Below are 57,671 nucleotides of genomic sequence, written 5' to 3' on the forward strand. Positions count from 1 at the left end.
TCGGTCCCCTCACACGCTGGACAACGCATCCTCGGTCCCCTCACACGCTGGACAACGCATCCTATCCTCCCCGTCCCAAATCAAAGGAACACAGAAGAATCCAAAACGCGCCTCGTGTAAACAGTCCCCCTGAAAGGGAGGGGTCGGGGGTGGGTTGGTCCGTTGGGGAGCGTTACCGCCGCTCGCCGACCGCCCCCCCCCCAACCCCTCCCTTGTCAGGGAGGGGAGCAATACCGCGATCCGTTCGGTCTGCAAGCAATCCACCCTACCCCTTACGCAACGTCGCCGGATCGCCCGACAGCGTCGCGGACCATCCGTCCGCACCGGTAGCGAATAGCACGACCGTGCGCCGGTCGGCCGACGCCAGCGCAATGCCGTCGGGGGTCGGCCGCCATCCAACGACGCCCGGTGCCAGTGCGGTCAGGCATCCCGTCGCATCCTCGACCGCCCATGCATTGGCGGAATCGATCCGTCGGGCCGTGAAATCCACGGCACAATCGCCCCTTTGCGTCGCGACGATCCAGCGTCCGACCAGCGTCGCGGGCTCCTCCAGCCTCAAACTGCCGCTCGATTGTGCCGGTTCGCCGTGAAGTTGCGTCATCTCGATGTCCTTCTTCGTACCAAGCGTTGCGGATGCGGGCGTATTGATAAAGAATACTAATGGGGCGACACCAAACGTCATTCCCCGAACGTACCGAAATACGCGTCCGCTCCGTGCGATCGTGGCGCGTCTGTGTGGAGAATATCTGTGGCCGTAGCGCATTCCACAACTCCCGTTATCGGAAACATGTCCGAACAATATTTCGACGGACCGACCGGTCCCGATCCGACATCGTTATTGCACCGGCTGATGAACGATAGCAACGCCGTGATCGGCGGCTATGACTTGCCGGCGATTTCGACAGCACCAACCCCGTCCGCCGTCATGGCGATCGCCGCTCCCGGCGCATCGTTCGGCTTCGGGTGGGACGCGTGGCAGTCGCACCAGTCGTCGCAGACGGCGGCCGCCGCCGAGGGATGCCATTGCTGGGGCTGCATGAACGGCGGCACGCCCGATCAGGGAACCGGATCGGGTCCGCAGGCGGCGCTGAACGGCGAGCAGCGCGGCGATGCCGGCCCGAACGGCAAGCAGTCGCTGACGATCGGCGAGGCCGCCGCACAGATCGGCCGCGCGAACCAGACGTGGAACGGCTCGACGCTGGGACAGGCGGCCGAGGTCACCTATGCCTTCCGCGCCACCGCGCCCACGTCGATGCCCAACGGCACCGCCGGGTTCTCGCGCTTCAACGATGCGCAGATCGAACAGACCACGATCGCATTGCAGGCATGGGCCGATGTCGCGCGCGTCACCTTTCGCCGGGTCGACAGCGGCAACGGGTATAGCAACAATGCGCAGATGCTGCTGGGCAATTATTCCAGCGGCGCGTCGGGGGCGGCGGCCTTCGCCTATTATCCCGGCAGCGGCGTCGGCGGCGACAGCTGGTACAACAGTTCGCTCAGCTACAACCGCGCGCCCGACAATCTGAATTACGGCGGGCAGGTACTGATCCACGAAATCGGCCACGCGCTCGGCCTCGGCCATCCGGGCGACTATAATGCCGGCAACGGATCGCCGACCTATGCCAACAGCGCATCCTATTACGAGGATACGCGGCAATATTCGGTGATGAGCTATTGGTCCGAAACCAACACCGGCGGCGACAATGGCGGCTATTATGCGGCGGCACCGTTGCTCGACGATATCGCCGCGGCCCAGCGGCTCTATGGCGCGAACAACGCCACCCGCACCGGCGACACCGTCTATGGCTTCGGGTCGAACACCGGGCGCGACTATTATACCGCGACGTCGGGCAGCTCGGCGCTGATCTTCGCGGCATGGGACGCGGGCGGCAACGACACGTTCGACTTTTCGGGCTATGCCAGCGCGCAGCTGATCGACCTGAACGACGGCAATTTTTCGGACGTCGGCGGGCTGAAGGGTAATGTCGCCATCGCCCAGGGCGCGACGATCGAGAATGCGCGCGGCGGGTCGGGTGCCGACCGCATCCTCGGAAACGAAGTCGCCAACCAGCTGGTCGGCAATGCCGGCAACGATGTGCTGATCGGTGGCGGCGGGGCGGACGTGCTGACCGGCGGCAGCGGGTCGGACGTCTTCGTCTTCACCGCGATCAACGATTCGACGTCGAGCGTCCGCGACCGGATTACCGATTTCGCCACCGGCGTCGACAAGATCGACCTGTCGGCGATCGATGCCAACCCGTCGCTATCGGGCGATCAGGCATTCAGCCAGGTCGCACAGTTTAGCGGGCGCGCGGGACAGGCGGTGATCGCCAGCAGCAACGGCACGACGACGCTGTCCCTCGACCAGAATGGCGACGGCGTTGCCGACTTCATGCTGTCGGTCACGGGGACGCTGTCGGGTAGCGACCTCTATTGGTGAGCGACCACCGGGGCGGGCATCCTACCCGCCCTGGCCGGTTCACGCGAGCATGACGCTGTCGGCGTTGACCAGATCGGCACCGACCAACGTGCCGACCAGTCGGACCCGCTTTTCGACTTCATCCACCGGCGTACGGTGCAGTTCGAGCTGATACCGCCCGCCCAGATCGCGCCGCAGGTAAAAGGCACCACCTTCGCGGATCAGCGTTCCGCTTTCATCGATGCGGGTGCCGATGGTCGGCATCGCCGCCCGGCTCAGCGGTCGCGTTCGGCGCGCTTGCGGTCGGCCTTGCGGGCGCGGCTGATCGCGGCGGCGCGTTCACGGGCCCGCTTTTCCGACGGCTTTTCGTAATGCCGGCGCAGCTTCATTTCGCGATACACGCCTTCGCGCTGCAGCTTCTTCTTGAGCGCTCGCAGCGCCTGATCGACATTGTTATCGCGAACGATGATCTGCATGAGGTATAAGGTCCTAAGTTGATTCGAATCGGCAAGAGCCGGTTTTGCCGGGCTATCCGGCACCGCCTATTACGATTAGCTTACATTTGGCAATCCGCGATCTGTCCTGCGGCTCGCGCGGACCATCTCATCGATCCAGTGCAGAAGCAAGGTCGTGTATGTCCGCTGGTGCCGAGGATCGCGCATCGCATGGGTCGCGCCGTGCAGAATCCGGTGGCTGAGAGAGTTCGCGTTGCGAAACGCCGACTGATAGGACAGCATCGCTTCGCGCGGAATTTGCTCGTCCTTTTCGGACTCGACGATCAGCACGTCGCCACGAAAGGCCGCACAGGCGGCGAGCGCCCGGTCGCCCCGCTCGTCCTGCGGCTGCTGGCGATAGGCGCGCACGACCTCCTTGTCGAGCAGCGCCTTGGGCGTGTCCCAATGCGCGTCGGGGTACAGCGCCGGCACCCGCAACGCCATCCAGCGGATCGGACGCCGGGCACTCAACAATGCCGACAGATAGCCGCCATAGCTGGTGCCGATCACCCCGATCGCCCCACGATCGATCAACGGGTGGGATGCGAGATGGTCATAGGCGGCAATGACATCGTCGAGGCTGTTCTGCCGCGTGACCTCGTTGCGGTCGGCATCGCTGCCGGCATGGCCGCGCAGGTCGAAGGTGAAACAGACACATCCGAGCCGGGCCAGCTCCTCGGCCTGTCCGAAATCCTCCGCCTGATCGCCGCCCCAGCCATGGACGAACAGGAAACCGGGCACCGGTGCCTCGGGTTCGATCAGCGTACCGGTCAGCTTCTGTCCGTCGACGCGCAGCATGACGCGCCCTTCGTCCAACCGCTCGGGATCGCTCACGCCAGCCTCACCGCATATTTGGTCATCGGCCCGACCCGCGGATCGACGCCGCGAAAATAGACCGTTGCTCCGGTCGGCGGATCGATCTCGGCATAGATTTCGACCGTCGAGCAGCGCACGGCATGGGCGTCGGGTTCGTCGCGCAACGCCTCGAACGCAGCGATCTCGGCACCGCTGGCCCCGCCGACGCGCCACGATTGCTCCAGCACGCCGATCCGCCGGGCACCAGCCGCATCGGTACCCTCGATCACGTCATAGTTGCGGCGCGTCAGCAGCAGGTCGGGATAGGCAAGCTGCGCCGCCCGGTCGAACGCCCCGGCACAGGCCACCGCCCGCGCGATCGCCGGCGACAACGGTTCGGCGGCGAGCGTGTCGAGCCCGCCGCGCACGACATACAGGTCCGACCCGCCATATACCTCGCGACCCTGATGGTCGGTCGCCAGATTCTGGCTACCCCAATAGCTGATCGTGCGGTGGCCGAGTTCGATGACGCCGACGCTGTAGGTTACGACTTCGGTAAGATTTTCCTCCAGCACGATACCGCAATCGGCGAGGTCGGCGTCGTCCTCGCGCGACAGGGCGTCGGCGAGCGCGGCTTCGTGATGGACCACGATCTGCCCCAGCCCGGCCTTGGCACACACGTCCTTGATGCGGACCGGGCCGGTGGCCAGCAGGCGCTGCCCGGCGGCGAACGCATCCTCGCGGTTGAACGCGGTATAGCCGGTCAGCGCGGCATCGCCCATCAGTTCGGCCATCGCCGGCGACCAGAGCGGCGGGCATCGGGCGTCGGGGTGCAACAGGCCGTGGGTGATCGCCTTGGTCGCCACGAAGGCGGCGGGAACGACGCCGCCCAGTATCTGGTCGCGCCGGCGGATGCCCAGATCCTTCGCCACCGCCGCTTCGATCGCGTCGCCCGGCACATGCAGCGTCGCATCCTCGACCGGTTCACCGATGCCGATGTCGAGCAGTGCCGCGATCCGGGTCAGCAGCATTTCGCGCGAGCGGTGGTCGTGAACGTTGCCGGTGCGGCGATCGACATCGCCCGGCGCGGCGACGACGCGGATCGGGGGGAGCGGAAGCACCGCCGGGGTCGGGTCGATCGCGGAAGCGTGGAGCATGCCGTTTCGCCTGCATCAGAGGAACGTCGCGCCAACGCACCGTGCCGCGAACCGGTTCAGCGAAGCCGACAACTTCCCCGTCCGTAACGATCCCGCCCGACCAGCCCTCGGCGATGCTACCGCAGCGACGGGCGGGCCGGGGCGGACGCCGCATCGTCCTCCTCGTGCAATTGCCCCAGCGCGCCTGCCGCGCGCGCCTTGCGGCCATAGACGATCTCGAACAGCGGCGACGCCATCAGCGTCGTCACGATCGCCATGATGACCAGCATCGAAAACAGCGCCGGGCCGATAATCCCCTTTTGCAGACCGATATTGATGATGATGAGTTCCATCAGCCCGCGCGCGTTCATCAACGTGCCGACCGCCATCGCCGTCGCATTGTCCTGCCCGGTCGCCCGCGCCGCCGCCCAGCACGCCACGCCCTTCGCCCCGACCGATCCGATCAGGATGACGGTCGCGACCAGTATCAGGTCGACGCTGTTGACCATCGTCAACTGCGTGTTCAGCCCCGAAAACGCGAAGAACATCGGCACCAGCAGCGCGGTGGTGAAGGGTTCGACCTGCTTGCGCACCTCGCGCGTCAGCACCCCGCGCGGCATGACCACGCCCAGCAGGAAGCCGCCGAACACCGAATGCATCCCCGCCGCATCCATCGCCCACGCGCTGAGACCGAACAGCATGACGACGACCGCCAGCATCGGCTGCGTCACCCGCCCCTCGCGTTCGGCCCAGCGCGTCAGCGGGGCCAGCACCTTCGGCCCCAGCACGATCATGAACGCCGCGAACGCGCCGCCGCCGACGATCGCCCTGACCGCCACCTCGCTGCCGCCGCCGAAGCTGGCCAGCACGATCGCCAGCACCACCCACGCCCCGGCATCGTCGATCGCCCCCGCCGACAGCGACAGCGACCCCAGCGGCGTACCGGTCAGCCCGCGCTCATGAATGATCCGCGCCAGCATCGGAAATGCGGTGATCGAGATGCACGCCCCCATGAACAGCGTGACCTGCAGGCTGGTAATCCCCTTCCCGAACAGGTCGAGGCCGAGCAGCCACGGCGTCAGCGCGAGCGCGACGAGAAACGGTGCCGCCATCCCCGACAGCGATACGGCGATCGCGCTGCGCGCGTTCAGCCGGAAATGATCGGTGCGGAACCCCAGCCCGACGAGGAACATGTACAGCCCGACGCCCAGCTGCGCGCAGACGTACAAGATCGGCTTGGCATCCTTGGGAAAGATCGCCGCTTGCAGATCGGGCGCGACCAGTCCCAGCAGCGATGGGCCGAGCACGACCCCCGCGATCATTTCCCCCACCACCTGCGGTTGGTCGAGAAAGCGTTTCCCGAACCAGCCCATCGCCCGGCACGCGCCGACGATGACGAAGATTTGCAGGAAAAATGCTACGCTCAGTTCCGGTAACGCCATCCGCCCCTCCCCCGGGTCGTTTCGTCCGACCGCTTCGGGCGGCTCGGTAATTGCCAACGAATTGTCGCAGCGACGGGCAAGGGCAAGCGGCATTCGCAGCGACCGCACGGATGCGGCTTCGTTTTTCCCTCGCCACGCCGCCGAATGTTGCCGCGACGCTACACCGCAGCGACGCGGATGCGGCCCGTGCCGCCACCGTCCCTACAACAGCTTGTCCAGCGTGATCGGCAGGTCGCGGATGCGGCGACCGGTCGCGTTATGGACCGCGTTCGCCACCGCCGCCGCGACGCCGGTGATGCCGATCTCACCGATGCCGTGCGCGCCCATCGGCGTGTGCGGATCGGGAATGTCGGTCCAGATCACGTCGATCTCCGGCACGTCGAGATGCACCGGCACATGATATTCGGCGAGGCTGGGGTTCATGATCCGGCCGTTGCGTTCGTCGAACTGCGTCTCCTCCATCAACGCCATGCCCAGCCCCATGACGATGCCGCCGCGAAACTGGCTGGCGGCGGTGCGCGGGTTCAGGATGCGACCGCAGTCGAACGCGCCGAGGAAACGGCGCACCCGCACCTCGCCCGTCACGTCGTCGACCCCGACTTCGCAGAACAGCGCGCTGTGCGAATGCATCGACCAGTGCATGAATTCGAGCGGGGGTGAACCGGCCTCGGTCACGCTGATGCTGTCGCGCCCGGCGCGGCGCAGGATCGACGCATAACTTTCGCGTCGGGTGGGATCGTCCAGCTTCGCCAGCCCCCCGCCCTCGCTGCCGATCTCCTTCGCCGACAGGCCGGCCAGCGGCGAATCGTTGCCGGCCAGTTTCAGCAGTTCGGCGGACAGCGCATTGTGCGCGGCGATGACCGCCGCACCGATCGCCGCGGTCTGTTGCGATCCGCCGGCCATGATCGCGCCGGGAATGGCGCTGTCGCCATAGCCGACCTCGACCCGGTCGAGCGGCAGACCGAGCCGTTCGGCGGCGACGATTGCGGTGGTCGTGCCGGTGCCCATGCCCATTTCCGCCGCCGCGACCTCGACAAACGCGCGCACGTCGTCGCCGTCGCGGGTCAGGGTCAGCCGGGCCTTGGCTCCGGGCATCCGGTAATAGGGATAGGTACCGGTCGCGCAGCCCATGCCGATCCGCCACGCGCCATCGCGCCGCGTCGCCGTCTGCGGCCGGTCGCTCCATCCGAATCGTTCCGCCCCCTGTCGCCATGCGGTGACGATATGCCGCGACGAAAAGGGCAGTCCCGAGGTCGGGTCGCGGTCGGGTTCGTTGCGGATGCGCAGTTCGACCGGATCGATGCCCAGATCGTCGGCCAGTTCGTCGATCGCCGATTCCAGCGCGAACGTACCGACCGCCTCGCCCGGTGCGCGCATGAACGTATTGGCCAGCATCTGCATCCGCGCCACCTCGACCTTCAGCGCGATGTTCGGCACCGCATAGGCCGACCGCGTGCCGAGGATGAAGGGTTCGGGCATCGCATTGTGCGGCGTCATCACCGACAGCCCGCTGTGGACCAGCGCGGTGAAACGGCCATCGGCCTGCGCACCGATCGCCACGCGCTGTTCGGTCAGCGTCCGCCCGCCGACGACGCGATAGACGCCCTCGCGCGACAGGGCGATGCGGACCGGGCGCCCGGCGAGCTTCGCGGCGGCGGCGGCGATTACCTGATGCTCCCACAGCCCCTTCGACCCGAACCCGCCCCCGACATAGGGCGATGTCAGCCGGACCTTGTCGGGCTTCATCCCGAACACCTCGGCCATGGTCTGCGCCTGTTGCGCGACCATCTGGCTGGCGTCGTGGATCACCAGTTCGCCGTCGATCCATGCCAGCGTCGCGGCATGCGGTTCGATCGGGTTATGGTTGTGGCGCGGCGTCGTATAACGCCGGTCGACGCGGTGCGGTGCCGCCGCCAGCGCCGCCTCGGCATCGCCGATGTCGTTGCGCAGTGGCTGTCCCATGAACAGCCCCTGTTCGATGCCCCTGGCCTTTGCCGCCGCCAGCGTCGTCACCGCCGGCACTTCAGCATAGGTGAAGCGCAGCAGCGAGGCGGCATGGTCGGCCTGTTCCTGCGTTTCGGCGAGGACGCAGGCGATCGGCTGTCCGTTCCAGTGTACCTGATCGTCCTGCAGGATCGGGATCGTGTCCGGCCCGACCGCACTCATCGACGTGCCGAACATCGCCGGGGTCTTCATCCGCGGTGCATTGCGGTGGGTCATCACCAGCACCACGCCCGGCGCGCCCTCCGCCGCCGCGCCGTCGATCGCGGTGATCCGCCCGCGCGCGATCGTCGCATAGGCGAGCGCGGCATAGGTCATGCCGTCGAACCGGAATTCGGCGGCGAACGGCGCGCCGCCGCCGACCTTCAACGGCCCGTCGAGCCGCGACACCGGCGTCCCGATCAGCCCGTGCTTGCGTGCGATCAGCGGGTCGGGAACCCCGCCGGGAATCCAGCTGTCGGGGGCCAGCGGCACCAGCTTTTGCAGCGCGCCCATCACCAGCCCCTGTGCGGTCTGCTTGGCGCTGTCGATGATGCTCATGCCCTTGCCCCCGTCGCCAGTTCGCCCAGCACCGCCGCCAGCGTCCGTTCCGCCAGCACCGGTTTGAATCCATTGTCGCGCAGCACCTGCGCATCGGCAAACTCGGCCGCCGCCGCCGCGCGGAACGCCACTTCGCCCGGCACCTGCCCTATCAGCGTCGCTTCCGCCGTTCGCGCGCGCCACGGCTTGTGCGCGACCCCGCCGAACGCGATGCGCAGTTCGGCGATCCGGTCGTCCTCGATCGTCAGCGCCGCCGCGACCGAGATCAGGGCAAAGGCATAGCTCGCCCGGTCGCGGACCTTGCGATAGGTCGAATTCGCCGCGACCCGGGCGGGCGGGACCTCGACCGCGACGATCAGCTCGCCGGGTGCCAGCACCGTGTCCAGATCGGGCCGGTCGCCGGGCAGCCGGTGGAACCGGTCGAACGCGATCGCGCGCATGCCATCGGGGCCGGCGACCTGCACCATCGCGTCGAGCGCGGCGAATGCCACGCACAGGTCGGACGGATGCGTCGCCACGCACGCCTCCGACGCGCCGAGCACCGCATGGATGCGATTGAACCCGCCCAGCGCATCGCACCCCGATCCGACCACCCGCTTGTTACAGCGCGACCCGTCGGTGTCGTAGAAATAGGTGCAGCGCGTCCGTTGCAGCAGGTTGCCGCCGACCGTCGCCATGTTGCGGATCTGTGCCGATGCCCCCGCGAGGATCGCGCGGGACAGCACCGGATAGCGGCTGCGGACGGCGGGATGTTCGGCCAATGCAGTGTTGCGCACCGCCGCGCCGATGCGCAGCCCGCCGCCATCGGTCTCCTCGATTGTGTCCGACAGGCCGGTGACGTCGATCAGCCGGGTCGGCCGCGCCACCGTTTCGCGCATCAGGTCGACCAGATTGGTGCCGCCGCCCAGAAACGCGGTGCCCTCCCCCGCGGCCATCCGCAACGCCGTCGCCACATCGTCCGCGCGCGCATAGTCGAACGGGGTCATGCCGCCGCCCCCATGCTGTGCCGGATCGCATCTATGATGCCGTTATGCGCGCCGCACCGGCACAGATTGCCGCTCATCCGTTCCTGCACCTCTTCGCGGTTCAGCGTGACGGCGACGGTCAGGTCGACGGAGACGTTGCTCGGCACGCCGCGCTTCGCCTCGGCAATCATGCCCAGCGCCGAACAGATCTGGCCGGGCGTGCAATACCCGCACTGGAACCCGTCATGCTCGATGAACGCCTGTTGCAGCGGGTGCAGCACATCGCCCTGCCCCACCCCCTCGATCGTCGTGATCGACCGGCCGTCATATTGCACCGCCAGCGCGAGGCACGACAGAATGCGCTCGCCATCGGCCAGCACGGTACACGCCCCGCACGCCCCCTGGTTGCAGCCCTTCTTGGTGCCGGTCAGGTGCAACGTCTCGCGCAGATGGTCGAGCAGCGAGGTGCGGGGATCGGCCGGCGGCGCGACCGCCACCCCGTTGATGATGAGCGACACGCCTGTCTCCGTCGGAATGGCTGGATCGCGACAGGCTATCACAGTGCGAAACTTTGAAAAGCTGCCATTTTCGGTCGGCCCGGCACCGACGCGCTACCCGATATGGCGTATTTCCGGTCTGCCGCTCTCCCGTCATCATCACGTCGGGCCGCCGCCCCCATGCCGGCGACCAGGGGAAAGCCACCATGCCGGATGCCAGGCTGTTGCGTACCTTCACCCGCAAGCGGTTCGATCCCGCGCGGATGCGGATCGATCCCGCCCGCCTCGCGCAACTGCGCGACACGCGCGCGGCGCGGATCGCCGCGCTGCTCGGCACGCGGAAACTCTATAAACTCGACACGCCGTGGCTGACGCTGCGTCCCGATCAGCCGATCGTGCCGGGCAAGGGCTGGGTCGAATATGTCAGCCCCAGTTCGGTCGGCATGGGGCAGTTCGCCGATGGCAGCTATATGTATGCCGCCTTCGACCTGATCTTTCAGAAGGACATGCCCTCGTCCTATTCGGTCGAACGGCCGCAGGTGCTGATCCGGCTGGTCGACCCGCCAGCGGCGACGATGCTGATCGAGGTCGATCTCCACTGCTATGATTTTCCGCCGGGCGATCCCGAGTTCGAGGTGCAGGCGGCGAACAAGCAGGTGATGACGATTTCGGAGGGGCATCGCGAAACCATCCTGTTTGTGATGCGCGACTTCGCCTCGATCCAGTCGGCATGGGCCACCGGCGAGAAATTCTGGGACCGCGACGGCAACTGGGCCTTTTTCGAGGCGCGGATCACGCCGGTCGACTGATCGCGCGTCACAGCGGCGTGCCGGTCACCCCGCTGACGAAACCCGGCCCCCAGAAGCGGGTGACGAACACCCAGGTCGCCAGCACGATGAACAGGCTGGCCGCAATGAGCGCCACGACCGCGCCGATCGCCAGCGCCGCGTGCGCCGGGCGACGTCGCGCACGGATGAACAGTTCGGCGACCAGCAGATTGGGCAGGTAGAAGGCGAACGCCATCACCGCGTCGAAAGGGCCGTGGAAATCGCTGACATGGCCCGCCTTGCCCATGGTCAGGAACCACAGGCCATATTCCATCCGGTACAGCCAGGATCCGATCACCAGCGCGAACAGGCGGATCGCCCATGCCCGGTGCGCCGCGATCCGTCCGCTCCACGCCCGCTGCCACGCCAGCACCGCCGCGCCGACGACCAGCAGCCCGTACAGGCCGAAGCCGACATCCATCACGATCCCGCCGATCGTGCCGCGCGTGGCGATGAAGCCCAGCCCCCCTGCCCCGGTCACCGCCGCCGCGACGACATAGACGCGGCCCAGCCACCGATGCAGCGCCGGCCACGCCGCCCGCAGGCGTCCGATCAGCTGGATCGGGCCGAGCAGCAACAACACGCCGCCCGCGACGAAATGCGCGCCGATCGCCACCGTCCCGACCGGTCCCGCACGGTCGAAGAGCGCGGGCAGCGACGCGTTCCATTGTTCGGGATCGCCGCGCAGCGCCGCCCCGCCGAAGAACGCGACGATATACGCGCCGAACAGTGCCGCGCTGATCCATGTCACCACGACCAGCAGCGTCGCCGCCCATCGTACCGCGTATTGCCCCGTCGTCCCCATCGCCGCACCCTTACGCTGGCCCGGATGGTCATGCTATGGCGACGCGGTGTTCGTACCTTCCGTTCCGCCCGTCGATTTCGTCGTCATCGATGTCGAAACCGCCTGTTCGCGCGTCAGCAGCATCTGCCAGATCGGCATCGTCGGCTTTCGGGACGGCATCGAGGTATTCGCCTATGAAACGCTGCTCGATCCCTGCGACGAATTTTTCCCGTCGAACGTCCGCATCCACGGCATCACCAGCGACCATGTGTTCGGCAAGCCCAATTTCGCCGACATCCATGCGACGGTCGGCACCTATCTGACCGGGCGGGTGACGGTCGCCCATTCGTCGTTCGACAAGAGCGCGCTGGCCGCCGCCTGTGCGCAGCACGGCCTGCCCCCGATCGAGACGCGCTGGCTCGACAGCGTCGGCGTCGCCCGCCGCGCATGGCCCGAATTGCCCAGCCACCGGCTGAACATCCTGACCAAATTCCTGAAACTGCGCCACAAGCACCACGATGCGCTGAGCGACGCGCGGGCGGCGGGCATGGTCGTGGTGCGGGCCATGGCACATACCGGCCACGACCTCGCCTCCCTGTTCGCGCCCGCGCCCAAACGGGGTTCCGCGCCCAAGGCGGCCGGTGACGGCCCGTTGAAGGGGCAGCGTGTCGCCCTGATCGGAGCGACCCGCGACGGTCCGCTCGCCCATCGGCTCGCGGCCCTCGGCGCGCGGATCGCCGCCGGGGTCGGTACGACCACGACGCTGTTGGTGATCGGCAATGCCCAGACCTTTGGCCGGTTCGTCCACGCCCATGCCGATTATCGCCGCGCCGAGGAATTGAACCGGGCGGGGGCTGCGATCGAGATCGTCGAGGAGGATGTGCTGCTGGCGCGGTTGGCGGTCGTGGATTGAGCCTCTCCCCTCCCTGAAAGGGAGGGATCGGGGGTGGGTCGGCCCGTTGGCGGACGTGACCGTCCCTCGCAACCCGACCCACCCCCAGCCCCTCCCTTGTCAGGGAGGGGAGTCATCTTGCCGACATTCTAACGGTGCCGATACCTCCGCCTAACCCCTTGTCCCCCATCCCCCCACCGGCAATGATGCAGCGATGATCGCCCGCCTTCCGCTCGCATTGCTCGGCGCGTTCGCGCTCCTGCTTCCCGCCCGTCCGGCGCTTGCCCAGACACCGCCGGTGCCGGTCGCGATGGTCGCGGGCGACCTGCGTCCGGCCACCGACCTGACCGGACAATGGCATTATTCGATCGATCCGTACCGCGCGGGCATGCGCGGTTTCCATGGCGAGGATGCGAACGTCACCGAACGCCGTTGGGCCGAAACCGACGTGCCCGCCGAACTGCGCCGCAACCAGCAGGCGCTGTTCGAATATGACATGGCCGCCGCGCCGATCGCGACGCTGCCCGGCGGATGGATGACCCATGCAGCGGAGATGCGCCATTATCAGGGGCTGTTATGGTACCAACGCCATTTCAGCGCACAGCCGACTGCCGGCAAGCGCCGCTTCCTGCGGTTCGGTGCGGTCAATTACCGCGCGCGCGTATTCCTGAACGGCCAGTTCGTCGGCGAACATGAGGGCGGCTTCACCCCCTTCGCGATCGAGGTCACCGACCGCGTCCGTAGCGGCGACAACCAGATCACCGTCGCGGTCGATTCGGCAGTCGATGCCAGCAGCGTGCCGCCGCCGGTCACCGATTGGGAGAATTATGGCGGCATCACCCGCGACATCCGCCTGATCGAAACGCCCGCGACCTTCGTCGACGATGCCTGGGTCCGGCTGACCCGCACTGGCCGACTCGCGATCGACGTGAAGCTGAACGGCACCACCGCCGCCAACGCCCTGCTACGCCTGACCATTCCCGCGCTCGGGGTCACGCTGTCGAGCCGCACCGATGGCGAAGGTCGCTGGCATGGCGAGACCGCCGCGCCCAAGGCCCTGCGCCGCTGGTCGCCCGAGACGCCGCAACTCTATGACGTGAGCGTCGAGGCGGGCGAGGATCGCTGGCGCGACCGGATCGGTTTCCGCACCATCGAGCGGCGCGGGGCGCAGATTTTGCTCAACGGCCGTCCGGTTTTCCTGCGCGGGATCAGCGTGCATGAGGAAGAGTTCGGCAACAATCCGGCACGGGCTATCACGCCGGCGGCGGCGCGCGCCTTGCTGGCCGAAGCCAAGGACGGGCTGCACGCCAATTTCGTCCGCCTCGCCCATTATCCGCATGGCGAGGTGACGACGCGCCTTGCCGACGAACTGGGGCTGCTCGTGTGGAGCGAGGTGCCGGTCTATTGGCTGATCGCGTGGGACGATCCGGCGACGCTCAAAACGGCCCGCGCGATGCTGGCCGACAATATCGTGCGCGACCGCAACCGCGCGTCGATCGCGATCTGGAGCATCGCCAACGAAACGCCCAACTCGCCCGCGCGCAACGCGTTTCTGGGCGCTTTAGCCGACGATGTCCGGCGGCTCGACGATACGCGGTTGCTGGGGGCGGCGTTGCTGACCGACCGGTCGACCAGCGACGGCCATCCGCTGATGACGATCAACGATCCGTTGGCGCAGCGGCTCGATGTGATGGGGGTCAACACCTATAATGGCTGGTATTCGCCCGACCGTCTGGCCGATCTGCCCGCGATCGCGTGGCAGGTGCCGACCGACAAGCCGCTGATCCTGTCGGAGTTCGGCGCGGGGGCCAAGGCCGGTTTCCACGACGACCGCCCGGCCCCGCAGAAGTTCTCGGAAGAATATCAGCGCGACTATTACCGCGCGACGCTGGCGATGGCGGCACGGATCCCGACGCTCACCGGCCTGTCGCCGTGGCTGCTCAAGGATTTCCGCTCGCCGCGCCGCCAGAACGGTTGGCAGCAGGGCTATAACCGCAAGGGGCTGGTGTCGGAAACCGGACAGCGCAAGCTGGCGTTCGACGTGCTGGCGGGATTTTATACGGAGCGGGCGGAGCAGGACGCGAAATAGGCGCGATCGATCGGTAAAATCGATCAATGGCAGTGGTTCAAGTCGTTAGCCTTACCCGATCCGCTGGTTCATCCTGCCGCCATATACAGTCGAGAGGAATGTACCGATGGACGCCATACCCGAAGGCAGCCCGATCAACGATCCCAAGAAGCAGCCCGCGGCGATGCGCCGCCTGCTGGGACATACCGCCCGCGACTGGTGGCCCGAAGCACTGTCGATCGACATCCTGCATCAAAAGGGTGTCAGCGGGAACCCGATGGGCAACGACTTCGACTACCGCAAGGAATTCGAGGCCATCGACTATGCTGCGTTGAAGGCCGACCTGACCGCGCTGATGACCGACAGCCAGCCATGGTGGCCGGCCGATTACGGCCATTACGGCCCTTTCTTCATCCGCATGGCGTGGCATTCGGCCGGCACCTATCGCACCGGCGACGGGCGCGGCGGGTCGTCGGCGGGGCAGCAGCGGTTCGCCCCGCTCAATTCATGGCCGGACAACGGCAATCTCGACAAGGCGCGCCGCCTGTTGTGGCCGATCAAGCAGAAATACGGTCGCCAGCTGAGCTGGGCGGACCTGTTCATTCTGGCGGGTAACGTCGCGATCGAATCGATGGGCGGCCCGACCTTCGGCTTCGGCGGCGGACGCGAGGATGTGTTCGAGCCGGAAAAGGACGTGTATTGGGGCACCGAGGAGGAATGGCTCGGCCAGACCCGCATCGATGAGGAAGCCGGCCTCGCGCTCGAAAGCCCGCTGGCCGCGATCCAGCACGGCCTGATCTATGTCAATCCGGAGGGTCCGGGCGGCTGCCCGATGCCCAAGGGATCGGCACGCGACATGCGCGAGACCTTCGCCCGCATGGGCATGAACGACGAGGAAACCGTCGCGCTGACCGCCGGCGGCCATACCTTCGGCAAGGCGCATGGCGCGGGCGATCCCAAGCATGTCGGCAAGGAGCCGGAGGGTGCCGATATCGCCGCACAGGGTCTGGGCTGGGCATCGACGCATGAGACCGGTCTGGGCGATCACACGATCACCTCGGGCTTAGAAGGGGCATGGACGCCGACGCCGACGAAATGGGACATGACCTATTTCGACATGCTGTTCGATCACGAGTACGAACTGACCAAGAGCCCGGCGGGCGCGCACCAGTGGCAGCCGGTCGGCAATCCCGAGGATACGCTGGCCCCGGCTGCGCATACCCCGGACAAGAAGGTGCCGACGATGATGTCGACCGCCGATATGGCGTTGAAGGTCGACCCGGCATATAACGCGATCTGTCAGAAATTCCGTGCCAATCCTGATTATTTCGCCGATGTCTGGGCGCGGGCATGGTTCAAGCTGACCCACCGCGACATGGGTCCGAACGTCCGCCTGATCGGGCCGGAAGTACCCACGGAAGACCTGATCTGGCAGGACCCGGTCCCGAAGCTGACCGGCGAGCCGCTGAACGAAGGCGACGTTGCGACGCTGAAGCAGGCCATCGCCGGATCGGGCCTGTCGATCGCCGAACTGGTGACGACGGCCTGGGCATCGGCCTCGACGTATCGCGGGTCGGACAAGCGCGGCGGGGCCAATGGTGCGCGCATCCGCCTCGCCCCGCAAAAGGACTGGGAGGTCAACGAGCCGGAACAGCTGGCCAAGGTGCTGGGTGTCTATGACGGCATCAAGGGCGATTTCGACGGCAAGGGCGGCACGACCGTGTCGATCGCCGACCTGATCGTGCTGGGCGGTGTCGTCGGTGTCGAACAGGCGATCGCGCCGACCGGGCACCATGTCGCCGTTCCCTTCACGCCGGGCCGGACCGACGCGACGCAGGACTGGACCGACGTCGAGAGCTTCGACGTGCTCGAACCGAAGGCCGATGCGTTCCGCAACTATCTGCAGGTGCAGTTCAACGTTCCGACCGAGGAACTGATGGTCGATCGGGCGCAGCTGCTGGGGCTGTCGGCACCCGAAATGGCGGTGCTGGTCGGCGGGCTGCGCGTACTGGGGGCGAACCACGGCAAGGCTAAGGAGCACGGCGTGTTCACCACGCGTCCGGGCCAGCTGACCAACGACTTCTTCGTCAACCTGCTCGACATGGGCACGGCGTGGAAGCAGGTCAGCGACGACAGCGATCAGGAGTTTGTCGGCACCGATCGCCACACCAAGGAGCAGAAGTGGACCGCGTCGCGCACCGATCTGGTCTATGGTTCGAACTCGCAGTTGCGGGCGATCGCCGAAGTCTATGCGTGCGACGATGCCGGCGAGAAGTTCGTGCAGGACTTCGTGGCGGCATGGACCAAGGTGATGATGGCCGACCGTTTCGACCTCGGTCGCGCATAGGCCTTGGGATCGGCGGGGAGCAGGCAACTGCTCCCCGCCTTTTTTTGGCCGGTTACGACGGAACCGCTATGCGCCGCCCACGCTTGATCTGCCGCACCGCGGCCAGTTGCCCGGTCAGGATCGCAATCGCATCCGCCTCCGGCACGCTCAACTTCTCCATCGGCACATGCTTAAGCAGAGCTTCCAGCACGTCGCCGATCCGGCCGATCTGTCGGCCATAGCTTCCGACCTCGTCCAATATCTGCTGTTCGACTTCGGGCGCGGGCGTGCTGCCCAGCTGAATGTTGACGAACCCGATCTGGGCACCCTGCTGATAGAAGCGCCACGGGTTGATCGCCTGGATCAACTGCTCCGGTGCTATCGCATAGGTCATCGTTTTCATCGTGTATCTCCGCTTCCGGGGGGTCGGTACAGATACGCGTGCCCGGTTGTTCATCGCCGGCCTTGCCCGGTCAAGATCGATCGGCGCGAAAACGACCACTGAACTTTCCACTGATTACGCTTGCCGGATTGAAGCATGCGATGGCATATAGCTGCCGACAAGCTTCAAACTGCGGATCGGACCCAAACATGAATGCAATCGTCGCCCAGATCGGCGATCTTGCCGATGCCGGCGAGCGGATGATCGAACGGTTGCGGCGCAAGGCGTTCCTGCCCGAGAGCCGCAAGGCGCTCACCGTCCGCTTCGGCATTGCCGAAGCCGCGCAACTGCTCGGCTGTTCGACCAACCGGATCCGCATGGCCGAAGACGATGGCCGCCTGCCCCCCGCCCCTGCCGCCGAAAACGGCCGCCGCCTCGGCTATAATGTCGAGGAATTGCTGCACATGCGGCAGGTGCTTGGGGCCTCCCCCGCGCGCGCACCGCTCGACGTGCCGGCGATCATCGCGGTGCAGAACTTCAAGGGCGGTGTCGGGAAATCGACGGTAACCACGCATCTTGCACATTATTTTGCGGTGCAGGGGTATCGCGTGCTGGTCGTCGATTGCGACAGTCAGGCGACGACCACGACACTGTTCGGCTTCAATCCGCATTTCAACATCACGCGTGAAGAGACGCTCTACCCCTATCTCTCGATCGATCCGACGCAGAACGACCTGTCCTATGCGGTCAAATCGACGTCGTGGCCGAATGTCGACCTGATCCCGTCGAACCTCGAACTGTTCGACGTCGAATATGAACTGGCGGCGTCGGGATCGGACGGGCAGTCGGTGCTTGCCGCGCGTTTTCGGAAGCTAAAACAAGGGCTTATCGATCTTTCCCGACACTATGACATCGTCCTGCTCGATCCGCCGCCCGCGCTCGGCACGATCAGTCTGGCGGTGATGCAGGCCGCGAACGCGCTGCTGGTGCCGCTCGCGGCGACCACGCCCGATTTCTGTTCGACGGTTCAATTTCTGTCGATGATGGATCAGGTGTTGCAGCAACTGGGCAGCGCCGGGATCGAGGTCGATTACAGCTTCGTCCGGCTGATCTGTTCGAAGTTCGACGGCAACGATCCGAGCCATGCGATGGTCCGCGCGATCATGGAGCAGAGCTTCGGCCCGGCGCTCCTGCCCGTTCCGATCCTCGAATCGGCGGAGATCAGCCACGCGGCGATGCGGATGATGACCGTCTACGAACTTGAAAAGCCGATCGGCACGCCCAAGACGCACAAACGCTGTCGTGCCAATCTGGACGAGGCATTGGGGCAGATCGAGCAATTGGTGCGGCAGGGTTGGGGCAGGATCGCGCCGGCGGGGGAAGAGGTGCTGTATGCGGCGGTTTGACAGCGCACAGCGCGCGGGCAAGGTGCCAAACGTACCAAGCCGGCTCAAACCGCCCGGCCGGCGGGCGTCGCGCCCGACCGACGCGTTGGCGAAGGCCAATGCGTCGCGCGTAACAAATAACCCGACCCACAAGGCCCATGCCCATGGCGCGTAAGCAATCCGATTACCTCGCCGCGTTGCTCTCCGACGAAGCGCCGCAGCCTGCCGACGCCCCCCCTGCCCCGGCGGAACGCGGCTCCGATCGCCTGCGCGGCACGACGCTGCTCGGCCGAGAGTCCGCGCTTGCTCGCGTCGCATCGGGCGAGGTTCGTCAGGTCACGCAGTTGCTGCTCGACCCGGCCCGCGTCCGCATCTGGCCGGGTAACGCCCGCTCCTACGCGCATCTGACCGAGGCGAGCTGCCGCGAACTGATCGATTCGATCATCGCCGAGGGTGGGCAGAAGGTCCCCGCGGTCGTGCGCCGGGTCGAGGGCGACGCCGCGCACGACTATGAGGTCATCGCCGGCACCCGCCGTCACTGGTCGATCTCTTGGCTGCGCGCGCACAGCTATCCCGACATGATGTTCGTGGCGCAGGTTGCGACGCTCGACGACGAAGCCGCCTTCCGTCTCGCCGATCTTGAAAACCGGGCGCGGGCCGATGTTTCGGACCTCGAACGGGCGCGCAACTATGCCGCCGCGCTCAAGACCCATTATGGCAACCACGCCTCGCGCATGGCCGACCGGTTGAAATTGTCGAAAGGCTGGCTGTCGAAGATGCTGCGGGTCGCGGCGCTGCCCGACCCGATCGTCGCCGCCTTCGCTTCGCCCGGCGATGTGCAGTTGAAGGGCGGCTATGCGCTGGCGCAGGCGCTCGACGATCGCGCCGATGCGGCGGTCATCGGCGGCGAGGCAAAGGTCCTTGCGCGCGAGCAGCAGCACCGCAGGGAGAAGGGGCTGCCCCCCATCCCCGCCGCCGACGTGCTGCGCCGGCTGATCGACGCGCCGAAACGCGGACAGGAAGCGAAGGACCGGTTCGTATGGACCACGCCGCACGGCCGCGTCGCGGTGACGGCGCAGACGATCAACCGGCAGGGGGTGACGCTGCGGCTGCATGCCGGATCGGGCCTCGGCCATGACGACATGGTCGAAATGGTCCGTCGCGCGCTGATCGAGCTCGACGCCGACGGACGCGGACTGCAACGGTGACCGGGCGGGGGCCCCAAGTTTCCCCGGGGAAACATCGCCCGCCCCCTGCCCCTTCTCCCCCGAAGTTTCCCCGGGGAAACCCGCCTGCGGACCTGAAGCCATGACCCGCCCGAATCCGGAAAAGATCCCCGAGCAGTTCGACCTGTTCCTCCCTTATCTCGCCGACATGCCGCTGCGCGATCAGCGCGAGATGATGGAGCGGCCGTTCTTCAGCCTTGCGAAGACCAAGCGGCTCAAGCCGATCGACTATCGCAGTCCCGACGGGGAGCTGTGGGTCCATGTCTCCGCCAATGCCGATTACGGTATGGCGACGATCTGGGACGCCGACATCCTGATCTACTGCGCCAGCGTGCTGGCCGATATGGCACGGCGCGGGGTCAACGACGTACCGCGCAAGCTCCATTTGATGCCCTATGACCTGTTGCGCGCGATCGGACGGCCGACGACCGGGCGTGCCTATGAGCTGCTCGGGCAGGCGCTCGACCGATTGGTGGCGACGACGATCAAGACCAATATCCGTGCCGAGAACCGGCGCGAGGCGACGTTCAGCTGGCTCGATGGCTGGACCCAGCTGGTCGATGAAAAGACCGAACGATCGCGCGGCATGACGATCGAACTGTCGAACTGGTTCTGGGAAGGCGTGATGATGACCGGCGGCGTGCTGTCGATCGACCGCGCTTATTTCGATCTGACCGGCGGACGCGAACGCTGGCTGTACCGCGTCGCGCGCAAACATGCCGGCGGGGCCGGCGAAGCCGGTTTCGCGATCTCGATGCCCACCCTGTTCGAAAAATCGGGTGCCGAGGGCCAGTATCGCCGCTTCAAATTCGAGATCGCGAAGATCGTCGAACGCAACGAGCTCCCCGGCTATTCGCTGGCGCTCGAACAACCCGCCGAAAAGCGCGAGCCGTTGCTGCGGATGCGCCGTCGCGCAGGTGGTGCCGCGCGAACCACCGTTGTCGGCGCGCCCCCCGCCCCTACACCGGTCGCCCCGCCGGCTCCCTCTCCCGAACGAACCGAGGAACTGGTCGATGCCGCCGCGCTGATCCGGGCGTCGATCAGGGGCCTCGCGAACCGGGCGACCGACGGCGAGATCACGTCGCAGACGCTGTCGCTGCTCCGCAATGAATGTCCGGGCTGGGATTACCAGACGCTGCACGCCGAATTCCGCACGTGGATCGAAGCCGACAGCACCCGGACCCCGGTCAGCTATCAGGCGGCGTTTATCGGCTATGTCCGGCGTTGGGATGCACAACATCGGCATGAACTCGGCCGGTAACGCCGCGGGGATGTGGCGGCGGGGCCCTGCCCCCGGTCTTTTTGCGGCCCTTTCAACGCATGCCGCCCTACGACCAAGCGCCATTCAGCGGTAGCTACGGAATTTCGTCATTCCCGCACAGGTGGGAGTCCATATACGCCAGCGTCCGGATCCAACCAAACCGTCAGCGTATATGGATTCCCACCTGCGCGGAAGTGACGAACGGGGATCGAACGCTATTCCTACGCCCAGCGAACTGAATGTCGATCCCGCCTAGCAATGCCGGCATCAGTCAGCCCGAAGAATCCATCAAACCGTCCCCGAACGATCGACCACCCCCGCACCCGCGTTCCCGAAGTGTCGTGCGGCACATGCCCCGGTCCGCCGATTGCGTATGAAATGGAATATCCCCACTCCAATTGAACGTCCCCCACCGCCACCATCGACGAATTGATTCAATCGGGGCGGTCGACCGGGCGGTATCGGGGAGCCGTCGACACTCCGGGAACGCGGTTCGACCCTTTGGGAACGATGGGCCGACACATCGGGAACGAGAGGGTCGATCTATCGGGAACGAAGCATCGAACTTTCAGGAACGCGGACACCCACGCGACTCGTGGTTGCGAGCCGATTCGGAAGCCGATTCCGCGCCCCTAACCTGCTAACCTTTCAATAAACCGTCTAACCATTCCGATGGTTTGATTTCAGCTTTTGAGTGTAGCAGATCGATCGGCGGCAAGTCGTTTGCGGGTAAGGGGAGGGTGCTCGTACAGATCGCGCAACGCCCTGTACCGGAAGCGATTCCACCACCGTTGCCAGCGATGTTCGGCCGCATCGTGCAGGATATGGCACCGCTGGCACAAGGCGGCGAGGTTGGCGGCGGTGTTGTTGCCGGGATCATGGTCGAGATGGGCACATGCCAGCACCACGCGGGTCATCCGCACGCGGGCGAGGGGCACCTGAACGGTTGCGATCCGCCGCCCACGTGGCGACCGCCAGCAACGGCCCTCCGCATCCCACCAGCGACCATCGCCCAGATGCAGCACCCGTGCCAGATGGGGCCGGCCGCATCGCTCGCAGCGGCCCCCGGCGCGGTCGAACCGGATCGTCGCGGACAATTGCGTCCAGTCGATCGGGTAGAGCCAGCGATTTTCGGCGCGGATCGGCATGTCGATTCTATGAGTCGGTCGCCCGCGAAAGGGAAGCGAAATGTTCCCGTCCTGTCCCACAGGTCCAAGCCTGCCAGACGATATCGACGGCCTCGACCGACTTTGGCCCCGGCGCGGGCAGAGCAGTGGAGCCTTCACCCGACGCATAGCGCCGGTCGTGCACCGGGAGGACGATCACCGGCGCATCGCCGAACTGGTCGGCGGTGATGTCGATGACGAAGCCACCTGCCTCGACCCAGGCATGGCTTTCCCATTCACCGGCTGCGCGAAATCCGAACGACGCGGACGCCGGTTCCCGTTCGTCGGCAAGCGGGACGCCCGACCGCAGGACGCCGACGATGCCCTGTTCGGCGAGCAGGCGAACGACGAACAGGCCGCTACGGACACAGGTATAGCGCGATGGCGGCGACGGCACGCCCCAGTCCGCATGCCATGCCGGCCAGACAGGCGCGACGAACCGTCGTGCGACGCTCGCCAGCCTGAACAGCCGGCGTCGCGGCAGCCTATAACCGATCGAAATCGATCGCCCCATGCCGGTCGAGCATCGCATCGGCGGAGGGCAGGGGGTATTTCAGCCCGGTCGCACAGTTGAACAGGACGACCTCCTCCTCGGCATCGACCTCGCCATCGCGCAGCGCTTGCCGGTACGCGGCCAGCGTCGCGCCGCCTTCGGGACACAGCAGCAGGCCGTCGTGGCGGGCACAATCGTCGACGGCCTTCAGGATCGGCGGATCCCCCACCGCCAGTGCCTTGCCACCCGACGCCCGCACCGCGCCCAGGATCAGGAAGTCGCCGACCGCGCGCGGGACGCGGATGCCGGCGGCGACGGTGTGGGCGTCTTCCCAGCGATCGGCATGGTCCTGTCCCGCTTCGAACGCTCGGACGATCGGTGCGCAGCCAGCAGCCTGCACCGCATACATGCGCGGCCGTTCCGACCCGATCCAGCCCAGCGCCTCCAACTCGTCAAAGGCTTTCCACATGCCGATCAGGCCGGTACCGCCGCCGGTCGGGTAGAAGATCGCGTCGGGCAGCCGCCAGCCAAGCTGTGCGGCCAGTTCGAGGCCCATCGTCTTCTTGCCCTCGATCCGGTACGGCTCCTTCAGTGTCGAGAAGTCGAACCAGCGTCCCTCGGCAGCGCCCTTCGCGACGATCGCGCCGCAATCGTCGATCAGGCCGTTGACCCGCCACACCCGGCTGCCCTGCGCCGCGATCTCGCGGACGTTCACCTCGGGCGTGTCTTCGGGGCAGAAGACGATCGTCTCGATCCCGCAGCGCGCGGCATAGGCGGCCAGCGCCGCGCCGGCATTGCCGTTGGTCGGCATGGCGATACGGCGCACGCCCAGCTCCCTGGCCATCGCCACCGCCATCACCAGCCCGCGCGCCTTGAAACTGCCGGTCGGCAGGCGGCCCTCGTCCTTGACCAGCACCCGCGCGCCGCCGGTGCGGGGGATGGGGATCAGCGGCGTCTCGATCTCGCCCAAGCTGACGATGTTCGCGGCATGGCGGACCGGCAGCAACTCGCGCCATCGCCACAAATCGGTATCGCGCGCCGCCAGCGTGTCACGCGACAGCGCCGCGCCGGCCGCCGCGAGATCGTAACGGACCAGTAACGGCTTTCCGGCCCGCGACAGATTGTGGAGCGTATCGGCGTCATACCGCTCCCCGGTCAGCGAACATTCGAGATGGGTGACGAAGGTCGGGCGATGTGCGGTGAGATTATCGTGCATGGTCAGCATAGTAGCGGCCGATCCGTCCGGGTCCATGCGTTCGGCCGTTAACCGGTTGCGGCAAGCATCTCTTTCACGCGAACCCCGCGACGCCGCCGATTCGCCATCCGATTCGAGTATCGGAAAGTATTTCTCCGCTTTTGTACGAAACCGAACGGAGTGATTGCGAAGGTCATTCCCTATAGCCGATAGTTAACGGCGCCGGAATATTGGTAAATTTCCGAACCTTGTCCCGGTTCCGGACGATCCGTGTCGCCCTGATACGAATGGTTGAGCGTTGAAGTGCGATCCCGCTGCGTGAGTGCTTGCGAATGTCGCGATCAGATGCCAATCGCGCTGCCACCGAGCCGCCGGGGATCATGGCGAGCGATCGGTGGCGATACAGGGATGGACAAGATGGCAAGCGCGACCCCGATCACGTTGGACGGCAATCTGGGCGATTGGACCGCACAGGACCGCATCGATCGCGGGCTGGAGGACGGCTATGCCATCTATGCCAAGAGCGACGGCGATGCCTTCGCCTTCGCGCTGAAGGTGCCGGGCACGGTCGGGATCAACACGACGGTCTGGCTGAATACCGATCGCAATGCGCAAACCGGCTATCAGGTGTTCGGCTTTGCCGGCGGGGCCGAATACAGCGTCAATTTCGACGCCGACGGCTCGGTCGCGCTGTACCGCGGCGCGCCGGGTGCCTCCGCCCCGGTCGCGACGCTGCAGGCGGTGTGGTCGGGCGATCGTTCGACCGTCGAGTTCCGCGTCGACAAGGCGGCGATCGGCAACCCGCAGGCGATCGACACGCTGTACGACGTCAACGACCAGACGTTCCTGCCCGGCAGCTATTCGGCACCGCCCTTCACGGTCTTCAACGATGCCGGCATCGTCGCCGACCCGGCGCAGCGCGTCGCGATCGTGTGGTCGGAAAGCACCGCCAACGCCTATTTCAGCAAGACCGCCTATTCGCAGCTGTTCATGTCGGTGCAGGCGCAGGCGATGCAGGCGGGCGTTCCGTTCGACATCCTGACCGAAGACGATCTGACCAGCCTCGCCACCGTTTCCAAATATGACTCGATCATCTTCCCGTCGTTCCGCAACGTCGATGCGACCAAGGTCGATGCCATCGCGCAGACGCTGGAACAGGCGACCAAGCAGTATGGCATCGGCCTGATCGCGGCGGGCGAGTTCATGACCAACGACGCGGCGGGCAATGCGCTGGCCGGCGACAGCTATGCACGCATGAAGCTGTTGTTCGATGCGACCCGCGTGACCGGCGGCTTCCCCGCCGACGTGACGATCAAGGCGACCGACGCGAGCGGCCTCGTCCTCGACGGCTATGCCGACGGACAGGTCGTCCATGATTACAAGCAGATTGGCTGGAACGCGTTCAAGAGCGAGAGCGGCACCGGGCAGACGATCGCGACCGCGACCGTGAACGGCGAGACCTATTCGGCGGCGATCGCGACCCAGACCGGCGGGCGCAACGTGATCTTTTCGTCCGAAGCGGTGATGGCCGACGACAACCTGCTGCAAAAGGCGATCGATTATTCGGTGCATGGCGGCGGGCTGTCGGTCGGGTTGCAGATGACCCGCAACGCCGGCCTGTTCGCGTCGCGCACCGACATGGACCAGAGCCAGGAACGCGACGAGGTGAACCCCGAAGGGACCGCGCCCGGCATCTACGACAAGATGATCCCGATCCTGGCCGAGTGGAAGGCGAAGTATAACTTCGTCGGCAGCTATTACGTCAATATCGGTAACGATCCGGCCAATGGCCAGGCGACCGACTGGGCGGTGTCGCTGCCCTATTACAAGCAGCTGATCGACATGGGCAACGAGATCGGCACCCACAGCTATACCCACCCGCACGACACCAACCTGCTGACCGACGAACAGATCAAGTTCGAATTCGGCCAGAGCCGCGCCGAGCTGGAAGCGAAGCTGAGCGACTATCTCGGCCGGACCGTGTCGGTCGGCGGCGCGGCGGTGCCGGGCGCGCCCGAACAGATCGCGACGTCGCAGGAAATCCTGAAGTACGTGCAATATCTGTCGGGCGGCTATTCGGGGGTCGGTGCCGGCTATCCCAACGCCATCGGCTATATGAACCCGGCCAACGCCGCGTCGAACCAGGTCTATATCGCGCCGAACACCTCGTTCGATTTCTCGCTGATGGAATTCCAGAAGAAGACCGTCGCCGAAGCCGAAGCGGTATGGGCCAAGGAACTGGCCACGCTGACCGGCAACGCCGATGCGCCGGTCATCGTCTGGCCGTGGCACGATTACGGCCCCACCGCATGGGCGCTGGACAATGACGGCAACCCCAGCACGACTGGCAGCCCCTATGTCCGGTCGATGTTCGACAATTTCATTGCGGCGGCAGCGGCCAAGGGCGTCGAGTTCGTGACGCTCGCCGACCTTGCCGCCCGCGTGAACGCGTTCGACAAGGCGCAGATCGTCAGCAGCGTCGTCGGCAACACCATCACCGCGTCGGTATCGTCGTCGATGGGCAGCGGCCTGTTCGCACTCGACGTCGACGGGCAGAAGGCCGGGCAGGTAATCCAGAGCGTCAAGGGCTGGTACGCCTATAACGACGACGAGGTATTCCTGCCGACCAAGGGCGGCAGCTTCGACATCACCATGGGCGCGAAGGCCGACGACGTCACCCACATCACCCAGCTGCCGATGCGCGCGTCGCTCGAAACGCTGTCGGGCGACGGCAGCGACCTGTCGTTCACCGTGGCGGGCGAGGGCAAGGTCGTGATCGACCTGAAGGCGCCGGGCACCAACTGGATCACCGTCGAGGGCGGCACGCTCGAATCGCTGGTCGGCGAGATCGCCACGATCGACATCGGTGCGATCGGCAGCCATGCGGTGAAGGTGACGCAGACGGTCAATGTCGGTCCGACGATCACGTCGTTCGGCGGCGGCGATGCGGCGTGGCTGCCGGCAATGGCCGAAAACGGCATGGCGGTCGCCACCATCACCGCCACCGACGCCAATGTCGCGCAGGGCGACCGGGTCCGCTATTCGATCGAAGCGGGTGGCGAAGGGGCGCTGTTCACGATCGACGCGACGACCGGCGCGCTCAGCTTCCTCAAGGCTCCCGATTTCGAAAACCCGCAGGATGCGGATCGCAACAACATCTATGACGTGAACGTCGTCGCCACCGACGCCCGCGGCATGGTCGACAAGCAGATGGTCTATGTCACGGTCAAGAACGTGACCGAACAGACCGGCGGTCCCACCATCACCTCGTCGGGCGGCGGCAGCTGGGGCAGCATGGCGCTGAACGAGAATACGACGCTGGTCGGCACGGTCACCGCAACCGATCCCGACCTGCGCGACGGCGATGTCATCCGCTATTCGATCGCGCCGGGCGGCGAGGGTTCGCTGTTCACGATCGACGCCAATACCGGTGTGCTGAAGTTCGTGGCCGCGCCCGATTTCGAAACCGCGCGCGATTCGAACCATGACAACATCTACGACGTGAACGTCGTTGCCACCGACTCGTTCGGCGCGACGTCGCGGCAGTTGCTGTGGGTCTATGTGAACAACGTGAAGGAGCAGACCGGCGGTCCGACGATCACGTCGGCGGGCGGCGGTGATCGCGGTTCGATCACGGTCCTCGAAAACGGCACGACCGTCGGCACGGTCACCGCGACCGATCCCGACGTCCGCGACGGCGATGTCGTCCGCTATTCGATCGCGCCGGGCGGCGAGGGGGCGTTGTTCAGCATCGATGCGACGACCGGTGTCCTGAAGTTCAACACCGCGCCCGATTATGAAAATGCGCAGGATGCGAACCGCGACAATATCTACGACGTCACCGTCGTCGCCACCGACGCCTATGGCGTGACCGACCGGCAGCTGCTGTCGGTGACGGTGAAGGACGTTGCCGGACTGAACCAGACCGGCACGCTGCGCGACGACGTGATGAACGGCACCGGCGAGGGTGACACGCTCGACGGCAGCTGGGGGCACGACGTGCTGAACGGTCTCGGCGGGAACGACCTGCTGATCGGCAACTATGGCAACGACACGCTGAACGGCGGCGACGGCAACGACACGCTGAACGGCGGCGATGGCAAGGACGTCCTCGACGGCGGCAATGGCAACGACCTGCTGATCGGCGGCGACGATCGCGACGTGATGACCGGCGGGGCAGGGCGCGACGTGTTCCGTTTCGAACGGACCGGCGATACCCTGACCGCTGCCAGCCTGCGCGACGTCATCACCGATTTCCGCGCCGGCGAGGACAAGATCGACCTGTCGGCGATCGACGCCAACATCTCGATCTTCGCACGCGGCGATCAGGCCTTCACCCTGATCGGCGAGAATGGCCGGTTCTCGGACGGTGGGCAGCTGCGCTATCGCTACGAAATGTCGGGGGGCAAGGAATATACCATCGTCGAGGGTACGACCTTCGGCAAGCTGCCCGATTTCTCGATCGCGCTGTTCGGACATCACGTCCTGACGTCGGGTGATTTCTTTCTGTAAGGGATTGCTGGGCTAGGAAGCGTCGTCGGGGGCGCGAATGGCGGGAATCGGATTCAAACTGGCACAGGTTGCGCGCGAAGGCGGCGTCGGCGGTATCGTCGGCGCCGCTGCGCATGGTGCCGTCATCAGCGCGGGACCGTGGTTGATGACCGCGGTCGCGATGGGGCTGCTCGAACGCTGGGCGGCGGTGCATCTCATGCCGGCCGACGGCATGGTCCTGCAGACGGTGCTGATCTATGCGTTCAGCCTGTCGGCGCTGGCGGCGGCACCGATCGGTATCGTCGCGACGCGACTGGTCGCCGATCGCATCTTCGCGCGCGATGCGGCGGGGATACCGGGAATCGTGCTGCTGGCACTGGCGGCGGGCGGCGTGATCGGGCTGGCGGCGGGGGCGGTGCTGTTCGGCGTGCTGGGACGATTGCCGTTCGCGGAGGCACTGGCGGCGAGCGTGGCGCTCGCGTGGCTGGCGCAGATCTGGATCGCGGGACCGATGCTGACCGCGCTCGATCGCTATCGCGCGGTGCCGGTCGCCTATCTGATCGGGACCGGGGTCGCGGCGGGCACATTGTGGTTCTGGCCGCAGCGCGAACTGGTCGGGGTGCTGCTGGTCGTCACCGGCGGCATCGGCCTGACGCTGGCGGCGATCCTGCTGGTGCTGCGTCGCCACTTCGCGGGCGACGTGGTGCTGCCGACGCGCGAGGCGATGCACCCGCGCCTCGGCTTCATCATCGCGCTGGCCGGCATTGCCGGGGTCGCCGCGATCTGGATCGACAAATGGATCCTGTGGTTCGGCCCGGCGAGCCGGGTCGCGATCGGCGCGTTGCGGCTCAACCCGATCAACGACGGGGGCAGTTTTCTCGGGCTGCTGACGATCGTGCCGGGGCTGACGCTGTTGCTGATCGTCACCGAAACCCGGTTCGACCGCGCGTTCGGCAGCATGTTGGCGCGCTGCACCGGCACGTCTACGCTTGAGCGGATCGAGGAAGCGCGTAGCGAGGTCCTGCGCGTGATGTTCGACAGCCTGCGCCTGCTGGTGCTGGCGCAGATGCTCATCGCCGCCTTCGCATGGGTGCTGGCGGTGCCGTTGTTCGACGCGATCGGTGCCGATGTCCGCGCGATCTTCGCCTTTCGCCAGACATCGGCGGGGGCGGTGTTCCACCTCGTGGTGATCGCGACGACGGTGGTGCTGGCCTATTACGACCTGTTCGGGCGCATCCTGTTCACCTGGGCCAGCTTCGCGCTTGCCAGCGCCTTTGCTACTTATGTCCAATTCGACGCGGGTTTCGCGGCCTTTGGTTGGGGCTATATGGCCGGGGCAGTGGTGGGGGCCTTTGTCGGCCTCGCGCTGGTCGCGGAGGCAAGCACGAATATGACCTATCTGTTGTTCGTCGGAAACAATCCGGCGGTCGTCGGCCATGGCGGCCGCTGGCTGTGATCGGCCGCAGGCAGGCGATGGCGCTGGGTGCGGGCGCGGTGGGGCTGACGCTCGGGTTGCGCGGCGCGACGTCGGGACAGGTGCGCCCCGCCGGCGGCGACGCGTCGCTGCGCTGGGCGGTCGATTACGGTCCCGCGACCGATCCGGTATTGGCCCGGCGGTATCAGCTGCTGGTCCTCGAACCGCATCATCCGCGCCCCATCGCGCCGTTGCGCGGCGAGGGGGCGGTGCTGCTCGGCTATGTCAGCCTCGGCGAGGTCGAGAAGCGGCGGCCCTATTTCGCGGCGCTCGACCGGGCCGGGGCGCTCGGCATCGCCAATCCCGACTGGCCCGATGCGCGCCGTGCCGATCTGCGCCATCCGGCATGGACCGCGACGGTGGTCGACCAGATCGTCGCGCAGATCCTGCAACGCGGCTATGACGGAATCTTCATCGATACGATGGATAATGCCGAGGCGATGGAACGGCAGGACCCCCTCGGTGCAAAGGATATGGTGGCAGCGGGCGCGCGCCTGATCGTCGCGATCCGGACGCGATTCCCCGCCATCCGCATCATGTTGAACCGCGGCTATGCCCTGCTCGACCGGGTCGCGCCGTCGATCGATTACGTGCTGGGCGAATCGATGGCGTCGCGCTGGAACTTCGCGACCAAGCGCTACGACATGCTGTCCGACAGCGACTGGCAGTGGCAGGCCGACCGGCTGCGCGCGGCCAAGGCGATCAACCCGACGCTGGTCGTGACCACGCTCGATTACTGGGACATGGCCGATCGCGGGCCGGTGGCCAAGCTCTATGCCCGCGAACGCGCGGCGGGGTTTGCGCCCTATGTCTCGACGCTGGCGCTCGACCGGTTGTGGCCGGAGCCGACCGGATGAGCGTGGGCGACCAGCGCTGGCTGGCGATCGGCGTGCCGATGGTCGGCGGCGGGGCGGCATTGGCCGCCGCGATCCTGTTGCTGCCCGGCCGGACCGAAATCCTGCATGTCGAGCGCCGCGCCCATCCGGTGACGGCGTCGATCGCGCTGCCGCCGCCGATGCCGTCGCCCGCACCGCCGGCGGGACCGCAGCTGCCCGCGCTGGCCGATACGATCAAGCGCGCCGATGCCGCCGAACTCGCCACGCTGACCGCGCAGTTGCAAGCGGCGGGGCAGAAGGTCACGACGCTGCAGGTCGCCTATGATCTGAAGGCTGCCAATCGCGGCGCGGTGGCGCTCGCCTATCTGGCGGCACGCCCCGACGGCACGGCTGCCGAGACTTGGCCGTTACGCGTCGACCTGCTGGCCGAGGCTGGACAGCGCGAGGCCGCGGCGAAACTGTTCGATGCGGCCAAGGGCGTGCCGGGGCCGGCGATCGTCGCCGCCGCCTATACGCTCGACCGGCCCGACCTGCTGGTTGCCGCCGCCGAACGCGGTGCGATCCCGCGACCCGACGCCGCGCTGTCGCTCGACCTGGCCCGCCGGTTGGAGCGGGCGGGGCAGGGGGCGTGGATCGCGCGGCTCGCCCGGGTCGGCAGCGACTGGCGCGCCGCTGATCCGTGGCTCGCGATCCGCGTCGCACAGGCGGCGGGCGACCAGCGCGCGGCGCTGGCGGCGGCGGGGATGCTGCCGGGCGATCAGCGCGATGCCGCGCGCGAAGCGATCCTGACGCGTGCCGGCGACCGGGGGGGGTTGCGGCAGATGCTGCTTGCCCGGGCGCAGGTGCCGGGCACCGATCCGCTACCTATCGCCGAGCAATTGCTGGCGGCGGGGGCGCGCGACGATGCGGTCGGCGTGCTGGCGGCGGCGGTCGGGCAGGGTGGCCCCGACGGCCCGGCGGCGCGGCGGCTGCTCTATCTGCTCGGCCCGCGCCCGCGCCAAAGCGATGTCGCATGGCTGCGGCAGCGCACCCTGAGCGGCGCGCCGGCGCAGCAACTCGACTGGATCGCCGCCTATGCCGATCGCGACCGGCCGGGCGATGCGGCCGCGTTCCTCGCCCGCCATCCGCTGGCCGATCGGACGCCGGTGCTGCTCGAACGGCTGCGGCTCGCGCAGGCGGCGGGGGACGATTCCGCCGGGCGCGCGGTGCTGGCCCGGCTGTTCGACGGACGTGCGCTGTCCGCCGATGCGGTGCGCGCGGCGGGCGACGCCATGCCGCGCAGGCCCGACCCGGCGCAGCTCGCCGCGCTGCTGCGTGCCCGCGTCGCCACCGGCATCGCCGCTCCGCGCGACCGGATGGATCTGGCGTGGAGTGCGTGGAATGCCGGCGATGCGCCGCGCACGGTGCAGATCCTGCGCGACTATCTGACGACGCAGGGCGACGATCTGCCCGCGCTGCGGCTGATGGCCGATGCGCAGGGCCGGATCGGCGGCGATCGCGCCGCGCGGCCATGGCTCGAAAAGGCGCTGGCCAGGACGCCCGCCGACAGCCGCGCCGCCGCCGAACTGCTCGACCGGCTCGGCCGTCGGCGCGAAGCGGTGGCGCTGGTCGAACGCCTGCGACAGGCGACCCCGAACGACCGACAACTGGTCGCGCTCCATGCCCGGCTGCTGATCGCCGATGGCCAGCCCGGCCGCGCGCGCATGGTGTTGTCGCAACAATGATCGCCGCACTGGTCCTAATCGCGGGCATCGCCGGCCCGGTGCTGCGCGTGCCGCCGGCGATCCTTGCCGATGGCGAGGTCGCGGGCGGCGATCCGCAGCTGGTGTGGCCCGCCGGCACGACGCTGAGCGTGGAGGGCGATGGCGGCGAGATCGTCGTCCGCGCCGACCGTCCGATCGACGACGGCGCCATCGACCGGTTCCGCGATGCCGCCGGCGACGCCATCGGCGATTTGCGCTGGAATGACGACAGCCTCGTGCTGCGCCCCGCCGCCGGGCGCACCCTGCGCTGGCGGCGTAGCGACAACCGTATGACGATCGGCTTCACGCCGGACAACGACGGACCGGTCGCGGCGGTCGCGCAGGACGCCGCCGATCTTGACCCGCAACTGCTGACGATCGAGGCCGATGTCGCCGCCGGTTATCCGGGCGAGGGCCGCCGCCGTGCGGAGGCGCTGGCGACGCAGCATCCGACCGACCGGCGCGTGACCCGCATCCTCGCCGATGCCCGCAGCGCCGATGGCGACGCCGCCGGTGCGACGCGGCTCTATCGCCGCCTCGGCGCGACCGACCGCACCGCGCGGCGGGCGGCGGCCTTCGCCCCCGGTGCGGCCTCGACCAGCGTGACGCTGCGCGACGGCAGCGACCTGTCGCAGATCGAAAGCGCCGCGCGCGTCGATGTCGCGCTCACCGATCGCACGACGGTCGGCGGTGGCGTGCGCCATATCGCCAGCACCATCGGCGACGACCATCGCGGATCGACCGTGGCCGAAGCCGGTGCCACCGTCCGCGTCGGTGACGAGGCACGGATGCAGGCGGTGCTGGCTGGTGCGCTCGACAGCGGCGTCACCGGCGGCGGGGTGCGCTATGCGTCCGGCTCGGTCGAGGGGCAGTGGCGCGCCGGGCTGACGCTGCATCAGCCCGATTATTCGACCCGCGAACAGGCGATCGACGATGGCTGGCTGTCGCGCGTTTCCGCAGGAGCGACCTATCGCATCGCGCCGGGGCTGGTCGGACAGATCGATGTCGGCGGCAATCGCTATGGCCTTGCGGGCGCGGGCGGGGCGGTCGACACGATCACGCTGGCCGGCGGGCTCGACTATATCCGCCGGCGCGGTGGCTTTGCCTTCGGCCTGACCTATCGGTTGGAGGCCGAATATGTGCAGCGCCTGCGCGGTGGAATCGATTTCGCGACGCGCGAAAACCACACGATGCAGGGGTTGGTGAGCGGCGCGATCGGCGAAGCGCAGCTGACCGGCCTTGCCGGATGGACGGTCGACCGCTTCGGCGGCGACGGTCCCAATGCCAGCCTCGGGCTGGCGCTGCCGATCGGCACCGCGTGGCGGGTCGAGGGGAGCGGCGGGATCAGCTCGGTCACGCGGCCGGGCTTTGCGGGGCAACAGATTTTCGCGCGCGCGGGCGTAACGCGCGGCTTGGGGAACGGGCGATGAGCGCAGGACGTCACCGGTCGCTGCGCATCGCCATGGAACTGGCGGCGGGTTTCGGGGTGCTGATCGCGCTCGACCGGCTGCTGCTGGGCGGCACGGCCTTTACCGGCGTCGATCCCAATCCGCTGTGGCTGCCGGTGGTAGTCATGGCGCTGGCCTATGGCACCTTTCCCGCGCTGGCGGCGGCGGGCATCGCCAGCGGGCTGTGGCTGGCGATCGGGCAGGAACCGGGCGTCGAGCGCGATTATCTCGATCACCTGCTGCACCTGTCGCTGCCGCCGCTGCTGTGGTTCATGGCGGCGGTGGCGATCGGCGAGGTGACGATGGTGCGCGCACAGCGGCTCGTCCGGCTCGAACGGACCAAGAATACCGCGCGGCGCAACGTCGTCCGGCTGACCGAAGCGTTCCACCGTCTGGTCGATACCAACCGCGCGTTGCAGGTGCAGGTCGCGACCGACGACCGCAGCATCGGCCATGTCATCGCCACCGCCGCGCGTCTGGGCGATGTCGACCCGGCCGAACGCCGCGCCGCCATGGTGGCGCTGATCGCGCTCGCCGCGCACACCCGCGACTTCACCTGTTACCGCGTGGTCGGTGGTGAGGCGCGGGCATGGTTGCGTGGCGACGCGGCACAGGCGCGCGCCGACACGCTGCCGCCGCCGCTCCTGCTGATGGCGCGGCGCGGCGATGCGATCCATGTCGGCCGGCCGTCGGATCGTGCCGCGTTGGTCGGGATCGGCGTCGCCGCCCTGCCGCTGATCGACGGCGATGGCGACCGCGTGGTCGGGATGCTGGTGCTGCACGACCTGCCGTTCGAGGCGCTGGGCGCGCATCTGCTGGCCGAACTGACCGAAATCTGTCGCTGGCTGGTGCCGCTGCTGGTCGACGAACCGCGTCGCCCGGCGATGCTGGCGGTCCGATCGCCGGGAAAGGTCGCGTGATGCGCGCGGTCGTCGCGCTGGCGGTGGCCGACATGGCGATGCTGGCGGCGGCCCCGGTCTGGCCCGGCCCGCTGCTGCTGATCGGCCATATCGGCTGTTCGATCGCGGCGATCATGCTGCGGCTGCGCGACGGTCGTGCGCTGCGGTTCAGCGCGATCGTCTTCGGCATGATCGCGCCTGCGGCGTTGCTGGCGGGCGAATGGGCGAGCCGCACGCTGCCCGACGACGATCGTCCGCCGGCCCCATTGCCCGAACCGGTCGTCCGGTCGGGCAAGGCGCAGCGCGGGGCCAGCCTGACCATCGCGCGGATGCTCGACGGCCGCGTGCTCCATGCCGAAGCCGATGCGCTGCATTCGCTGGTCACGATCATGCGGCACGGACAGGTCGCCGAACGGCGGCGCGCGCTGGAAACGGTAGTGCGCTCGTTTCAGCCGTCGCTTTCGCCGCTGATCGCGCTGGCGCTGACCGATGGCGATCAGACGATCCGCGCGCTTGCCGCCGCCGCATCGGCGCGCATCGTGCAAAATCTGGCGACCGGTCGCGCCGCGCTCGAAGCGGCGAGCGGGCCGGAACGCGATGCGGCGCTGGCGGCGATGCTGGCCGATCATGCGCGCGGCAACGTGCTGTTGTCCGATACGCAGCGCGCGCATCTGCGCACCGATGCGCTGGCCCTGATCGGTGACCACCCGCTCGACCCGACCCGGATCGAGGCGCTGTGGGCGGCGGGCGACTATGCCGCGATCGATGCGATCGTCGAACAGGCACCGGTCGATGCCAGCCCCTACGACCGCGTCGCCCGTGCGACCGGATGGTGGCGCGGACAGACGATCAGGCATCGCCCGTGAACGCGCGGATCAACCCCGGCCCGCCCGCCGATATCTGCCTGATCGTCGAGGGGGCGTACCCCTATGTCGTCGGCGGCGTATCGGGATGGTTGCAGGACCTGATTACCCACCTACCCGAGCTCCGCTTCGCCATCGTCGCGATCAAGCCGTCCTCGGCCCCGCTCGCGATGCAGCTGATCCCGCCCGACAATGTCGTCGAACTGGTCGAGATCGCGCTGGCTCCCGAAGCGACGATGCCGCGCGGCTATCCGGCGGCGCAGGCGGTGGCGATCGCCGACGCGCTGATCGATTTCGTCGACGGGGGCGGGGCGGGGACGCTCGGCACGCTGATCGCGCTGATCGACGGCGTCGGACGCCCGCTGACGCCGGGCGACATCCTCGCCCATCCCGCGACCTTCGCGCGGTTGCGCCGCCATTATCAGGCGCTGTTGCCCAAGGCGTCGTTTCACCATTATTTCTGGGCGATGCGCGTCCTGCTCGGCGGGCTGCTGGCGGTGCTGACCGCGCCGCTGCCGCGCGCGCGCGCCTATCACACCATCTCGACCGGGTTCGCCGGGCTGCTGGCGGCGCGCGCGGCACAGGTCAGCAGACGTCCGGCTTTCATCACCGAACATGGCATCTACCTGCTCGAACGACAGATCGAGGTGATGATGGCCGAATGGATCGGCGATCAGGTCGATACCGGCCTCGCCATGGACCGCACCGTCAACGACCTGCGCGACCTGTGGGTGCGCGCCTTCACCAGCTATGCGGGTGCCTGTTACGATGCCTGCGATCCGATCGTCGCGCTGTACGGTGACAATAATGCGGTGCAGCGGCGACTGGGCGCGGCGACCGACCGGGTGCGGGTGATCCCCAACGGCATCGACGCACGGCGTTTCTCGCACCTCGCCGATGCCCGCGATCCCGACCATCCCCTGGTGGCGCTGCTCGGGCGGGTGGTGCCGATCAAGGACATCAAGACCTTCGTCCGCGCCTGTGCCATCGCCCATGTGCAGAAACCGCATCTGCGTTTCGTCGTGCTGGGGCCGGAGGACGAGGACCGCGAATATGCTGCCGAATGCAACCAGCTGGTCGCCGATCTCGGGCTGAACGACGTCCTGCATTTCGCCGGGCGGGTGCGGATCGAGGACTGGATGAACCGCATCGACCTGCTGGTGCTGACCAGCCTGTCCGAAGCGCAGCCGCTGGTGATATTGGAAGGGGGGGCGTGCGGCATCCCGGTCGTCGCGCCCGACGTCGGCAGTTGCCGCGAGATGATCGAGGGGCGCGGGGCCCATGATCCCGGCCATGGCGGCATCGTCACGCCGCTGGTCAATCCGCAGGCGACGGCGGCGGGCATCTGCGCGATCGCCGGCGAACCGGCGGTCCGCTGGGAAATGGGTGAGGCGATGCGCCGCCGGGTGCTGCGCGATTACGATCACCCGACGATCATCGGGTCGTATCGTGCGCTCTATGGGGAATTGATCGGCCGGTAGAGGTTAGCGCCTAACCCTCCGCACAACCGTTCGGTTCGAGCAGCTTCGAGCGAAGTCTAGAAGCGTTTGTCGAGAACGGCCCGCTTTGGGCGCTGCCTTCTCGACTTCGGTTCTCGACAGGCTCGAACCTCCGCTCGAAGCGAACGGCAGGTGGGTGGCGTGTCTTACGACAGCTTCTTGCCACGCAGCGTATTCAACACCGCGATCGCCGCCACGCCGGCCAGCGCCGCGCTGGTCCACGGACGGTCCTTGGCAAAGCCGCGCGCCTTGTCGGCGATCGGGGCGTCGCCGCCGAAATGCTTCTTGAACGCATCGGTCAGCTTGGTCTTGCCGTTCGAAACGGGGATGTCGCGATTGGTGATGAGCGTGTCGGCCATGAATCTACTCCTGATCGGTGAAGGTCGCGGGTCGTAACGCACGACCCGCGAACCGGTGCCATCGCCGTCCCGATCAGAAGTTCAGCCGCGCGCCGATAGCATAGCGCGGGCCATAGGTTTCGAACGCGATCACCCGTTCCTTATAGACCGAATAGGAAAAGGTCTTTTCGTTGAACAGGTTCAGCCCCTGCGCGAACAAAGTCAACCGATCGTTCAGCGCATAGTTGATGCTCGCGTCCCAAATGCCATATGCGTCGACATTGACCGGCTGTCCGCGATTGCCCTGCTGCGTCTGTTCATACGCGTTGCGGTAATTATACGCGATCCGCGCCTGCAACGGCCCTTTTTCGTAGAACGCCACGGCATTGTACGTCGTCGCATCGGGATCGACGAGGCTCAGGTTCGCCTGCACGCCCAGCCCGTCGAGCGGCGCGGGCAAGCCGGTAAAGGTATATTGCCCCGAAAATTCGATACCGCGATAGCTGCGGCTGCCGATATTTTCCGGCCGCGTCCGCCGGAAATCTAGGCCGAGCAGCTGGATCGTCGACGTCACCGATTCCGAGATATTGTCCAGATCCTTGGCGAACAGCGCGACGCTGACGAAGCTCGACCGGTCGAGATACCAGGTCAGCGCTGCATCGTAATTCCACCCGATCATCGGTTCGAGGCCTGGATTGCCGTCGGTGATCGCCCGTTCGCGCGGACGCGGGTTGATGTTGCGGATGAGCAGCAGGTCGGACAGCGTCGCGCGGGTCAGCGTCTTGGCGACCGCCGCCTGCAACACGACATCCTCGAACACGTCGATCTTGAAATTGGCACTGGGCAGCCACTGCGCGTAGGAGCCGGTCTGACGGATCGGTTGCGCCGCCGAGAGGTTGACGATCGGATCGCCGCCGGGCGGGGCGGGGGTGATGCTCACGATCTCCTGCCCGAACCCGCGCGAGGTCACGTCGGTGCGGGTATAGCGCAGCCCGATATTGCCCGACCACGGCCGCGACCCGAAATCGCCGCCGAACGTCGCCTGCACATAGCCGCCGATCGTCCGCTCCTGCGCCGATCCGCTGTTGCCGGGCACCGGAATGACGCCGAAGCCGCCGCCATTGGCCGCCAGCGCGGCGCGCGCCGCCGCCGGACTGGCAAGCTGGTTGATCGCCGCATCGCTCAAGAGATAGCTGGCGAGGTCCGCCGCCGAATAGGTCGGATAGGCGCTGTCGAACATTCCGCTGCCGAGGAAATTCGTCGCCCCCGCCGGCCGCCCGAACACATTCTGCGGCACGCCGACGCCCGCCCCGCAATACAGGCATTGCAGCGCATCGGGCGTCTTGAACGAGAACCGGGATTTCTTGCGATCCGAGAAATTATACCCGCCCGAGATCTTCGTCAGAATGCCCATATCGGCATCCCATTTCAGGTTCGCATTGCCCTGATAGATCTGGTCCTCGACGCTGACCCCCTCATAGGTCAGGAACCCCGCCTTCGCGTTCGACGTGTCGAGCAGGTTGCCAAGGCCGGTATAGACCGGCAATCCGGTCGGCCCGATCGCGAAGCGTACGCCGGCCGGCGAATAGCTGGGCGTCGCCAGATTGCTTTCGAACCATGCCTGATTGCCGCCGGTATCGTCGGTCGCCTTCGACCACGAAAAATCGACGGAGCCGGTCAGCCGGTCGGACGGGGTCCATGCCAGATTGCCGCCCGCCTGATAGGTGGTGGCAAGCCGCGGGCGGACCTGGTTGGTGATGTTCGGACCCGATGCGATGCCGGTATAGCTGGTAATGGTCTTGTTCGAATCGACCGTCGCGGCGGTGATGTCGCCGGGGCCGCCATAAACGAAGAACACCTTGTTGTCGTCGTTCACGTCCAGCTTCGAATACAGGCCGTCGAGCGTGAACAGCAACGTGTCGCTCGCCCGCCACTGCGCGGTCAGCAGGCCCGAGAGGCGCTTGCGACTGGTGCGGTTGGTGCCCCATTCGACATAGGTCGGCAGCGACACGCCGGTGAATTCGGCCGTGCCGTCCTTGTTCAGGTCGAGCGACTGGTTCGCTTCCCATCCGTCGGTGAAGATGCGCTTCCCCTCGATCTTGCGATCGATATAGGAAAACGCGCCGAGGATGCCGAAATCGCCGCCGCCGAACGTCGTGCTGAACAGCCCCGATGCCTGTGGCGAGAATTCCCCGCGCAGCTTGTCGTAATTGGCCTGTCCCGACAGCGCGACCTTGGAGCCCGAAAAATCGAACGGCCGCGCGGTGTACATGTCGACCGTCGCGGCGATGCCGCCCTCGATCTGCGCGGCGGTCGGCGTCTTCGAAACATCGACCCGGTTGATCAGCTCGGCGGGCAGGATGTCGAAGCTGAACTCGCGCCCCTGATTCTCGGTCGCGAGGATGCGGCCATTATACAGCGCGCTGCTGAACGCCGGCCCCAGGCCGCGGACGGTGATGAACTGCCCCTCGCCATTGTCGCGGGAGATGGTGACGCCCGGAATACGCTGGATCGCCTCGGCGATATTCTGGTCGGGCAGCTTGCCGATATCGTCGGCGACGATCGAATCGACGATGTTGTCGGCGTTGCGCTTGATATCGGTCGCGCGGCGCAAACTGGCGCGCAGGCCCGTGACGATGATCTCGCCGTCATCGGCGGCCGTCGCCGCATCCTGCACCGTGCCGGCGGGCGGGGCCGGATTGTCGGCCCCCTGCGTCTGCGCCGTGGCGGGGGTCATGGTCAGCACCGTGGCCATCCCGGCCATCGTGAGCAAGCGGAACCGCGTATCGGATTTCATGCCGAATCCTCTCCCTATCGCTTCCCGTATCGCCATGCCGTTCGTGCGGTCATCGGGTCGGAAGCTGCGACAGGTTTAACGATCAACCTGCCGCACGGCAAGCGGGCATGTGCGGTGGCGTGTTGATAGAGAAAGAGGTTGGGGTTCACGACGGCGGGCAACGGCATTCCGCTACCCGCCGCCAATGTCAGTCGAACCGGCTGTTTAAGCCGTGCGATATGCGCATGCGGTTCCATCCGAGCTATTCAGAATGGCGCGATGAACTCTTGAGAACGGGGTCTGCGGCACGACACAGCGAATGATCCCGCTGTTTAGAACCACACCGGTTTGCGGATTGACCAGTCGAAAGCTAGCGAGCAAGCCGGCACTGACTACGGATGCACCCGGAAACCCCAAGGCGTACCATATACCAGATCTCGCGATCGCCGTTCCGCCGGTCTGTTCGACCGCTACGCGCAGGATATAGGTTCGTGCGGGGGCTTTGCCGTCGGTGGCTAACAAGGGTTCCAACTGTAGTGCCACTTCAAGCGGCGACAAGGCTCCCTTTTCAGCGGCATTCAGAGTCGTCGTCAACGCGTCTGCGGTTAAGACAGCTGCTTTTGCTTCATTGTTTGTACATCCCCGTCGGGAGTCTGTTAATTTTTGTAGTTCCTTGTAGTTTTCTCGGATTTTACTATCCGAGCCAAAATCGGAAACTTCACCGGGAATAACGAACGATGTTTTTTTAGGTGCCTTCTCGCTGGCACCCTTGAACTGGCGCCATACTCTCGAAAACGGAAAGGTCTCTCCATCCTGGTTCATAGCCACGGCATTTACCAGCAAGCGGTCGTCAAAATCAAATTTTACGGGGGAAATCGCGATATCGGTAGCTATCGCACCTGCAATATCGGAGGCAATGAGTTTTGGTTCATCGTTATCGGTGCCGGGAAACGCCTCCATTTTCATGCCATCTGCGGTGACATATTCTGTTTCGCATTGCGCCTTTTTGACATAATCTCGGACAGACTCGATCCGGTCATGAACGATACGCACCATCGCTAATGATATTTGCTGGTCGTGCGACATGACCAGAACCCTATCCTCTTGGTCAACCGCTTTTTTCGTCACTCCGGCAATGATCGCGCCGGCTTCCAGCATGGCGTCGCTCGCCAACAGGCTCGCCTCGATCGCGCCCGCGCCTTCGTTGATCGTCGTTTTTCCCGATGCGGCTTCGAGGCCTAGCGCCGCGATCAGGCCGGTCTGGGTGGTATCGTCCTGTGCCAGCGCCGGTGTCGATGCGACGACCAGCGACGCGGCCGTCATCAGGCCGGTAACCCGGAATGCCATAGTCATCATGCGTCCTCTCGTAAACGCGATGGCTGGCCGCCGATGGTTACAGGCCTCGATCAAATGGCCATAAATATCGTCATCGAACAAGGAAGAATTTGTTTTTGTCTACTCAAGACGGAGTAGAAAGAAAAATTTTGTGACGATCCAGATCATCATACGCGTACCGCAGCAGTATTTGCGGGCGTCGTCACGACGTCTTCCACCTAAACGGAAGACGCGTGCCGCAGAGGCCCGGTTTTACCGGGCGCAGATTGACGCCGCTACAGAAGCCGCCTGTGCCGTCGTCAGATCGACTGCCACACCGCATAGCCGCTGAGCAGTGCCGACGCCGATCCCGACATGCCGACCAACAGATAGCCCATATAGGTCAGCATCGCCGGATTGGGCCGCTCCATCCGTTTGTTGCGCGCCGCGCCCGACAGCACGAAACTCGCCAACAACCCATAGGTGAACACTGCCGTCTCGACCATCGCTCGCGCTATCCTTTGCCAGTGCGGGATGCCCCCCGGCTCTCCGCTGTTCGTCCTAAATCATAGGCCGGTCAGACTAGCAAATGGTTAACGCGGAACCGATCGCTCGATCGAGGCGTTTCATCGTGTTGGTTTAAAAAATGGGGCTGATTGTTTCGGTGCGCGATCTTACGCCGACTTCCGAATGAACAGCTGACCGCCGTCGCGCCCGATCAATGCTGCGTCACCATGGTCGCGGATATGACGCCACGCCATGCGACGGCATTGCTGGTCGTGTTCGATCTGCCGTTCGACCCATCGCCGCCATGCCGGATCGGCAAGCGCGATCCTCTCGGCGTCCAGGATGCTCACCGCATGCGCGGCGCGCAGGTGCTTGATATGGAGGATCCAGCGATTGCGTTCGGTCACCACTGGGCGGCCTCCCGCACCGCCACCCCATCCGATCCGAACACCAGCATCCGGCCCGGATCGGCGTACAGCCTCACCGCGCCCGTCACCGCGTGATGCCCGTTCAGCTTCGCGCGAAATTCGTCGCCTGTCGCCAATCGGCCGTAGAGATAGGTCGAATGGCCCAGCGCCTCGACCGCCTCGACCATCATCGGCAGCGCGACGCCGTCCGCCCCCGGCTGCAACCGCAGATGCTCGGGCCGCAGCCCCAGCGTCACCCGCTCGCCCTCCGCCAGCGCGCCGGCCGTCCCGGCGATGCGCACGCCCCCGGCCAGTTCGAAGACCGCCGCCGTGCCATCGCGCGCCACGACCGTCGCCGGCAGCAGGTTGATCCGCGGCGAACCGATGAACCCCGCCGTAAAGATGTTGGCGGGACGGTCGTAAATCTCCAGCGGGGTGCCGACCTGCGCGATCCGCCCCTTGTCGAGGATCACGAGCCGGTCGGCCAGCGTCATCGCTTCGACCTGATCGTGCGTCACATAGATCATCGTACTGCCCAATCGCCGGTGCAGCGCCGCCAGTTCGTGCCGCATCCGCACCCGCAGATCGGCGTCGAGGTTCGACAGCGGTTCGTCGAACAGGAAGATCGCCGGATCGCGCACGATCGCCCGGCCGATCGCCACCCGCTGGCGCTGTCCGCCGGACAGCTGGTGCGGCATCCGGTCGAGCAGCGCGTCGAGTTCGAGGACCGTCGCGGCACGGTCGACGGCCTGTGCGATCGTCGCCCTGGGCGTGCGGATGTTCTTCAGTCCGAACGCCAGATTCTCGCGCACGGTCATGTGCGGGTACAGGGCGTAGGACTGGAACACCATCGCAACGCCGCGATCCGCGGCGGGGACATGGGTCACGTCGCGCTCGCCGATGCGGATCGTGCCGTGGCTGACGCTTTCGAGGCCGGCGATCATCCGCAGCACCGTCGACTTGCCGCAGCCCGACGACCCGACCAGCACGACGAACTCGCCCGACCGCACCTGCAGGTCGATGCCGCGGATCGTCTCGACCCCATCATAGGACTTGCCGAGACCTTCGAGCACCAATGCCGTCATGCGCAGGTCCCTTTCGACGCGGCGGCGCTGCTGTCGCCGATCACGAATTCGGCCTCGATCGCGATCGGGGCGGCACCGCCATCGGTGTCGCACAGCAGCCGTTCGGCGGCCTTGCGTCCCTTCTCGAACGCATTCTGCCGTACCGTGGTCAACCGCAGCCCGCCGGCTCCGCGGCCGGGCGGGTCGATCCCGTCATAGCCGGTCACCGACATCCGCCCCGGCACCGCCCGCCCCAGCGCGTCGCACGCCGCGATCACGCCATGCGCCAACCGGTCGGAGAAACAGACGATCGCGGTCAGGTCGCGTTGCCGCTGCAACAATCGGTCGACCGCGCGCGCGCCGCCTTCCTCCGCATTCATCGTCTCGCACACCAGCACGCTGTCCTGCGCGATGCCGGCGGCGTCGAAGGCGTCGCGACAGCCGAGGATGCGTTCGTGGACGACGTAATTCTCGTCCGAAAAATCGCGGTCCAGCGCGTAAATCTCGCCATGATCCTCGGTCCATGGAAAGGTGACGATCGCGATCCGGCGGTGGCCGAGCGCGAGCAGGTGCGACACCACCGCGCGCATCATCGCCCGGTCGTTGGTCAGCACGCTGGGCAGCCCCGGCGCGTCGAAATCGACCACCACGGTCGGCAACCGCCGCGCGAGCGCTTTCTGGATCGTCGGATTGCTCTTGTACGGTGCATTCAGGATATAGCCGTCGACGATCGCGGTCAGCGTGTCGCGCCGTTCGGGATGCCTGTCCTTCAGCGGGATCAGGACAATGTTGGCGCCCTCCTCCTCGCACACCGACGAGATGCCCCGCAGGAACGCGATGTCGTGCGCGTCGGTAAAGGCATAGCTTAGCTGGTCGTTGAACAGCACGCCGATCGCGCCGCATTGTCCGGTGCGCAGCGACCGTGCGGCGGGGTTCGGCCCTTCGTAATGGACATGGCGGGCATGGGCGAAGATGCGGTCGCGCAGGTCTTTCGACACCTTTGCCGGGTTGTTGTACGCATTCGACACCGACGTATGGGTGATGCCCAGATCGGCGGCGATCGATTTCAGCGTGGCGCGTTTGGGGCGCGGCATGGCATCCTCTCCATTCGGCCGTTCCGCCGGTTGGCCCCTGCCTACCGCGCCGCCTTGACAGCCGCAACTGCCAATGTTTAACGATAAACCCGCACCTCGAAACGGGGGCGGTGGAGAGGAACGGCCGCTTGTGAAGACGACCCTGCGCATCGGCGCGGCCGCGCTGCTAGCCCTTGCCATTCCCTTACCGGGCAGGGCGGTCGCGCAATCGATTGCAGCGGCGTCACAACTACCGATACGTGGCAACTTTGTCCACTTCGACCATCTCTATGCCGAACGCGACTTAAACGGCGAACGCGTCGGCATCCTGCATATCTACAGCGAAGCCCCCGACTATCGCTTCGCCATCGAACCGCGCGAAGGCTATACCTGCGTCGATGATGTCGCGCGCGGCATCGTCCTGCTCGCCGCCACCAACCCGGATGCGAAGCGGCGGCACCGGATCGAGATGCTGACCCGCTTCGTCCTGCGAATGCAGGCGGAGAACGGCTATTTCCACAATTTCCTGTGGGGCGACGGTCGCATCAATCGCGACTATCGCACCTCGCTCGCCGAGCTGAACTGGTGGTCGCTCCGCGCGCTGTGGGGGCTGGAGGCGGCGCTGCCGCACCTTGCCCCCGACACTGCCGTGCGCGCCCGCACCGCCGCCGACCGCCTCGTTGCGAATCTGAAGCGCGACCTGCCGGTCAGCGCCAGCGGGACGACGACGGTGGCGGGCCTGACCGTCCCGACATGGCTGCCGCTCGAATCGGGTGCCGATGCCGGATCGGTCGCGCTGCTCGGCCTGCTGCCGCACTGGCAGCGCACACAGGACCCCGCGACCCGCGCCCTGATCGGGCGGATCGGCGACGGGCTGGTCGCGATGCAGGCGGGCGATGCCAGGCGCTTCCCCCACGGCGCGTTTCTCAGCTGGCAGAATCGATGGCACGCATGGGGCAATGCGCAGGCCTATGCGCTGCTGCGCGCCGGCAAGCTGCTGGGACGCGCCGACTTCACCGCCAGTGCCTTGCGCGAAGTCGATCATTTCTACCCCTGGTTGCTCAAGACGGGCATGCGCTCCACCTTCGCGCTGCAAAAGGACGGGCAGGGGTTCAAGGCGGTCGAGGCCGAACGTTTTCCGCAAATCGCCTATGGTATCACCCCGATGATCCTCGCCGCGACCGAGGCGCATCGCCAGACCGGGGAAGGGCGCTATCGGTTGCTGGCGCAGCGTCTAGGGACATGGTTTACCGGCACTAATCCCGCCCGCCGGGTGATGCTCGATCCCGCCACCGGCCGCGGCTATGACGGGATCATCGCCCTGGGCAAGATAAACTCGAACTCGGGCGCGGAGTCGACGATCGAGGGGCTGTTCGCCGCCACCGCGCTGGCCGGAACCCCGCTGCCATGACCAGCAGGCGCGACGCCCTGCTGCTGGCGCTGGGCGGTGCGGCGCTGCTGGCCGGGTGCGGGCAACCGCGCAGCGAACGGCGCACCGACCGCATCCGGCTCTGGGTCGCGCCCAATGCGGCGGAGGAGGGGTTCTGGAAGATCGCGGTGGCGAAATGGAACGCCGCGTGGCTCGGCCTGCCGGTCGAGTTCACGACCATCCCGACCGCCGGCAATTCGGAGGATACGGTGTTGTCGGCGCTGGTCGCGGGCACCGAACCCGATCTGTGCACCAACGTCTTTTCGGGTTTCGCGGTACAGCTGGCCGCGCTGGGACAGGTCGCCAATCTCGCGGCGATGCCGGGCTATGATGCGCTGCTCGACCGGCGACACATGCGATCGATCATGGCGGGATGGGAACAGGGCGGGCAGGTCGTCGCGCTGCCGATCTATTCCAGCCCGACGCTGATCTGGTGGCGCGCCGACCTGCTCGAAGCAAACGGCCTGTCGGCGCCACCCACCACCTATGCCGATGTCTATCGCTTCTGCGAACGCTATGCCGTGCGCGGCTCGCGCTACGGGATGCAGGTCGTCGCCGGGCGCGCGTGGCAGGACCGCTGGTTCGACTATATCTCCTATTACTATGCCGCATCGGACGGGCAGCCGTACCTCGCGGGTAACAAGGCGCTCTACGACAATCCGGCGGGGAGCCAAGCGGCGGGGTTCGTCGACCGCATGTACCGACAGGGTTGGACCGCGCTCGACTTCGATGCCGAGGAGCCGCTGGTGTCGGGCCTTGCCGCCGGTGCGGTGCGCGGGCCGTGGGATGTCGAGCGGTTCGCGAATATCTATCCCGATACGCTGGCGCGAATCGCGGTCGGGCCGATGATCGCGGAAGGCCCGTCGACGGGCACGCGATCGACCTTTTCCGACAGCAAGGGCGTCGTCCTCTTCCGCAACAGCCGCGTGCAGCGCGAGGCGTTCGACTTTCTCTGCTGGGCATTGGGCGATGAGGCGCTCAACCTGCTCTGGCTTCAGCGCACCGGCCTGTCGCCCGCGCGCGACGATCTGCTGACCAATCCCGCCTTTGCAGATTATTATCGCGGCAACGCCATCGCCCGCGCCTATGCGAACCATGTCGCCACCGCCCGGCCGCCGGCGCTGTCCGAACATACCATCGATATCCAGAAGATCATGAGCGCAAGGCTGGTCGAGCCGCTGATGCTGGGCGCGACCAGCCCCGCCGCCGCACTCGCCGATGCCGTCGCACGGACGAACCGGATGCTGGAGGTGCAGGGATGAAGCAACGAGCCGCCTTGTCGCGCGAAGCGGTGATCGGGCTGTCGCTGGCGGGTGCCTATCTGGCCTTTACCGCCGTGTTCTGGGCCTATCCCTTTTTCTGGCTGGCCAAGCTGTCGGTGACGCAGTGGCGGTTCTTCGACGAACCGGTGTTCACCGGCGCGCGCAATTTGTGGCTGACGGTGCAGGACCCGCAATTCCTGCAGGCGCTGTGGAATGTCGTGCGGTTCCTGGCGATGTACCTGCCGATCGCGTTCGGCGGGGCGTTGATCGTCGCGTTCGGGTTGCAGCATGTCGGGCGGGGCAAGGCGTTCGTGGCGCTGTGTTTCCTGCTGTCGAACGTGTCGTCGGGGGTCGCGCTGTCGCTGGTGTTCGCCAAGGTGTTCAGCTCGACCGGGCCGCTCAACACGATGTTGTTCGATGTGGCGGGGGTGCGGGTGCCGTGGACCAACGATCCGACGCTGGCGATGCTGGCGATCGCGCTGGTCGTCGCGTGGAAGTTCGTCGGCTATTACGGGCTGATCCTCTATTCGGGGCTGCTGGCCATCCCGAAGGAAATTTATGACGCCGCGCGGCTCGACCATGCCGGGCCGTGGACGCGGCTGACGCGGATCACGCTGCCGATGATGAACCCGCAGCTGATGATGGTGCTGACCTTCGCGATCCTCGTGTCGTTCGGGCTGTTCACCGAACCGTTCATCATCACCGGCGGCGGCCCGAGCGACAGCACGGCGACGCCGCAGATGATGATCTACGAAACCGCGTTCCGCCGCCTGCAACCCAGCCATGCGGCGATGATGAGCATCCTCGTCGCGCTGGTCACCTATGCGCTGGTGCAGCTCGCCCGGCGGCTGTTCGAACGAAAGGTCGTGCTGGCATGAAGACGTTGCTTGCCAAGCGCAGCATCGGCGGATGGGCGGCGACGATCGCCATCTATGCCCTCGCGCTGACATGGCTGTACCCGTTCGCATGGATGGTCGCCGCGTCGCTGAAACCCGCCGCGCAGATCTACAATACCGGGTTATTCGAGGGCGACTTCACGCTCGACAATTTCGCCTTCCTGTTCGCGACCGCCGACAAGCTCGACCGGCCGTTCCTCGGCGCGCTGGGCGTGTCGGCGGTGGTGACGCTGACCGTGACGGCATCGGTGCTGCTGACCTCCGCCTTCATCGCCTTCGCATTGGCGCGGATGCGGTTCCCGGGGCGCAAACTGTTCGGCGATTTCCTGCTGCTGCAAATGGTCATTCCGACCAGCATGTTCATCCTGCCGCTGTTCGTGCTGGTGAAGGAAATGGGGCTGCTCAATTCGCTCGCCGCGCTCATCCTGCCGTCGATGATGTCGGGCTGGGGCATCTACATGATGTCGCAGTCGTTCCGGACGATGCCCGAGGAATATTTCGATGCGGCCCGGCTCGATCGCGCCAGCCTGTGGCAGACGGTGACGAAGATCGTCGTGCCGCTCAACAAATCGATCATCGCCATCGTCGCGCTGTTCACCTTCACCGGCACCTGGGACAATTTCCTGTGGCCGCTGATCGCGATCTCCGACACCGACAAGATGCCGTTATCGGTACTGCTGGCGACGTTCAGCAAGCAATATGGCGGCTATGCCGGACCGGTGATGGCGGGTGCGGTGTTGCAGACGCTGCCGCTGGTGCTGCTGTTCCTCCTGTTCCGGCGGCATTTCCTGCAGGGCATGTCGCTGTCGCTCAAATGAGAAGGTTTCCGCATGTTGCAGCGTGATCCGCGCAATCCCGTCGTCACGCCCGAGATGGTCCGGCCGAGCCGCCCCGAATGGCGGGTCGACGGCAGCTTCAATGCCGGCGTCACCCGCTTTGGCGAGGAGACGATCCTGCTGGTCCGCGTCGCCGAGAGCGTCGTCGCCGACGATCCCGACACGGTGATCGTGCCGCTGCTGGAGGAGGTGGACGGCGCATGGGCCTGCACCACCCGCAGTTTCCGTCGCGACGATCCGGCCTATGACTTTGCCGACCCGCGCATGGTGCGCTCGCGCGCCGATCCGCGCGACGTGTTCCTGACCTCGCTGTCGCACCTCCGCCTCGCGCGCAGTCGCGACGGGGTGACGTTTGCGGTCGACGACGCGCCGTTCCTGTTTCCCGCCGACCGCAGCGAACGCTTCGGGTGCGAGGATGCGCGGATCACGCAGATCGAGGGGCGCTGGTACATCAACTATACCGCCGTCAGCGACCTCGGCATCGCCACCGCGCTGGCGGTGACCGACGACTTCGTTTCGGTCGAGCGGATCGGCATTATCCACGCGCCCGACAATCGCGACGTGTGCCTGTTTCCGCGCAAGGTCGGCGGGCAGTATTGGTGCCTGCATCGTCCCGCGCCGCTGCACCTCGGCACGCCCGAAATCTGGATCGCCAAGTCGCCCGACCTGCTGCACTGGGGCGATCACCGCCATCTGGCCGGACGGACCAGCGCCGCATGGGAGGCGATGAAGATCGGTGGCGGCGCGCAGATGATCGAGACCGATCGCGGATGGCTGCAAATCTATCACGGGGTCGATGCCGATCAGCGGTACAGCCTCGGCGCGCTGCTGCTCGATCTCGACGATCCGCGGATCGTGCGGGCGCGGTTGGACCGGGCGCTGGCGGTGCCGGACGAAGCCTATGAACGCACCGGCTTTTTCGACAATGTGCTGTTCAGTTGCGGCGCGTTGGTCGGGGGCGATACGCTGCGCATATATTATGGCGCGGCCGACCGGGTGATGGCGGTGGGCACGGTGTCGCTCGCCGAATTGTGGCAGGCGATGGGCGTTTGAGGACACGCCCGACCGTACTCCCGCGCATGCGGGAGTCCAGGGCCAAGCAATACCGCGTCCCGATCGGGACTCTGGACCCCCGCCTGCGCGGGGGTACGGATGCAATACAGGAAAACAGCCATGCACCATGACAGCATTCCGCGCGTCAAAACCCGCCATGCCGCCTTCGCCGCCGAGCCGCCACAGGGGCGGACGGGCAAGCTGACCTTTGCCGGGGTCGACGGGCTCGACGTCTACAACATCTCCGCGCCGTTCCGCGTCGGCGAGCGCACCGTCATCGCCGGGCGGGTCGAGGCGCGCGACAGCGAACATTCGACCGCGATCTTTTTCGAGGAAGCGGACGGCGTCTGGCACCCGATCGACGGCGCGCCGCGCCTTGCGTTGCAGGACCCGTTCGTGACCTTCGTCGGCGGTGAACTGGTGTTCGGCGGGGTCGAGGTCCGCTTCGGCGTGGGCGAGCCCGAATGGTGGACGGTCTTCTATCGCGGCAACGACCTGTTCGACCTGAACCCCTTCTTCGCCGGGCCGCTGGGGATGAAGGACATCCGGCTGTGCGAACTGGCCGACGGCCGGGTCGCGGTGTTCACTCGGCCGCGCGGGGCCAAGGGCGGGCGCGGTACGATCGGCTATACCGAGGTCGCCTCGCTCGACGCGCTCTCGGTGGAAGCGATCGACGCCGCGCCGATGCTGGAGGGCATGTTCCACCCGCTCGACTGGGGCGGGGTCAACGAAGCGCATCTGCTGGCCAATGGCGAGATCGGGCTGATCGCGCATATCGCCTCTTTCGAGGATGATACGATCTATAGCGCGCGGCACTATTATGCGGTGTCGTTCGTGTTCGATCCGGCGAGCCGCGAGTGGCGCGACCTGCGCATCCTCGCCGGGCGCGACCAGTTCGGACCGGGTGCGGCGAAGCGGCCCGATCTGACCGATGTCGTGTTTTCGTCGGGCATCGAACGCATCGGTGCGGTCACGCGGCTCTATGCCGGCACGTCGGATGCCGAGGCGCATTGGGTCGAGATCGTTTATCCGTTCGACGTGCCGCTCGCCGGCGAGGCAACGACCACCGACGCGCCGCAGTTGATCGTCGCGCCGCAGCGGCTACAGGCCTGAATATGCTACGCATCGATCCTCATCCCCGCCCGCTCGGCCAGAGCGATATCGTCGTTTCCCCCATGGCATGGGGCATGTGGCGCTTCACCGGTAAGGTCGCGGCGGCTCGGACGCTGGTCGAGGCGGCGCTGGAGACGGGCATCACCCTGTTCGATACCGCCGATATCTACGGCACCGATACTCCGGCGGGTTTCGGGTCGGCAGAGGCGCTGTTCGGGCAGGTGCTGGCCGAGGCACCGTATCTGCGCGAGCGGATGGTGATCGCGACCAAGGGCGGCATCCGGCCCGGCATCCCCTATCGTTCCGACCGCGCCTATCTGACGGAGGCGGTCGAGGCATCGCTGTCGCGGATGGGGATCGATCGGATCGAGCTGTACCAGATCCATCGCCGCGATTTCCTGACCCATCCGCAGGAGGTGGCGAAGAGCCTGACGGCGATGGTCGAGGCCGGCAAGGTGCGCGGGATCGGCGTGTCGAACCACAGCCCGGCCGAAGTCGATGCGTTGCAGACGTTTCTGGGCCTGCCGATCCTGTCGACCCAGCCCGAATTCTCCCCGCTGCACAGCGCGCCGTTGTTCGACGGGGCGCTCGATCAGGCGATGGCGAAGGATATGGCGGTGCTCGCCTGGTCGCCGCTCGGCGGCGGGCGGCTGAGCGATGGCGCGCATCCGGCCGGCGCGCTGCTCGCCGAACAGGGCGCGCGCTTCGGGGTCGATGCCGCCACCGCCGCGCTGTCATGGGCGATGGTCCATCCGGCGCGGATCATCCCGATCATCGGATCACAAAACCCCGATCGCATCCGTTCGGCAGCGGGGGCGCTGACGGTCGAGTGGACCCCGGCTGAATGGTATGCGGTGTTGCAAGCTGGGATGGGAACGTCGCTACCCTGACGATCCACCCGCCGGTTGTAGCGGACCCGACGCATCTGTATATTGCTGACGAGTCTGTAGCATCGTGAGGCGGCAAGTCGATGAACGCGCATAACGGTCGGTTGGTAAGCGGGGGACGGTTGCAGCTGCCCTCCGACGTTCGTCGCGAGCTGGGGCTGGCCGATGGCGATCAGGTCGTGATGCGCGTGGTCGATGGAGAACTGCATATCCGGCCGCGCCGCGACGTGCTTAAACGGATTCAGGCGATGTTGCAGCCCTATGCCGCGACGAACGGATCGGTCGTCGACGAACTGATCGCCGACCGGCGCGCCGAATCAGACCGTGGCTGACCCGGTCTATGTTCTCGACGCATCGGCGGTGCTGGCGGCATTCTTCGACGAACCCGGTGCCGATGTCGTCGCCGACCATATGAGCGGTGCGCTGATGAGCGCGGTGAACTTGTCCGAAGTCGTCGCAAAGCTGATCGACCGGGGCGCGTCGCCCGACCAGATCGCGGAGATCATGACGCAACTGGATATCGACATCGTCCCGCACGACCGGTCGCAGGCGATCACCGCCGGCTTGCTGCGCCGGGAAACGCGGTCGTCCGGCCTGTCGCTCGGCGATCGCAGCTGTCTGGCGCTCGCGATCGATCGCAAGGCGGTCGCGCTGACCGGGGATCGGGCATGGCTGTCGCTCGCCGAACCGCTGAAGGTCGAGGTCGTGGCGATCCGGTAGGCGGGGGCGGACACGGAAAAATGCCCTCGCCGGGGATGGGCGGGGGCAGGGGGGAACTTTGAATTTCTCCCCTCCCTGACAAGGGAGGGGTTGGGGGTGGGTCGGCCGGTTGTGGATCGCTTACCTTCCCTCGCGGGCCGACCCACCCCCGACCCCTCCCTTCCAGGGAGGGGAGCGGCTCAGAACCGCACGTTGACGCCCGCCGTCACCGTCCGCCCGATGCGCGTCTCGAACAGCGTGTCCTGCCGGACGCTGTCGGTGTAGAGGACGTTGCGTTCGTCGGTCAGGTTGGTCGCCTCGACGATCAGCTTGATCTGGTCGGTAATGCCATAGGATGCCGACGCATCGACATAGAGGGTCGGCTTGTTGCCCTGAAGATCGCTGCCGGGGGAGGCCGGAATGCCGCGGATAAAGCGGTCGCGATAATTCGCCGTCGAACGGATGCTGAACTTGTCGTCCTCGTAATAGAGCGTGCCCGACGCGGTGTTCTTCGACAGGCCGACCAGATCGTTGGTGGTGGTGACGGTCGGCACCCCGCCGACGCTGGCAAGGATATATTCGATCTCCGACGTCACCCGCGTGTAATTACCCAGCACGCCGAAATTGCGCAAGAAACCCGGCAGGAAGTCGAGGCGGAATTGCGCATTGACCTCGAACCCTTTCAGCGGGCCGCCCGGGGTATTGAATGGCTGCGAAACGGTGAACAGTTCGTCGGGCGACGTCTGGCTGTTTTCGAGCAGCGCATTGGGCAGGCCCAGCTGGTTGAACGGGATCTGGCTGTTCACATTCTGAATGTAGCTTTTGATATCCTTGTAGAAATAAGCGACCGACAACAGCGAGCCGGGCTTGAAATACCATTCGACCGCGGCGTCGAAGGTGTTGGCGCGGATCGGTTCGAGGAACGGGTTGTTGACGTTGCCGACCCGCGTCACCGGGTTCACCCCGCTGGTCGGCGTCAGTATGCCGAGTTCGGGTCGGGTCATCACTTTCGCCCCCGATACGCGGATCAACAGGTCGCGGACCGGTTCGACGACGATGTTGGCCGAGGGCAGCCAGTCGTCATAGCCGCGCCGCGCCTGCGCATATTGGCCTATCAGGTTGGTGGGGGAGGTCTGTCCGGCGGGCGGTGCGACGGCGATATAGCCCGAGGTGGACAGGTCGGTCTTGACGTAGCGCACGCCGACATCGCCGCGCAGCCCCAGCCCGACCATGTCGGTCAGGTCGAAATTGCCCATCAGATAGGCGCCCTTGACCTCTTCCTTCACCCGGCTGCGTCCCGCGCCGCATTCGACGCCGCAATAGCGGACCTGATCGTAGCCAAAGGTCGATGCCCATTTGTCCGGGTCGATCGCCGCCCATGCATTGGGCGCGCCCGATCCGAACAGGTCGCCGACGCCCTCGATCTGGCGGGTGATGCTGGCGAGCGAGGTGCCGGCGGGGAGCGCCCGGACGACGGTGTCGGCATTGTAGGGGCGAAGGAAGGACGAGACGAAATCGCTCTCGCGATACTGGCCGCCGGCCTTGACCGTGAAGCCCTCCGCCACGGTCCAGCCCAGATTGACCTCGCCGGTCGTGTTGTCGGTGGTGTTCTTGGACGGCTTGCCCTGAAAACTGAAGCCGCCGAGCACGGTGCCATCGGACAGGCCGGGGGCGTAGTTGAAGTTCGCGGGGTCGGCGACGTCGAAGCCGAAACCGATCGTCGGCGTGCTGCCCTTCCCCCGGAAATCGATCGAGAAATTATCGCTGTCGATGACGTCCATGAACGTCTGCAACCGCTTGCGCCCGTCCCACACCGACTGGTTGCGCCCGACCAGCATGGTCAGTTCCAGCGCGTCGTTGAAGCGATGCTTCAGGTTGAAATTCGCCTGTTTGAAGGTCGAGACGAAGTGGTCGACCAGCCCTTCGGAACGGACGTCGACACCGTCGAACAGGCCGTAGAGCAGCGATCCCTTGTCGCTGAACTGCGCGTCGCGCACCGACACCATCGGTTGCCCGTTATTGCCGATCGCGCGGCCGAACGAGATGCCGGCGATGTAATTGTCGCGACGGGTGACGTCGAAGCGCGAATAGAGCAGATCGACCGAGATGTCGGTATTCTCGTCGGGCTTGAACTGGACCGTGAAGGTACCGCCGATCCGTTCCTGATCCTGTTCGGAATTGAGATAGCGTGGCAGGCGCGGGAAGAACGCGCCGCTGCCCGGCGTGTTGGGCAGGTCGGCACGGCGCAGGCCGAGAATAGTGTTGTAGGCCGCGACCGATCCGGTGCGCGGGTTGCCGGTCGAACAGTCGCCGATCGTCGAGCCCTTGGTACCGAAGGCCGGGTAGAGCGGATTGACGCCGAGCGGCGAGCAGAACAGGCCGTTGGTATTGGCCGACAGGATATCGACCGCCGAATAGCCGACCTCGCGCAGATGCCGCTTTTGATAGGCGACCGAGGCGAGCACGCCGAACGTGCCGTCGGCGAACTTCTTCGACACCAGCATCGATGCGCGCGGGTCGACCTGCTTCGACAATTCGTTCCAGATGCCGCGCGCGGTCGCGGTCAGGACGAAATCCTCCCGCGAATCGAGCGGCTTGGGTGCGGACAGGTCGACAGTCGCGCCCAGTGACCCTTCCTCGACATCGGCCGACGGCGTCTTGCGCACCGACAGCGACGAGAAGATCTCGGTCGGGAAGACGTTGAAGTCGAAGCTGCGGCCGTTATTGCCCGCGCCATAGATGTCGGACGATCCGGTCTGGGCCGTGCCCTCCATGCCGTTGATGCGGACGCGGGTGAAGCCGGCACCGAGACCACGGACCGAGATGTTGCGCCCTTCGCCGCCGTCCCCGCGGGCCAGCGCCACGCCCGGCACGCGCTGCATCGATTCGGCAAGGTTCGCATCGGGGAATTTGCCGATATCCTCGGCGACGATGCTGTCGACCGCCGCCGTCTCGCGCCGCTTCTGGCCCAGTGCGCTGTTGAGTGAGGCGCGGAAGCCGGTGACGATGATCTCGCCTTCGTCAACTTGTTGCGGGGTTGCGGTGTCGCCGCCGGTGTCGGCGGGGACGTCCTGCGCGAAGGCGGGGGCGGTGAGGCCCAGGGCGAATGCCAAAGCGGCGAACGATGCGCCACGGTACGAAGCTGCGCGATATACGGCCATGTGTCCCTCTCCCCGGCTGCTCCTCTTTGTGAGCATCCCATATGATGATACAGTGGATCACATAGTATAGATGAACGCGCAGCATGTCATTTGTATTTTATGTTACGACGCGAGAACGGCGGCCCCCCTGTCGGGGGACCGCCGTGCGGGCCGTAGCGGGTATCGATCAGTTGCCGGCGAGCGCCGCGTCGAGGTCGACGCCGGCGGCCTGCCAGTCGGCGCGGGTCTTGCAGATGCGCGGCGCAATGCGCGAGCCGGCGCGTTCGGTGCGGAAGCAGTAGCGGGCGTTCGCCGCTGCCTTGTACTTCACGGCGACCGGACCGGCGGCGAGCGTCACGGTCAGCGGCAGTGCCGACATAGTCGCGGCGACGGGGCTGGGCGCCGGTGCGGCATTGGGTTCGGCGGCAAAGGCCGAGGTGGTGGCAACGAGGCCGAGGACGATCGAAGCGGCGAAGCGAATGGCGGTCATGGTGTAGTCTCCCTGTGCAATCCGGTGTGTTCCGGTGTTGCCAGCTACCTTGCAGCGACCGTGCCAGTTCTGAAAAACGGCAGAAATTCGTGGGTTTTGCGGTAGGAGTCCAAGGCAGTCGTGTGATTTGCTACCAAAGAGCGGTGTAATTCACCATGCTTTGGGAAAGCCTATTCCGGCCGGACGTTACCGGCGAAGTGCGCGCGCAGAAGATCGAGTTTCGGGTCGATATAGCGGCGGCAGAATGGGCGGTTCGGGTCGGTCCGGTAATAGTCGCGATACCGTTCCTCCGATGGCGTGAAGTCGCGCAGCGGCAGGACCAGCGTGCGTGCCGTTTCGCCGCGTTCGGCCGCGACGCGGGCGATGACCGCCGTGGCGATAGCGCGCTGATCGGGTTCGTTGACATAGACGGCACTGCGATAGCGTCCGTTCGGCGAATAGGTGCCGCCGCCCGAATGGGTGCGCAGATGCACCTCGATCAGCGTGTCGAGCGGCAGGACGGCGGGATCGAAGGTCGCGATCACCCCCTCCGCCCACGCATCCCATGGCGGATCGGATTGCAAAAACCCCTGATCGACCTGCGTGACGCCGCGCAATGCCTGCACGACGCCTTCGGTACACCAATGGCAGCCACCGCCGAGGCCGATCCGCATCATTCGTGGCGGAGCGCGTCGATCGGGTTGAGCGAGGCGGCGCGCCGCGCGGGGAAATAGCCGAACACGACCCCGATCAGCGCCGAAACCCCGAATGCCAGCGCATTGACCCGCGGCACGAACAGAAAGGGCAGGTCGCTGGCGAGCGACAGGCCGGCGACGGCGGCCTGCGCGATCAGCAGCCCGAT

50 protein-coding genes (1 of these 50 running past the window's edge) are annotated in these 57,671 nt (G+C 66.3%); 25 read left to right on the plus strand and 25 right to left on the minus strand.

From position 1 onward, the window contains the following. Positions 1–265: 265 nt before the first annotated feature. On the minus strand, positions 266–601 hold the full coding sequence (locus ASE70_RS18355; protein WP_056507901.1) for an AprI/Inh family metalloprotease inhibitor: 336 nt from the start codon (positions 599–601) through the stop codon (positions 266–268). A 249-nt stretch (positions 602–850) separates the two neighbouring features. Between ASE70_RS18355 and ASE70_RS18360 the strand changes: the two genes are divergently transcribed. Further along, positions 851–2,440: a serralysin family metalloprotease gene (locus ASE70_RS18360; protein ID WP_200925685.1), complete on the plus strand. Its 1,590-nt coding sequence runs from the start codon at positions 851–853 to the stop codon at positions 2,438–2,440. 39 nt (positions 2,441–2,479) lie between these two features. Here ASE70_RS18360 and ASE70_RS18365 read toward each other — a convergent pair whose 3' ends face one another. The 8 genes from ASE70_RS18365 to ASE70_RS18400 form a co-directional block, all read right to left on the minus strand. Next, positions 2,480–2,683, minus strand: a complete 204-nt coding sequence (locus tag ASE70_RS18365; RefSeq protein ID WP_056397529.1) for a DUF5818 domain-containing protein — start codon at positions 2,681–2,683, stop codon at positions 2,480–2,482. An 11-nt stretch (positions 2,684–2,694) separates the two neighbouring features. Further along, positions 2,695–2,895 carry a 30S ribosomal protein S21 gene (gene rpsU, locus ASE70_RS18370; protein WP_055997902.1) on the minus strand — a complete coding sequence of 67 codons (201 nt, stop codon included), beginning with the start codon at positions 2,893–2,895 and terminating at the stop codon, positions 2,695–2,697. Between the two features lie 75 nt (positions 2,896–2,970). Further along, entirely contained in the window at positions 2,971–3,747 is a 777-nt protein-coding gene (locus ASE70_RS18375; protein ID WP_235512227.1) for an alpha/beta hydrolase family protein, read from the minus strand. Then, positions 3,744–4,865, minus strand: a complete 1,122-nt coding sequence (locus ASE70_RS18380; protein ID WP_056507905.1) for a DUF3182 family protein — start codon at positions 4,863–4,865, stop codon at positions 3,744–3,746. Before ASE70_RS18380 ends, ASE70_RS18375 begins: the two co-directional genes overlap by 4 nt. A 116-nt stretch (positions 4,866–4,981) precedes the next feature. Then, positions 4,982–6,286: a cation:proton antiporter gene (locus tag ASE70_RS18385; protein ID WP_056508084.1), complete on the minus strand. Its 1,305-nt coding sequence runs from the start codon at positions 6,284–6,286 to the stop codon at positions 4,982–4,984. 201 nt (positions 6,287–6,487) lie between these two features. Further along, positions 6,488–8,827, minus strand: coding sequence for a xanthine dehydrogenase family protein molybdopterin-binding subunit (locus ASE70_RS18390; protein WP_056507907.1), 2,340 nt, complete (start codon positions 8,825–8,827; stop codon positions 6,488–6,490). Next, complete coding sequence (locus ASE70_RS18395; protein WP_056507909.1) at positions 8,824–9,813, minus strand: FAD binding domain-containing protein; 990 nt, start codon at positions 9,811–9,813, stop codon at positions 8,824–8,826. Before ASE70_RS18395 ends, ASE70_RS18390 begins: the two co-directional genes overlap by 4 nt. Further along, entirely contained in the window at positions 9,810–10,310 is a 501-nt protein-coding gene (locus ASE70_RS18400; protein WP_056397513.1) for a 2Fe-2S iron-sulfur cluster-binding protein, read from the minus strand. The genes ASE70_RS18395 and ASE70_RS18400 overlap by 4 nt, the downstream gene beginning before the upstream one ends. Before the next feature lie 185 nt (positions 10,311–10,495). Here ASE70_RS18400 and ASE70_RS18405 point away from each other — a divergent pair, with 185 nt between their 5' ends. After that, a complete protein-coding gene (locus ASE70_RS18405; RefSeq protein ID WP_056507912.1) occupies positions 10,496–11,098 on the plus strand; it encodes a hypothetical protein in 603 nt (200 codons plus the stop codon). Positions 11,099–11,105: 7 nt separating this feature from the next. On the opposite strand, the gene ASE70_RS18410 is transcribed toward ASE70_RS18405, so the two are convergent. Continuing rightward, positions 11,106–11,921 carry a DUF2306 domain-containing protein gene (locus tag ASE70_RS18410; protein ID WP_056507913.1) on the minus strand — a complete coding sequence of 272 codons (816 nt, stop codon included), beginning with the start codon at positions 11,919–11,921 and terminating at the stop codon, positions 11,106–11,108. Positions 11,922–11,967: 46 nt separating this feature from the next. Here ASE70_RS18410 and ASE70_RS18415 point away from each other — a divergent pair, with 46 nt between their 5' ends. The 3 genes from ASE70_RS18415 (at position 11,968) to katG (ending at position 17,207) form a co-directional block, all read left to right on the plus strand. Then, positions 11,968–12,813 (plus strand): exonuclease domain-containing protein, encoded by an 846-nt coding sequence (locus ASE70_RS18415; protein ID WP_056507915.1) that lies wholly within the window; start codon positions 11,968–11,970, stop codon positions 12,811–12,813. A 193-nt stretch (positions 12,814–13,006) separates the two neighbouring features. Continuing rightward, a complete protein-coding gene (locus tag ASE70_RS18420; RefSeq protein ID WP_082438859.1) occupies positions 13,007–14,881 on the plus strand; it encodes a glycoside hydrolase family 2 protein in 1,875 nt (624 codons plus the stop codon). A 106-nt stretch (positions 14,882–14,987) separates the two neighbouring features. Continuing rightward, positions 14,988–17,207 (plus strand): catalase/peroxidase HPI, encoded by a 2,220-nt coding sequence (gene katG / locus ASE70_RS18425; protein ID WP_056507918.1) that lies wholly within the window; start codon positions 14,988–14,990, stop codon positions 17,205–17,207. A 52-nt stretch (positions 17,208–17,259) separates the two neighbouring features. Here katG and ASE70_RS18430 read toward each other — a convergent pair whose 3' ends face one another. Beyond that, positions 17,260–17,589, minus strand: a complete 330-nt coding sequence (locus ASE70_RS18430; RefSeq protein WP_056507920.1) for a hypothetical protein — start codon at positions 17,587–17,589, stop codon at positions 17,260–17,262. A gap of 188 nt (positions 17,590–17,777) precedes the next feature. Here ASE70_RS18430 and ASE70_RS18435 point away from each other — a divergent pair, with 188 nt between their 5' ends. The 3 genes from ASE70_RS18435 to ASE70_RS18445 all read left to right on the plus strand — a co-directional run bounded on the left by ASE70_RS18435 (position 17,778) and on the right by ASE70_RS18445 (position 21,440). Further along, on the plus strand, positions 17,778–18,974 hold the full coding sequence (locus ASE70_RS18435; protein ID WP_056507922.1) for an AAA family ATPase: 1,197 nt from the start codon (positions 17,778–17,780) through the stop codon (positions 18,972–18,974). Between the two features lie 143 nt (positions 18,975–19,117). Next, positions 19,118–20,161: a ParB/RepB/Spo0J family partition protein gene (locus ASE70_RS18440; protein WP_056507924.1), complete on the plus strand. Its 1,044-nt coding sequence runs from the start codon at positions 19,118–19,120 to the stop codon at positions 20,159–20,161. Positions 20,162–20,261: 100 nt separating this feature from the next. Beyond that, a complete protein-coding gene (locus ASE70_RS18445; protein WP_056397491.1) occupies positions 20,262–21,440 on the plus strand; it encodes a replication initiator protein A in 1,179 nt (392 codons plus the stop codon). A gap of 683 nt (positions 21,441–22,123) precedes the next feature. On the opposite strand, the gene ASE70_RS18450 is transcribed toward ASE70_RS18445, so the two are convergent. The 3 genes from ASE70_RS18450 to ASE70_RS18460 are packed head-to-tail and all read right to left on the minus strand — an operon-like array spanning position 22,124 to position 24,315. Beyond that, the gene (locus tag ASE70_RS18450; protein ID WP_056507926.1) at positions 22,124–22,588 is read right to left on the minus strand and encodes a hypothetical protein; all 465 of its coding nucleotides are present in this window, start codon (positions 22,586–22,588) and stop codon (positions 22,124–22,126) included. 7 nt (positions 22,589–22,595) lie between these two features. Beyond that, complete coding sequence (locus tag ASE70_RS18455; protein WP_056507928.1) at positions 22,596–23,120, minus strand: hypothetical protein; 525 nt, start codon at positions 23,118–23,120, stop codon at positions 22,596–22,598. After that, a complete protein-coding gene (locus tag ASE70_RS18460) occupies positions 23,092–24,315 on the minus strand; it encodes a threonine synthase (RefSeq protein WP_056508086.1) in 1,224 nt (407 codons plus the stop codon). Before ASE70_RS18460 ends, ASE70_RS18455 begins: the two co-directional genes overlap by 29 nt. 396 nt (positions 24,316–24,711) lie before the next feature. On the opposite strand from ASE70_RS18460, the gene ASE70_RS18465 reads away from it, so the two are divergent. The 8 genes from ASE70_RS18465 to pelF are packed head-to-tail and all read left to right on the plus strand — an operon-like array spanning position 24,712 to position 37,528. After that, the gene (locus ASE70_RS18465; RefSeq protein ID WP_082451152.1) at positions 24,712–28,806 is read left to right on the plus strand and encodes a cadherin domain-containing protein; all 4,095 of its coding nucleotides are present in this window, start codon (positions 24,712–24,714) and stop codon (positions 28,804–28,806) included. Between the two features lie 37 nt (positions 28,807–28,843). Beyond that, complete coding sequence (gene pelG / locus ASE70_RS18470) at positions 28,844–30,241, plus strand: exopolysaccharide Pel transporter PelG (RefSeq protein WP_056507931.1); 1,398 nt, start codon at positions 28,844–28,846, stop codon at positions 30,239–30,241. Next, positions 30,238–31,116, plus strand: coding sequence for an endo alpha-1,4 polygalactosaminidase (locus ASE70_RS18475; RefSeq protein ID WP_056507933.1), 879 nt, complete (start codon positions 30,238–30,240; stop codon positions 31,114–31,116). Before pelG ends, ASE70_RS18475 begins: the two co-directional genes overlap by 4 nt. Beyond that, positions 31,113–32,819, plus strand: coding sequence for a hypothetical protein (locus ASE70_RS18480; protein ID WP_156356337.1), 1,707 nt, complete (start codon positions 31,113–31,115; stop codon positions 32,817–32,819). Before ASE70_RS18475 ends, ASE70_RS18480 begins: the two co-directional genes overlap by 4 nt. Continuing rightward, a complete protein-coding gene (locus ASE70_RS18485) occupies positions 32,816–34,267 on the plus strand; it encodes a hypothetical protein (protein ID WP_056507937.1) in 1,452 nt (483 codons plus the stop codon). Before ASE70_RS18480 ends, ASE70_RS18485 begins: the two co-directional genes overlap by 4 nt. After that, positions 34,264–35,205, plus strand: coding sequence for a hypothetical protein (locus ASE70_RS18490; RefSeq protein ID WP_156356338.1), 942 nt, complete (start codon positions 34,264–34,266; stop codon positions 35,203–35,205). The genes ASE70_RS18485 and ASE70_RS18490 overlap by 4 nt, the downstream gene beginning before the upstream one ends. Further along, a complete protein-coding gene (locus ASE70_RS18495; protein WP_156356339.1) occupies positions 35,202–36,050 on the plus strand; it encodes a hypothetical protein in 849 nt (282 codons plus the stop codon). The genes ASE70_RS18490 and ASE70_RS18495 overlap by 4 nt, the downstream gene beginning before the upstream one ends. Beyond that, positions 36,047–37,528 (plus strand): GT4 family glycosyltransferase PelF, encoded by a 1,482-nt coding sequence (pelF, locus tag ASE70_RS18500; protein ID WP_235520064.1) that lies wholly within the window; start codon positions 36,047–36,049, stop codon positions 37,526–37,528. The genes ASE70_RS18495 and pelF overlap by 4 nt, the downstream gene beginning before the upstream one ends. Before the next feature lie 164 nt (positions 37,529–37,692). Here pelF and ASE70_RS18505 read toward each other — a convergent pair whose 3' ends face one another. The 7 genes from ASE70_RS18505 to ASE70_RS18535 all read right to left on the minus strand — a co-directional run bounded on the left by ASE70_RS18505 (position 37,693) and on the right by ASE70_RS18535 (position 45,046). Beyond that, on the minus strand, positions 37,693–37,905 hold the full coding sequence (locus tag ASE70_RS18505) for a hypothetical protein (protein WP_056397463.1): 213 nt from the start codon (positions 37,903–37,905) through the stop codon (positions 37,693–37,695). A gap of 73 nt (positions 37,906–37,978) precedes the next feature. Further along, the gene (locus ASE70_RS18510; protein ID WP_056507946.1) at positions 37,979–40,681 is read right to left on the minus strand and encodes a TonB-dependent receptor; all 2,703 of its coding nucleotides are present in this window, start codon (positions 40,679–40,681) and stop codon (positions 37,979–37,981) included. A 204-nt stretch (positions 40,682–40,885) separates the two neighbouring features. Continuing rightward, entirely contained in the window at positions 40,886–42,097 is a 1,212-nt protein-coding gene (locus ASE70_RS18515) for a hypothetical protein (protein WP_156356340.1), read from the minus strand. Between the two features lie 197 nt (positions 42,098–42,294). After that, entirely contained in the window at positions 42,295–42,480 is a 186-nt protein-coding gene (locus ASE70_RS18520) for a hypothetical protein (RefSeq protein WP_055997983.1), read from the minus strand. Between the two features lie 168 nt (positions 42,481–42,648). Beyond that, a complete protein-coding gene (locus ASE70_RS18525; RefSeq protein ID WP_235520065.1) occupies positions 42,649–42,888 on the minus strand; it encodes a hypothetical protein in 240 nt (79 codons plus the stop codon). Continuing rightward, the gene (locus ASE70_RS18530; protein WP_056507952.1) at positions 42,885–43,973 is read right to left on the minus strand and encodes an ABC transporter ATP-binding protein; all 1,089 of its coding nucleotides are present in this window, start codon (positions 43,971–43,973) and stop codon (positions 42,885–42,887) included. The genes ASE70_RS18525 and ASE70_RS18530 overlap by 4 nt, the downstream gene beginning before the upstream one ends. Beyond that, positions 43,970–45,046, minus strand: coding sequence for a LacI family DNA-binding transcriptional regulator (locus ASE70_RS18535; RefSeq protein ID WP_056507954.1), 1,077 nt, complete (start codon positions 45,044–45,046; stop codon positions 43,970–43,972). Before ASE70_RS18535 ends, ASE70_RS18530 begins: the two co-directional genes overlap by 4 nt. 130 nt (positions 45,047–45,176) lie before the next feature. Here ASE70_RS18535 and ASE70_RS18540 point away from each other — a divergent pair, with 130 nt between their 5' ends. The 9 genes from ASE70_RS18540 to ASE70_RS18580 all read left to right on the plus strand — a co-directional run bounded on the left by ASE70_RS18540 (position 45,177) and on the right by ASE70_RS18580 (position 53,221). Beyond that, positions 45,177–46,436, plus strand: coding sequence for a hypothetical protein (locus ASE70_RS18540; RefSeq protein WP_056507956.1), 1,260 nt, complete (start codon positions 45,177–45,179; stop codon positions 46,434–46,436). Then, positions 46,433–47,716 carry an ABC transporter substrate-binding protein gene (locus ASE70_RS18545; protein WP_056507957.1) on the plus strand — a complete coding sequence of 428 codons (1,284 nt, stop codon included), beginning with the start codon at positions 46,433–46,435 and terminating at the stop codon, positions 47,714–47,716. Before ASE70_RS18540 ends, ASE70_RS18545 begins: the two co-directional genes overlap by 4 nt. Further along, the gene (locus ASE70_RS18550) at positions 47,713–48,594 is read left to right on the plus strand and encodes a carbohydrate ABC transporter permease (RefSeq protein ID WP_056507959.1); all 882 of its coding nucleotides are present in this window, start codon (positions 47,713–47,715) and stop codon (positions 48,592–48,594) included. The genes ASE70_RS18545 and ASE70_RS18550 overlap by 4 nt, the downstream gene beginning before the upstream one ends. Then, on the plus strand, positions 48,591–49,430 hold the full coding sequence (locus ASE70_RS18555; RefSeq protein WP_056507961.1) for a carbohydrate ABC transporter permease: 840 nt from the start codon (positions 48,591–48,593) through the stop codon (positions 49,428–49,430). Before ASE70_RS18550 ends, ASE70_RS18555 begins: the two co-directional genes overlap by 4 nt. Positions 49,431–49,442: 12 nt before the next feature. Next, positions 49,443–50,501, plus strand: coding sequence for a glycoside hydrolase family 130 protein (locus ASE70_RS18560; RefSeq protein WP_056397437.1), 1,059 nt, complete (start codon positions 49,443–49,445; stop codon positions 50,499–50,501). 120 nt (positions 50,502–50,621) lie between these two features. Next, positions 50,622–51,614: a DUF1861 family protein gene (locus ASE70_RS18565; protein WP_056507963.1), complete on the plus strand. Its 993-nt coding sequence runs from the start codon at positions 50,622–50,624 to the stop codon at positions 51,612–51,614. 2 nt (positions 51,615–51,616) lie between these two features. Continuing rightward, positions 51,617–52,504 carry an aldo/keto reductase gene (locus ASE70_RS18570; RefSeq protein ID WP_056507966.1) on the plus strand — a complete coding sequence of 296 codons (888 nt, stop codon included), beginning with the start codon at positions 51,617–51,619 and terminating at the stop codon, positions 52,502–52,504. Positions 52,505–52,584: 80 nt separating this feature from the next. Continuing rightward, positions 52,585–52,833 (plus strand): AbrB/MazE/SpoVT family DNA-binding domain-containing protein, encoded by a 249-nt coding sequence (locus ASE70_RS18575; RefSeq protein ID WP_056397431.1) that lies wholly within the window; start codon positions 52,585–52,587, stop codon positions 52,831–52,833. Then, on the plus strand, positions 52,826–53,221 hold the full coding sequence (locus ASE70_RS18580; RefSeq protein WP_056507970.1) for a type II toxin-antitoxin system VapC family toxin: 396 nt from the start codon (positions 52,826–52,828) through the stop codon (positions 53,219–53,221). The genes ASE70_RS18575 and ASE70_RS18580 overlap by 8 nt, the downstream gene beginning before the upstream one ends. A 179-nt stretch (positions 53,222–53,400) precedes the next feature. On the opposite strand, the gene ASE70_RS18585 is transcribed toward ASE70_RS18580, so the two are convergent. The 4 genes from ASE70_RS18585 to ASE70_RS18600 all read right to left on the minus strand — a co-directional run. Next, a complete protein-coding gene (locus ASE70_RS18585; RefSeq protein WP_056507972.1) occupies positions 53,401–56,361 on the minus strand; it encodes a TonB-dependent receptor in 2,961 nt (986 codons plus the stop codon). A gap of 166 nt (positions 56,362–56,527) precedes the next feature. After that, a complete protein-coding gene (locus ASE70_RS18590; protein WP_056507976.1) occupies positions 56,528–56,830 on the minus strand; it encodes a hypothetical protein in 303 nt (100 codons plus the stop codon). Between the two features lie 170 nt (positions 56,831–57,000). After that, on the minus strand, positions 57,001–57,486 hold the full coding sequence (locus tag ASE70_RS18595; RefSeq protein ID WP_056507978.1) for a peptide-methionine (S)-S-oxide reductase: 486 nt from the start codon (positions 57,484–57,486) through the stop codon (positions 57,001–57,003). Then, a protein-coding gene (locus ASE70_RS18600) for an ABC transporter permease (RefSeq protein WP_056507979.1) crosses the window boundary here: on the minus strand, positions 57,483–57,671 show its 3' end. The gene runs 1,020 nt beyond the window's last position; 189 of the gene's 1,209 nt are visible here — the last part of the coding sequence; its start codon lies off the right edge, out of view; the stop codon is at positions 57,483–57,485. The genes ASE70_RS18595 and ASE70_RS18600 overlap by 4 nt, the downstream gene beginning before the upstream one ends.

The organism is Sphingomonas sp. Leaf22 (genome assembly GCF_001421715.1).
Taxonomy (GTDB): Bacteria; Pseudomonadota; Alphaproteobacteria; order Sphingomonadales; family Sphingomonadaceae; genus Sphingomonas.

Coding starts and splice junctions, on each gene's coding strand:
- ASE70_RS18450 (WP_056507926.1), bottom strand. CDS start 22,588: ATGCCGATCCGCGCCGAAAATCGCTGGCTCTACCCGATCGACTGGACG.
- pelG (WP_056507931.1), top strand. CDS start 28,844: ATGGCGGGAATCGGATTCAAACTGGCACAGGTTGCGCGCGAAGGCGGC.
- ASE70_RS18420 (WP_082438859.1), top strand. CDS start 13,007: ATGATCGCCCGCCTTCCGCTCGCATTGCTCGGCGCGTTCGCGCTCCTG.
- ASE70_RS18565 (WP_056507963.1), top strand. CDS start 50,622: ATGCACCATGACAGCATTCCGCGCGTCAAAACCCGCCATGCCGCCTTC.
- ASE70_RS18360 (WP_200925685.1), top strand. CDS start 851: ATGAACGATAGCAACGCCGTGATCGGCGGCTATGACTTGCCGGCGATT.
- ASE70_RS18365 (WP_056397529.1), bottom strand. CDS start 2,683: ATGCCGACCATCGGCACCCGCATCGATGAAAGCGGAACGCTGATCCGC.
- katG (WP_056507918.1), top strand. CDS start 14,988: ATGGACGCCATACCCGAAGGCAGCCCGATCAACGATCCCAAGAAGCAG.
- ASE70_RS18465 (WP_082451152.1), top strand. CDS start 24,712: ATGGCAAGCGCGACCCCGATCACGTTGGACGGCAATCTGGGCGATTGG.
- ASE70_RS18545 (WP_056507957.1), top strand. CDS start 46,433: ATGACCAGCAGGCGCGACGCCCTGCTGCTGGCGCTGGGCGGTGCGGCG.
- ASE70_RS18550 (WP_056507959.1), top strand. CDS start 47,713: ATGAAGCAACGAGCCGCCTTGTCGCGCGAAGCGGTGATCGGGCTGTCG.
- ASE70_RS18480 (WP_156356337.1), top strand. CDS start 31,113: ATGAGCGTGGGCGACCAGCGCTGGCTGGCGATCGGCGTGCCGATGGTC.
- ASE70_RS18535 (WP_056507954.1), bottom strand. CDS start 45,046: ATGCCGCGCCCCAAACGCGCCACGCTGAAATCGATCGCCGCCGATCTG.
- ASE70_RS18435 (WP_056507922.1), top strand. CDS start 17,778: ATGAATGCAATCGTCGCCCAGATCGGCGATCTTGCCGATGCCGGCGAG.
- ASE70_RS18445 (WP_056397491.1), top strand. CDS start 20,262: ATGACCCGCCCGAATCCGGAAAAGATCCCCGAGCAGTTCGACCTGTTC.
- ASE70_RS18555 (WP_056507961.1), top strand. CDS start 48,591: ATGAAGACGTTGCTTGCCAAGCGCAGCATCGGCGGATGGGCGGCGACG.
- ASE70_RS18590 (WP_056507976.1), bottom strand. CDS start 56,830: ATGACCGCCATTCGCTTCGCCGCTTCGATCGTCCTCGGCCTCGTTGCC.
- ASE70_RS18485 (WP_056507937.1), top strand. CDS start 32,816: ATGATCGCCGCACTGGTCCTAATCGCGGGCATCGCCGGCCCGGTGCTG.
- ASE70_RS18430 (WP_056507920.1), bottom strand. CDS start 17,589: ATGAAAACGATGACCTATGCGATAGCACCGGAGCAGTTGATCCAGGCG.
- ASE70_RS18395 (WP_056507909.1), bottom strand. CDS start 9,813: ATGACCCCGTTCGACTATGCGCGCGCGGACGATGTGGCGACGGCGTTG.
- ASE70_RS18385 (WP_056508084.1), bottom strand. CDS start 6,286: ATGGCGTTACCGGAACTGAGCGTAGCATTTTTCCTGCAAATCTTCGTC.
- ASE70_RS18595 (WP_056507978.1), bottom strand. CDS start 57,486: ATGATGCGGATCGGCCTCGGCGGTGGCTGCCATTGGTGTACCGAAGGC.
- ASE70_RS18520 (WP_055997983.1), bottom strand. CDS start 42,480: ATGGTCGAGACGGCAGTGTTCACCTATGGGTTGTTGGCGAGTTTCGTG.
- ASE70_RS18530 (WP_056507952.1), bottom strand. CDS start 43,973: ATGACGGCATTGGTGCTCGAAGGTCTCGGCAAGTCCTATGATGGGGTC.
- ASE70_RS18410 (WP_056507913.1), bottom strand. CDS start 11,921: ATGGGGACGACGGGGCAATACGCGGTACGATGGGCGGCGACGCTGCTG.
- ASE70_RS18575 (WP_056397431.1), top strand. CDS start 52,585: ATGAACGCGCATAACGGTCGGTTGGTAAGCGGGGGACGGTTGCAGCTG.
- ASE70_RS18405 (WP_056507912.1), top strand. CDS start 10,496: ATGCCGGATGCCAGGCTGTTGCGTACCTTCACCCGCAAGCGGTTCGAT.
- ASE70_RS18390 (WP_056507907.1), bottom strand. CDS start 8,827: ATGAGCATCATCGACAGCGCCAAGCAGACCGCACAGGGGCTGGTGATG.
- ASE70_RS18505 (WP_056397463.1), bottom strand. CDS start 37,905: ATGGCCGACACGCTCATCACCAATCGCGACATCCCCGTTTCGAACGGC.
- ASE70_RS18585 (WP_056507972.1), bottom strand. CDS start 56,361: ATGGCCGTATATCGCGCAGCTTCGTACCGTGGCGCATCGTTCGCCGCT.
- ASE70_RS18460 (WP_056508086.1), bottom strand. CDS start 24,315: ATGCACGATAATCTCACCGCACATCGCCCGACCTTCGTCACCCATCTC.
- ASE70_RS18440 (WP_056507924.1), top strand. CDS start 19,118: ATGGCGCGTAAGCAATCCGATTACCTCGCCGCGTTGCTCTCCGACGAA.
- ASE70_RS18510 (WP_056507946.1), bottom strand. CDS start 40,681: ATGAAATCCGATACGCGGTTCCGCTTGCTCACGATGGCCGGGATGGCC.
- ASE70_RS18380 (WP_056507905.1), bottom strand. CDS start 4,865: ATGCTCCACGCTTCCGCGATCGACCCGACCCCGGCGGTGCTTCCGCTC.
- rpsU (WP_055997902.1), bottom strand. CDS start 2,895: ATGCAGATCATCGTTCGCGATAACAATGTCGATCAGGCGCTGCGAGCG.
- ASE70_RS18570 (WP_056507966.1), top strand. CDS start 51,617: ATGCTACGCATCGATCCTCATCCCCGCCCGCTCGGCCAGAGCGATATC.
- ASE70_RS18455 (WP_056507928.1), bottom strand. CDS start 23,120: ATGGGGCGATCGATTTCGATCGGTTATAGGCTGCCGCGACGCCGGCTG.
- ASE70_RS18355 (WP_056507901.1), bottom strand. CDS start 601: ATGACGCAACTTCACGGCGAACCGGCACAATCGAGCGGCAGTTTGAGG.
- ASE70_RS18560 (WP_056397437.1), top strand. CDS start 49,443: ATGTTGCAGCGTGATCCGCGCAATCCCGTCGTCACGCCCGAGATGGTC.
- ASE70_RS18490 (WP_156356338.1), top strand. CDS start 34,264: ATGAGCGCAGGACGTCACCGGTCGCTGCGCATCGCCATGGAACTGGCG.